Raw genomic sequence first — 56,832 nt, 5'->3', positions numbered from 1 at the left:
AACGAAGTATGCATTTATGATTGCAATAGCAATAAAACCAAAACTCCAAAACCAAGTCAAGCGAACCCAAATAGCCCTTGGAAGTTCAAGCTCCTTTCCCATCATTCTCTCTAGTAACGTTTTACTACCGACAAAGTTACTACCAATTAAAGCGAGAGCAAATATTACGTATAGAACACTAACCTTCCACATTACAAATGCTGGATCCCTCAAGGCAATACTGATACCTCCAAAGACTATTAATAAAATAAAAGTAAGAACTTGCGAAGTTACAAACTTTCCTGTGGACAATCTTGCATACATCAACTGCACAAAGGTAGCTGCAATCATTGCATAAATAGCTGAATATAGGCCAAAGTATTTATAAATAACAAAGAACAGAATAATAGGTCCAAAATCAAATAGGAATTTCATTATTCTTGCTCCGAATGCTCTTTCGAGCAAAAAGTTTTACCATTTTTAATAACTACGTCTGACTCAGGAATATGGGTATCACAAACAGAACATAAAACTATTTTTTCGCCTGACTTGGTATTCATAGTTTGACTAGTCCCTGGATTTAAAATTTTTTTAAAAAGCGCAAAACCTACCCACCCAAGAAGCATTACTAATACTAATTTAATCAAAGGAATCACCTCGAAATTTTGAACTCATTAAAAGATAAATTTTACATAAATAATTTATCTTTCTGCATCAAAGCTTTAATTACATCATTAATAATTTTTATTTATTATTATTTACTAAATGAGCTACTATATTATTAAAAAGAAGTTTAAGTAATAAATTTATTAATTTTATGCAAAGAGAGAGTTATGAGAGCCCTACTGGTTCACAAATTAATTTGTACAGCCTATTACCAGCAAATGATATAAGGGGTGTAGTTCATGTTACTCATGGCATGGCAGAACACTCTTTACGTTATTCTCGATTTGCATTGGAATTAAATGCCGCTGGATTTGCTTTTTTCACACATGATATGAGAGGGCATGGAAAAACAGTCGCAAGTGATGCACCTCAGGGTGTATTTGCTAAATCTGATGGCTTTAATATGGTTCTAAAAGACCAAAATGAGATTATAAATCTTATTAAAGATAGACTTCCAAATAAACCAATAATTTGCTTTGGACACTCTTTAGGCTCAATCATTAATTTAAACTATGCGTTAAAGTATCCAAATCAGTTGAATGCATTAGCATGCTGGAATAGTGGAATTGAAACTGGACCTCTACCTAAACTATCAAGATTAATATTAGCTATAGAAGGTTTTCTTCGAAATCAAAACCTTCCAAGTCTTATAGCCTGGAAACTCTCTTTTGAAGCTTGGAATCTTAAGTTTAAGCCAAATCGTACTAAATATGACTGGCTATCTCAGGATGAAAAAGAGGTTGATTTGTACGTTGATGATCCCCTTTGTGGCTTTGAAGTATCAATATCAATGTGGCGAGATGTCTTAGATGGTGTTTTTTATGCAGGAAATAAAAATAACTTAAAAAAATTACCAAAGAATCTTCCAGTTCATATTATAGGTGGGTCTGATGATCCATGCACTATAAATGGAAGTGACATGGAAAAACTAGCATTAAAACTTAAAAATAATGGACTCTCAGATGTGACTTGCAAAATTTTAGAAAGAACACGTCATGAAAGTCTAAATGAAATTAACCGTGATAAAACTACAGAACAATTTATTAAATGGCTTAAAGATAGATTTTAATAATTCTTAAGTTTTTAATAATAAGGAATTTATAAAAAAATTATAATCCATAGTATATAATTTCCCGTTCTTAATTCCTCTTCGCCCGGATGGTGAAATTGGTAGACACACAGGACTTAAAATCCTGCGGCTTTAACGGCCGTGCCGGTTCGATTCCGGCTCCGGGCACCATAAAAAATATTTAAATAACTTTTCCTGGGTTCATAATATTATTCGGGTCAAGTGATTTTTTGATAACTCTCATCAATCCTATTTCAGTATTAGAACTATAATCTCTAAGCTCTTGTTTCTTTGCTAAGCCAATTCCATGCTCAGCACTAAAGCTACCATCCAATTTTTCTAAAATATCGTATACAGATTTTTTAATTTTAGACTTCATATCTAAAAAATTAGCTTCAGACATATCTTCAGGCTTAATTAAATAGTAATGAATATTTCCATCACCAATATGCCCAAATATAATCGAACTTGAGTTCTTACATATTTCGTTGCAAACTTTCTTTGATTCACTTATTAGTTTTGGCAATAAGGAAATTGGAACTGATATATCAAAAACAATGTATTTACCAATATTTTTTAAAACTACAGGTAATGTTTCTCTTAAGCTCCAAAATTGTGCTGATTGAGTTTCATTAGAAGCTACTATTGCGTCATTTACATTTTTATCCTCTATTGCTAAAGCAATTGAATTTTCCAATAATAGATTGAGGTCAGAATTTTTTTGACTTGATGAAAGCTCAACTAATACATAGTGTTCATATTTTTTATCAAAAATATCTTTTATGCCTTCTTTATTAATTAGCGCATCAATACATGCTCTATCAAAATATTCAAAGGCGTTTATAGTATCCCCAGTTTGCTCTCTTAGTTTAGCCAAAAGCTTAATTGATGATTCTAAATTAGTAGTTGCTACAATTGACGTCACCTTATTTATAGGAACTGGAAAAAGCTTAATAACTGCTTTAGTTATGATACCAAGGGTTCCCTCACTACCAAGAAAAAGTTGTTTTAGGTCATAACCTGCATTGTCTTTTCTTAGACGTCTTAAACTCGACATAATAGAGCCATCAGCTAATACTACCTCCAAACCTAGAACAAGCTCTTTCGCATTTCCATAATTTAAGACAGCAGTTCCACCAGCATTAGTAGATAAATTTCCACCAATTTGACAAGACCCTTCAGCAGCTAGACTAAGTGGGAATAATCGCTCTTGTTTTAAAGCAGCATCTTGAACTTCAGATAAAATACATCCAGCTTCAAGTGTCATTGTGAAATTAATTGTATCAATATCTAAAATTTTGTTCATTTTCTCAAGACTCAGAACGACTTCTAGTCCTGATTCACTAGGAATACTGCCACCAACTAAACCAGTATTTCCACCTTGGGGAACAACACCTATATTGTATTCATTACATAGCGTCAATATTTCTGAAATAATTTGGGTATTAAGTGGCTTTAAAATCAAAGGTGATAGTCCTTTATACTGCTTACGCCAATCAATCAAATAAGATTCCATTTTTAAAACATCATCTATATAGTTATTTTCTCCAACAATACTTTTTAATTGAGAAATAATATTATCAAGGTCTTTAGATTCATTCATATAATTAATAGTTTTTTTATAAAAACATTATTTTCAATTTTATACAAGAGAGGCTTCAACTGCTTTTTTAATAAGAAATTTAACTAAGTCATAATATGATATTTTATATTTCGCAATATGAACATTAGAAACACCAAAACAAGACTATATGGTATATTTCAATTTGAATTAAACGTACTATAGTAATTTTAAGTCCAATTTAAACTCTTTAATTTTTATATTAATGTTATTTAAATTCTAAGATTTTTTTCTATAGAAACAAATAAAAGAGTGGTTTTAAGCCATTTTTTGAAATTTATTTTTTAAAAAAGTTAATTTATGAGTGAATCGGAACCACTAGTAAAATTTGAAAAAGTACAAAAAAGTTATGATGGTGAAATTCTTGTTGTAAAAGATTTCAACTTAGATGTTGCTCCTGGTGAGTTTGTTACGATGCTAGGTCCTTCAGGCTCAGGTAAAACGACATGTTTAATGATGCTTGCTGGTTTTGAACCGACAACAAATGGTACAATCTATCTCAAAGGTAGTCCAATAAATAATGTTCCACCACATAAGCGTGGTATTGGTATGGTGTTTCAGAACTATGCATTATTCCCACATATGACAGTTGCAGAGAATCTAGCATTCCCTCTGGAAGTTCGTAAATTTGGTAAAACTGAAAGAGAGGCAAAAGTTAAGCGCGCTCTTGATATGGTTCAACTTGGAGATTTTGGAAATAGAAGGCCTATGCAATTATCTGGTGGTCAACAACAAAGAGTTGCTGTAGCCAGATCTCTTGTCTTTGATCCTGACTTAGTTTTAATGGATGAGCCCCTTGGTGCTCTTGATAAAAATCTACGAGAGCAAATGCAATATGAAATTAAACATCTACACGAGAGTCTTGGATTAACTGTTGTCTATGTAACCCATGACCAAACAGAAGCACTAACAATGTCTAATCGAATTGCAGTATTTGATGATGGTGTAGTTCTTCAATGCTCCTCTCCAGAAGATCTTTATGAGAAACCTGAAAATGCATTCGTTGCAAACTTTATTGGAGAAAACAACCGCCTAATGGGGACTGTTGAAGCAATCAAAGCTGGAAAAGCTACTGTAAAAACTGATTCAGGTGATATTGTTATTGCAACTCAGGTGAATGTTAATAAGGTTGGTGATCGTGCCACACTTTCATTACGACCAGAACGCATAATAGTTAAACCTTCAAAAGGTAAAACACCAAACACATATTCTGCTAAGGTAGAGGAGTTGATCTACCATGGCGACCATATTCGCACCCGCTTTAGTGTGTGTGGACACGACGATTTTATCGTCAAAATTCCAAACTCAATCGATAATGTTGACCTTAAACAAGGCAAGCAAGTAGATATTGGTTGGATGTCGGAAGACTGTCTAGCTCTTGATGGATAGAGTATAGATTTAACTTTAGGAGAAATATATGAAAAATGTAATAACAAAAACTCTGGTAGCTAGTGCTATTTCAACAGCAATGTTGGCTGGTGCTGTGCAAGCAGATGTAACTTTAGTTTCTTGGGGTGGTGGCTATTCAGCTTCACAACAAAAAGCTTATGTTGATACTTACTCAAGTGGTAATGTAAATATGATCAGTTACAATGGTGGCTTGGGTGAGGTTCGTGCACAAGTTGAATCAGGTAACGTTCAATGGGATATTGTTGACGTACTAGCATCTGATGCTCGTATTGGTTGTGATGAAGGTCTTTTTGAAGAGCTAGATCGTAGCATGTTCCTACCTTCGCCTACTGGAGTATCGATGGATGATGATACAATGGTCCCTGTTCCAAATGATTGCGTAGTTCCGCAAATTTGGTGGTCATACGTACCTTTCCATAAGGCTGATGCATTCTCAGGTGATCAACCAGCAACTATGGCAGACTTCTTTGACGTAGAAAAGTTCCCAGGCAAGCGTGGTATCCACACTTGGGCTAGTGCAATAACAGAGATGGCATTGTATGCTGACGGTGTTGCTATTGAGGATATCTATGATGTACTAGGTACTCAAGCAGGACAAGATCGTGCTTTTGCTAAACTTGATACAATCAAAGATCATGTAGTATTTTGGTCTGCAGGTTCAAAGCCACTTGATTTAGTTAATTCTGGTGAAGTTTCAATGTCACTAGCTTATAACGGTCGTATCGGTGGTGCTGTACTAAATGATGGTGCAGATTACGTTACTGTATGGGATGGACAAGTGCTTGAAGAGGAATGGTTAGTTCTTCTTAAAGGTGCTCCAAACCGAGCTGCAGCTATGCACTTTTTAGTACATGCTTCTAGTTCACAGGCACAAGCAGATCAAGCTAAATGGATTAACTATGGTCCTATGCGTACATCTGGTCTTGATATTATGGAAGCAGGTGAGCCATGGTTCAATACTGGTGTAAGCATTATGGAACACATGCCTAATACTCCTGAGCATATGGCTGGTGGTATTCTTGCAAATCCTGATTTCTGGGCAGATAGTGGTCAAGCAATAAATGATCGTTATGCAGCTTGGATGGCTCAATAAGTAGCTAACCTAAAACGAGCTTATTTATTTAATCTCGTTTAAAAAAACAGGTCGGTATTACTACTGACCTGTTTTTTATTTTTTTTACCTTAGACTAAAATTTTATAAATATAGGTTTTTTTATGAGTGATACTTCCACAATAAATTCTCAGGGACAATTACTGACGAATGATGGGGTACCTCTTAAAGATAGCCTTAGAAAATCCTTACGTCGAACGAAAATTCGTTCTTTTCTATTAATTCTAGCACCACTATCATTCTTATTATTTATGTTCGTAGCCCCTATAGGTTCGCTACTATCTAGGAGTATTGATGACATCAAAATTAATGAAGCATTCCCACAGACATTTGCTCAGTATGAAGAATGGGAAGATAAATCCCAACTCCCTAGTGAAGAAATGTTTGCTGCAGTTATTAACGATATTAGAACAACAATAAAAATCCAAGATAGTGAAGGTAATGTCATTGGTAAAAATTTACTTGGAAGATCAGGAACTCGAATGACTTATGAGTATTCTGGATGGAAAAGTTTAATAAATAAAACAGTTAAAGAAGCTCTAAAGGTTGATAAAAAATCAAAGGAGGAAGTTAAACCTTTTAAGTGGGAAGCACCCTTCAAAGAAAAGATGATAAAAAGAGATAAGCGCTGGGCTAAAGTTGAATTCTGGCAGTCACTAGGCCCCATGAAAGATCCTTACACAATGGGCTATTATCTCAATGCTGTTGACCTAAGGTATGACGCTAATAAAAATATCGTTCAAAAGGCCGAGTATTTAAAAATTTATAATACGATTTGGCTCAGAACCCTCAAAGTAAGCTTGATGGTAACGCTTTTTTGTTTACTGCTCGCCTACCCAGTTGCGTATTTACTTGCGACACTGCCAATGAGAACCTCAAACCTACTAATGATATGTGTGTTGATGCCTTTTTGGACATCACTTTTAGTAAGAATTGTTGCTTGGATGATTATGCTTCAGCAAAATGGTGTTGTGAATGACACCCTTATCAATATTCTGCCTTGCTTTGAGGGGATGGTAAACCTACCATTTTTTGGTGCTACCAATATTGATCTTTGTTTTAGTGATGAAGATCGTATACCCATGATGTATAACTTTACTGGAACTATTATTGTAATGACACAAGTACTTCTGCCATTTATGATTTTGCCAATCTATAGCGTCATGAAGGGAATTCCTCCAAGCTATATGAAGGCAGCGCAAAATCTTGGGGCTACACCAACATGGGCCTTTATACGTGTTTATATGCCACAATCTGTTCCAGGTATTGGCGCAGGCTGCATATTAGTATTTATTGTGGCAATTGGTTACTATATAACACCAGAACTAGTAGGTGGAAAAGACGGAATAATGATTGGTAACTTTGTTGCGCGTGAGATGCAAAGGACATTGAATTGGGGTCTTGCTGCTGCAATGGGAGCTATCCTCCTAACTGCAGTACTGATTCTGTATTGGGCCTATGACAGACTTATTGGCCTTGATAATTTAAAAATGGGTTGACGATGAAATTTCCTACTTATACAACACCTCGAGAAAAACTTTGGTTCTATACCTATAGGGTTTTTTGTGGTCTTGTCTTATTTTTCTTAGTTGCACCACTCATTGTTGTTATTCCACTATCCTTTAATAATTCAGTTTTCCTTCAATTCACTTCTGAAATGAAATTCTTTAGCTTTGAGACTTGGTCCTTTAACTTTGATGGTTATGGAACTCGCTGGTATAAAGAGCTATTTGGAATTTGTTCTGCTAATTCAGGAACAACCGTCTGTACAGATAGATGGATGATTGGCTTTAAAAATAGTGCTATCATTGCAATTTTTGCAACCTTCTTCGCTAGTGTTTTAGGGACCTTAGCGGCCCTTGGTTTATCCAATAGACACATGCCTTTTAATCGAGTAATAATGGCGCTCATGATTTCTCCAATGATCGTCCCACTTATTATTACTGCTGCTGGAATGTTTTTCTTTTTTGCTAAGGTAAACCTTGTGGCAACATTAACAGGCCTGATTATTGCTCATACTATTTTAGGAATACCATTTGTTGTAATAACAGTTACAGCTTCACTATCTGGATTTGATAACAACCTACTTCGCGCTGCATCAAGCTTAGGGGGTTCACCGTTAAGAAATTTTTTCAAAATTCAGGCCCCACTTATTGCTCCTGGAGTAATTGCAGGTGGGCTATTTGCATTTATTACGTCTTTTGATGAGGTGGTTATTGTGCTCTTTGTAGGTGGACCTGATCAGTACACTCTTCCAAGACAGATGTGGTCTGGAATTCGCAATGAGATAAGCCCAACCATTCTTGCTGCAGCTACTATTCTTGTAATTTTCTCTATTGTCTTACTTTCCACTCTTGAAATTCTACGCCGTCGATCAGAAAAAATTCGCGGCATTACCCCTCATTAAGTGTATCTTTAATTTAGTTAGATAATTCACATTTAATGTATATTTTCATAAATGAATGCTCAAGACATCATTAATAAAAAGGGAAGAATACTTGCTTTAATCGCCTGCCTTTTAATTACCTTTGTTATGGGAAGTATCCATGCATTTAGTACTCTAATTGAAGGGATTGAACTGCAAACGAATGTAGGCCGAATGTCCTCAAGCCTAATTTATTCAACTGCACTAGTAAATGGCACACTAGCAGTTTATGTTGGTCATATTCTCTATCGTAAATTTTCAACAGTTAAGTTAATTTCATTAATGGCTATTTTACCCATGGTTGGCCTATTTTTTTCAAATTCAGGGACCTGGATTGGGTGGCTAATTGGATATGGTATTTTTTTTGGATTTTCGAGTGGTGTAGGTTATGGACTCTCACTGCATATTGCATCTTCAGTAACTGATAAAAATAAGCTGGGATTCACACTCGGTCTAGTGACCGCTTCTTATGCATTTGGTGCTGTTATTTTTTCAGTTTTTTTTCCAATTTTCTTTAAATATTTTGGATTTGAAAATGGATACATGATTGGCATAGGATCAATTTCTATTGTTGTAATTATTGCCTTATTCTTATTCATGTCTTCCAGAGTGAAACTAAAAAAAGGTGAAGTTATTTCAAATAAAAAAAATTCTACAAGTCCAAAAATTCTAAAACTTTGGTTTGGTTATTTTTTAGGAGTTTTTGCTGGTCTAATGACAATTGCACATGCTGTTCCATTGATTATCTCTTTTGGAGGATCAGTTGGACTTTCAATTACTACTATATCAATAATGTCACTTGGAAGTGGAATCGCAGGATTATGTGCTGGTTGGCTTGTAGATCAATTTGGATGTAAGCGTCCACTTTTAGTGATTCTCATTATTAATTCTATTGCTATCTTTAGTCTAGCAATGATGACAAGTGTAAGTTTACTATTTATCTTGTTAGTTCTCATTGCATCACTGTATGGAGCAATTATTGCAATATACCCAACACTAGTTAACCATCTTGTTGGAAATGATTTATCAGCTAAGGTTTATGGAAGGGTCTTTACTGCTTGGGGTGCTGCAGGACTAATAGCGCCCTCTCTAGCTGGATGGCTATTTGATCAATATAATAATTACAATGCCTCCTTACTTTTTTCATTAATTTTATCTATTATTGCTGGATTAGTGATTTGGAATATTAAATACGATGTTATTAGATCTAAGCAATAACAATTAAAGAGTTCTCCAAAGAAACAACGATCCAGAATATAATAAAACGTATTTATTACTTCAAACTATCATCATGAAAAAGAACATTATTTCAACTGAAAAAGCTCCAGCAGCTATTGGTATATATTCTCAAGCTGTAGCTGTTACTGGAGGTGCAACAATCTATCTATCAGGTCAAATCCCGCTCGTTCCTGAAACTATGGAGGTTATTGAAGGTGGTATTGAAGAGCAGATTCATCAGGTTTTTAAGAACTTAACTGCTATGTGTGAGGCATCTAAAGGTACCGTTAGTGATATTGTTAAACTTAACATCTTTTTGACTGACCTAAGTAATTTTGCTGTCTTAAATGAAATCATGGCAACTTACTTTACCGAGCCCTACCCTGCAAGAGCAGCAATTGGTGTAAGTGCTCTCCCAAAAGGTGTTGGTGTTGAAATGGATGGTGTTATGGTAATCAATTCAGATTCATACAGTTTCTAATTGATGGCATCTCTCTCTGATCCAATCATTTCGATTAGTGGGTTAGGACAGAAAACTTCTGATAGATTAAATCAGCTTGGAATTCATACCCTTGAGCATTTAATTTTTCATCTTCCAAGTCGTTATCAGGATAAAACTACTATCACTCAGCTTTCGGATGCTAAGATTAGTGATGAGTCTCTAATTGAGGCATCAATAGATAGAATTGAAGTTATACCTTCAAGACATAGACAGTTACTCTGTTATCTATCTGACAATCAAAACCACAGAATTCTTTTGAGATTTTTTCACTTCAACCAATACCAAAAACAAGCTTTTGTTCGTGGTGAAACTATTCAATGCTTTGGTGAAATAAAGGTTGGTAGAGAAGGCTTAGAGATGCACCATCCAGAATATCGACTTATAACACAAGAGCAAAAGCCACTTCTGGAATCAACCTTATCACCCATATATCCTCTTTGCTCTGGAGTAACGCAAGCCAAAATGAAGAAATGGGTTAATGAAGCCTTAGAGGCTCTTAATTCCTCAATAATAGATGATTATTTTGAAAAAATAATAAACAATACAATGCCGAGTTTAAAGGATTCTTTATTCTTGCTCCATCACCCCAAACAAGGGGAAGATTTATCAAAAATAGAGTCTTTTACTCATATCTCGCAACAAAGATTAATTATTGAAGAGCTTGCAACGCATCAATTAAGTCTTCTAAAAATTAAGAGTGCCAGAAAATCTAAAAAAACCACTGAATTCACAATAAATCATTCTTTAAGTGATAAGCTTTTAAAGTCATTAGATTTTCAATTGACTAAGGCTCAAAATCGATCAATTGAAGAAATAAATAAAGACATTGCATCTTCAAACCCAATGCTTAGATTACTTCAAGGTGATGTTGGCTCTGGCAAAACAATAGTTGCAGTATTTGCCCTCCTTCAAGCAGTTGAAAATAATTTTCAAACAGCTGTAATGGCTCCTACAGAGATATTAGCTCGTCAACATCTCCAAAGCTTCTCTATTTATCTTAATCCATTAGGTATAAAGGTTGCCTTTCTCTCTGGATCTCAAAATGCTCAAGAAAGAATAGAGCAATTAAGTCTTATAGAAAATGGTGAAGCTCAAGTTATCATTGGGACTCATGCACTCTTCCAGGAAAAAGTTTCATTTAATAATTTAGCTCTAGTAATAATTGATGAACAACATAAGTTTGGGGTCCATCAACGCTTGTCTCTTTCTCAGAAAGCAAAAATTACTCCACATCAGTTAGTTATGACTGCCACTCCAATTCCTCGCTCTTTAACTATGAGTGCATATGCAGATCTAGATACTTCAATTATTGATGAACTCCCTCCTGGTCGCCAAGCTATTGAAACTGTTGCATTAAGTAATACTCGAAGAGATGAATTAATAAAAAAAATCAAAATAATATCTAATGAAGGTCGTCAAATCTATTGGGTTTGCACTTTAATAGAGGAATCAGAAGCTCTAAGAGCAGAATCAGCTGAAAAAACTTTTACTTATCTTTCATCAAACCTAGAGGATTTAAATGTTGTTATGATTCATGGAAGATTAAATAAGTCTGAAAAGGAAGTTATTATGAAAGACTTTTCAGAAAAGCGTATTGATTTATTAGTTGCAACGACTGTCATTGAAGTAGGTGTTAATGTTCCTAATGCTAGTCTTATGATTGTGGAAAATGCAGAGAGATTAGGATTAGCCCAACTCCATCAGTTAAGGGGTCGGGTTGGCAGAGGTGCAGAAAAAAGTGCTTGTATATTAATGTATCAATCACCTCTTAGTCAAACTGCCAAACAAAGGTTGGATATACTTCGACAAAGTAATGATGGCTTTCTAATTGCTCAAAAAGATTTAGAATTAAGGGGACCTGGTGAGATTTTAGGAACTCAGCAAACTGGAATTGCTTCCATGAAGATTGCGAACATTGTTAGAGATTCTTATTTGCTAAAGCAGGCTGGATATTACTCATCAAAAATGCTTACTGCCAGTTTAGATAATCAAAATGCACTGATTGACCGCTGGATAGATGAAGAAAAAACCCACTATTTCAATGCGTAATAATCTCTAAATTTCAATAGTCATAAAGACTCTTGTAAAATGGACCTCTATGTTTGACCCTAACAAATTTAATTGGCGAATTTTTAACCCTGATGAAGGTGTTCCAGAGCATGTCTGTCAATGGTTGTTAGATAGTCAATCACTTACTGCAAAATTAAGAGATAAATATATTGACTTTAAGGTTAATGTTCTCTCTCAACAAAAAGACAAACCTTTTGATTGTGAGTTAAAGTCACTTGGCTCAGTAAGTCACAAAACAATCTTTGTTAGAGAGGTTGAGTTAATAGGCTCAAATGCTCCTGTAGTATTTGCCCGCTCAGTAATTCCTCATACGGATGATACTAATATAATTTTAAAAATTGGCTCTAGGCCACTGGGTGAAATCCTATTTAATGATCCAAATATAAAACGAGGACAGCTAGAAGTTGGTGAGTTTAATAATATATGGGCGCGACGCTCCACTTTTTCAATTGGTATAACAAATTTATTAGTAACTGAGATTTTTTTGGAGACACTTTATGCGTGATAAATTATTTAACGATGATATTGATATTGCTGACTTTCGTTTTGATGATAGTGTTGTAAAAGTTTTTGATGATATGGTTAAACGCTCTGTTCCTGGTTACGAGTCAATGATACAAATGGTAGGTCTGGTTGCTCGGATGCATGGAAAAGATAATACTAACTATTATGATTTAGGATCCTCAACTGGAGCAATAACTCTGGCAATCGCACTTAACAGTAATCATAAAAATAATCAATTTATTGCCATTGATAATTCACCAGAAATGGTTAATGAGTGTCAAAAGAATTTATCTAGCAAAATAAAAAATCTAAAAGTTATCTGTAGTGATGTTAATGATATTGAAATAGAAAATGCATCGATTGTTGTTCTCAACCTAACTCTTCAATTTATTGATATTAATGCAAGAGCTAAACTTATAGAAAGAATATACAACGGATTAAATCCTGGAGGTGTTCTAATAATTAGTGAAAAAATCCATTTTGATGATAAACAAAGTCAAGATCAAATTACTAAACTTCACCTAGATTTTAAAAGAGCAAACGGCTATAGCGAATTAGAAATCGCCAATAAAAGACAAGCAATTGAAAATGTCCTTGTTACTGAGACTAAAAAAGACCACATAGATCGTCTAAAAAAGTGTGGATTTATTGAGACCAATTGCTACTTTCAGTGCCTTAACTTTGTTTCATTTTTATCTGTAAAATAAATATAGTTATCAGCTTTAAATAGGGTTTTTATGCTACTAATGATCGATAATTATGATTCATTTACTTACAACTTGGTTCAATATTTTGGTGAACTTGGTCAGGAAGTTAACATCTATCGTAATGATGAAATCTCAGTTAGTGAAATTGAGACTTTAAAACCTCAATACATTGTTATTTCTCCGGGTCCATGCACTCCAAATGAGGCTGGTATATCTCTAGAGTTAATTGAAAAATTAGCTGGAAGCATTCCAATATTAGGCGTATGTCTGGGCTTTCAAGCAATTGTTCAATCTTTTGGTGGAGATATAATTGGTGCTCAAAAAATAATGCATGGTAAAGTTTCTCCAGTTCATCACACTGCACAAGGTGTTTTTAAAGGTTTAAAAAATCCTCTTAATGCAACTCGCTATCATTCTCTAGTGGCAGACAAACTATCATTGCCAGATTGTTTTGAGATAACCGCTTGGACCAATACTGAATCGGGGGATACAGAAGAAATAATGGGTGTTAGACATAATTCGTATGCTGTTGAAGGTGTGCAATTTCATCCAGAATCAATACTTACAGAACATGGACATCAAATGCTAAATACTTTTTTACAGGACAATAAATAATGATGGAATTAATTGAATTTTTACAGGGTGAACTCCTTCTTACTGGAACACTTTTTGCCCTTATTGCTTTACTTATAGTTAACATCTATGGTGAGAAATTTAAAAAATATGTGGTTGTTGATACTAATAGTGCTGTCTCTCTAATGGATGATGATGAATTAATAGTTTTAGATGTTCGCAATGAAAAAGAGCGATCTTCAGGATTTATCAATGATGATATTAATATTCCAATGGGAGAAGTTAAAAGCAAACTAGACACTCTAGATAAAGAAAAAAATATCCTTGTCTATTGTAAAAATGGTACTCGATCTGATCATATTGCCAGCTTACTTTGTAAAAATGAATTCAAAAATGTCCACCATCTTAAAGGTGGCTTTAACGCCTGGCTTAAAGCTGAACTTCCAATAAAAAAATAAATAATATGAAAAATTCCCTAACTATTATTGGAGCTGGCGCATGGGGAAGCGCACTAGCAATTGCTCTAAGTAATAAATTTGATCAAATATTTCTCATTACCAAAAATACAACTGCAATAGATAGCCTTGCTAACCAGCATTGGGCTTTAAGTATTCCTTTTGGTAAAAATATTTCATTAACTGATAACTTTAATGTTATTGATAAATCAAGTGCTGTTTTAATAGCAACTCCAAGCTCTTCATTTAATAGTGTCCTAGACAGTATTTTGCCTTACCTTAATATGAAGCCGATTGCATGGGCAACTAAAGGGCTTGATCCACATACAGGAGGACTGCTGCATGAAACGTTTTCTCAAAAATTACCCAATTACCATCCCTGCATAATTTCAGGACCAACTTTTGCAGCTGAAATTGCAGAGAGGAAACCAGCAGCAATAGTGGTTGCCTCTATGGATGAGGGTACCAGAGAGTTATGGGCAAATATTATTCAAACCAAAACATTACGCGCCTACACAAATCCTGATATCGTTGGAGTTCAAGTTGGTGGCTCAGTAAAAAATATTCTCGCTATTGCAGCAGGCATTGCCAATGGACTTGGTTTTGGAGCAAATACTCAAGCTGCTCTTATTACTAGGGGCTTGGCAGAAATGACTAGGCTTGGAGTTGCCCTGGGTGCAGAAAAGATTACTTTCCAAGGACTCTCTGGAATGGGTGATTTAATTCTGACTTGTTCAGATGATTTATCAAGGAATCGACGCTTTGGTAAAGAACTTGCGAATAATGTAAATGCTGAAGAAGCATTGAAAAATATAAATGCTACCGTTGAGGGCTTTAGTGCCCTAAAGTTAGTCATTGATATTGCTAATCAATTAAAAATTGAGATGCCGATATGTGAACAAGTGATGCTAGTGACACAAGGAATAAAGACCCCTATAGATGCTGTTAATGAACTCTTACTTAGAAAAACAAATCAAGAATAACACCTTTCAAATAATTTATTTTAAACAAATCCTCAAAAAATGAGTTTAGCCAATAGAGTAATTACTGATAGTAAAAAAAATGTTCAGAAACAAGATCTACGCCTCTTACTTCGTTTAGCACCATTTATTAAGCCCTACAAGAAAGTTGCCTTAATTGCAGGTATAGCCCTTATTTTGAGCTCTATAGCATTTCTTTTACTTGGACAGGGAATAAAATTATTTATTGATGAAGGTCTCTACACCTTAAATAGTAGAGCAATGCTTACTATATTTTTTGTTTTACTTATTATGGTCGTTAGCACTTTTGTGCGTTTCTATTTTGTGTCATGGATTGGTGAAAGAGTTAGCAACGATGTTCGACTTGCTGTCTTTAAACATTTACTAACATTACATCCTCATTATTTTGAATTAAATAGAAGTGGTGAAATTAATGCACGTTTGACTACGGATACAACATTACTTCAATCAATTTTTGGCTTTTCAATTTCAATGGCTCTAAGTAGTGCCCTGTTATTTTTAGGTGGGCTAACAATGATGCTTATTACCAACTTAAAATTAGCGCTTATAGTTTTAATTAGTGTTCCTATAATTCTTCTTCCAATGATAATTTATGGACGACGTTTACGCTCTCTTTCAAGGCAAAGCCAAGATAGAGTTGCCGATATTGGTACGTATGCTGGTGAAATAGTTCAAAACATTAAAGTAGTTCAAAGTTTTACTCGCGAGCCAGAAGAATCAAAAGCATTTAGTATCGAAGTAGAAAAAGCCTTTAGTGCAGCAAAACAACGCATCATGCAAAGCTCACTTTTAATTGCAGCAGCAATGATTCTTGTTTTTACTGGTCTTGGTGCAATGATATGGACTGGTGGTAGGGATGTAACATCTGGAATCATAACAGCAGGTGAGTTAGCTGCTTTTGTTTTTTATGCAATCATGGTTGCTAGATCAGTCGCTGTCATCTCAGAGATATATGGACAACTTCAAAGAGCTGCTGGAGCAACAGAACGACTATTAGAGTTACTTACAGAAGAATCTCAAATCATTGCTCCAGCTAATCCAAAAAAATTAAGTAAAGGGCCTTTATCTTTAAGTTTTCAGAACGTTAGTTTTAGTTATCCCTCAAGGGTTGAACAATATGCCATAGAAGATATCAGTTTTGATATTAATGCTGGTGAAACAGTTGCTATTGTTGGTCTTTCAGGAGCAGGAAAGACGACTATATTTGAATTGTTTCAAAGGTTTTATGACCCTACCAATGGCAGCATTAAGATAGATGATATTAACATAGTTGATCTTGATCCAAATGAACTTCGATCCAGTATTGGACATGTTCCACAACAACCAACATTATTTTCTGCTGACGTCACTCACAATATTGGATATGGCAAGCCTTTGGCAACAGAAAATGAAATTAATAACGCTGCAACTAAGGCATATGCAATAGAATTTATAGACCAACTTCCTGATGGTTTTAAAAGTTATTTAGGGGAGCAAGGTGTTCGCTTATCTGGAGGCCAGCGTCAACGTATTGCCATTGCAAGAGCAATGCTCAAAGATCCGTCTATACTATTATTAGATGAGGCCACTAGCGCTCTTGATGCAAGTAGTGAACAAAAAGTTCAGGCTGCTTTAAAGGACTTAATGCAGGGTAGAACTACATTGATTATAGCTCATAGATTAGCTACTATTATGCATGCAGACCGCATCTTGCTTATCGATCAAGGAAAATTAATTGCACAGGGAGATCACAAAGGCTTATTAGATAGCTCTGAACTATATAAACAACTTTGTGAACTCCAATTTAATCACTAAAGGGCTAATCAAGATGGTAATTTTTTTATTTAAAAAAAATAGATAAAAACATTTTTTTTACTGGATAATGATATCTAATTTCAATAGATAAATTGATTATTTGATGGTCAATAAATATAGAAATATCAAAAAAGCCCTAAAAAGCCTTTGCATTTTAGTCACTTTATTTTCTGTAAGTACTCTTGTCTCTTCTGCTTCATTATCTTCTTTCAAACCTAGCTTTAAGTCAATAGAAAATACAGTTGTCAGAAAAGAAGTTTTCTTCAATTACCTACTTCCAAAAATTCTTCAAAAAAATGCTGAAATTATTGAGTTAAGAGAATCAATATTAAATAATAAACTTAGCACAATTGAGCTCAACAAATTAGCATTAAGATATCGTGTTGATAGTCCAGCCTCAAAAGAGGACTTACTGATGGTTATTGATATCCTACCTCCCTCCCTAATTCTTGCTCAAGCAGCAAATGAATCAAATTGGGGTAGATCAAGATTTGCTGAAAATTTTAATAATTACTTTGGTATTTGGTGCTTCTCAGAGGGTTGTGGAGTTATTCCTAAAAATAGAGATGAAAATGCTAATCATGAAGTAGCTAGCTTTATATCTCTGGAAGATTGCATTGATTATTACGTTCTTAATATTAATAGAAGCTATGCTTATGAAGAACTTCGCTTAATAAGAAAGAATCAGAGGGATGATTTGAAACCTCTTTCAGGAATTTTATTGGCAGAAGGATTAGGTAATTACGCAAACCCTGGTAATGAATATATTGATTCAATTAAATCACTTATTCAATTTAACCAACTTGAAAGATTCGATATTCTTAACTAAAAATAATACTATATAAATAAAAAAACCCGCAAAATGCAGGTTTTTTTGGAAAAAAATTGCGTACGTTCTTAACGCTTTGAATATTGCTCGCTCTTTCTTGCCTTTTTTCTTCCAACTTTTTTACGTTCTACAACTCGAGCATCACGAGTTACAAGGCCTGCACTGCGCAGATCAGAGCGAGTTGACTCATCGTAAGCCATTAAAGCACGGGTAACACCTAATCTTATTGCACCAGCTTGTCCAGTATCACCACCGCCTTTAACCATAATATTAAAATCAAACTTACTATGCATATCAATAACATCTAGAGGTTGGTTAATAATCATAGAAGATGTTTCTCTTCCAAAATACTCAGCCATTGGCTTTTTATTAACTGTAAATACTCCCTTACCCTTCGTCATATAAACTCGAGCTACAGATGTCTTTCTTCTTCCTGTTGCGTAATAAACTTCTTTATCTGCCATAAAATATGCCTTAAATATCTAATACTTGTGGTTGTTGCGCTGCATGAGAATGCTCACTGCCTGCAAAAACTTTCATTTTTCTTGCCATTTCTCGACCTAGAGGGCCCTTTGGCAACATTCCTTTAACTGCTTTTTGAATAACCTCTTCAGGCTTCTTAGAAATTAAATCTTTAAAAGGTACTGATTTTAAATTTCCTACATAGCCAGTATGATGGTGGTACATTTTGTCATTGTATTTATTACCTGTTACAGCAACTTTTGCTGCATTTACAATAACAATATAGTCACCAGTATCAACATGTGGAGTGAATTCTGGCTTATGCTTTCCACGAAGTCGAGATGCAACTTCAGTTGCAAGACGACCAAGAGTCTTACCGTCCGCATCGACTATAAACCAATCTCTTTTAACTTCGTGAGCTTTCGCACTAAATGTTTTCATAACTCTTTTCTCTATGTCACTTCAGAATAATCGGACTATTATAATCACTTTTGATTGATGGTGTAAGTTTTCAATAGGCAAATGCTCAATCTATTGAATAGTAAATAATGGATAAATTCATTAATATTTTAAAGTTAAGTCCATGTCTTTTTGATAAAGCTCAGTTTCAACATCCATTAAACCTAATAAAGTATGGAACAAGTTATCATGAGAGTGAGGAAGAGCTGCATTTTTCCTAATAAATTCAATATCTAAAAGACTGGAAAATGAATCATCAAACCACATAAAAGCAGGAACCTCAATCTGCTCATCAGGAGCCATAAAGTATGGCATACCATGCAAGTAAAGACCGCCTTCACCCAATGACTCTCCGTGGTCACTGACGTAATACATTGCAGTATCTGATTCTTTTGAATTTCTTTTAAGAAGTTCAATAACTTTTGAGAGAAAATAATCTGTATAAAGAATAGTATTGTCATAAGCATTATTAATTTCCTTATTAGTACATTCATTTAGTTGATTGGTTTTACAAACGGGCTTAAAAACTTCAAATTCTTCTGGGTATCTCTTGTAATATGCTGGGCCATGACTACCCATTGCATGCAACACTATTAAGGTATCTTTTTTATTTTGTTCATCAATATAATCTTGCAAATTTATCAACATACCTTCGTCTCTGCATTCAGGATTACATTTAGGATTTAACTTTGATGTCCGGTAATCTTTGAAGATTATTCGATCTGCAACACTTTTTGAACTCGAGTTATTTTCTAGCCAAATAACATTTGCTCCTGCATGGGAAATTAAATCGAGCACATTACTCATGTTTTTTCCTTTTTTGTGTGAATAGTTGCTTCTATCAAGTAAGGAAAACATGCAAGGTACAGACCATGCTGTATCTGTTCCACATGAAGTCATATTAGTAAATGAAATAATTTTTTCTTTTTCTAAGTAAGGGTTTGTTTTCAGTTCATAGCCATTGATAGACATATGATCACGCCTTGCAGTTTCACCAATTACAAAAATTACTAAGCGTCTTTTGTCAGATTTCTTATTAATTTTTGCATCAAGGCCAATTTCCTGAAAAGGTTCTGTGGAAGTCTCAATTTTAGAATTAATAAATTTTATTGAAGAGTAAAGTGAATAGGTTGGCGTAATATAGAGCCTTAAATCGCGATTCTCTCTTGCAAAAGATGAGTAATGTTTTGAAAACGTTAAAACAACAATTATAAAAACAATAGTTAAAATTAATAATGCCCTCACTCTATTCCAGAGTTGCGATTTAAAAGAAATCTTTTTAAGTTTAACTTTCCATACAAAAATTGACGGTAAAAAACCAAATATAAAAAGGTAGATGATTAGTTTAGTACTTACTAAATCTTGGAGCTCATTTAAATCTGACTCAAAAGTATTTGTAATCATATTCTGATCAAAAACAATTCCATAATTATTGATGCTGAAACTAACACTTGCTGAAACTAACAATAGAAAAATTAAAATTGGCTTTATAGTCCATCTAAAGCTAATAAGTAATAGCAATACTGCTAAAAAATTAAATAAAAAGAAAAATAAAGAAAATAAAAAAAATAAATTTTCAGATATTGGATAAACCAGAATTGTTTTTTCAAAAAATGTAAAATTGCCTGTTATTGTTAAAAAACCTGTAACAAACAATATTAGATTAACTTGCGATATTTCCTTAGAAAGCAATTGCATTTACTCTTAGTAAAAATTAATATTATATTATCCATTAGATAACAAAGGAAGTAATGCTTAACTCTCAAATTCATTTAGATTTTGACAATGTCAATTCACTCTCAAGCTCAACAACTGGGGTAATTATTCCCTCAACTGGAAAAGATAACTGGGATGCAGTTATAACTTCATGTCAAAATGGCAAAAATAATCATTTTGCACTTGGGATACATCCTTGGTTTGTAGAAAATCATCAGATGATAGATTTATATGATCTTGAGGTTAAAATTGAGGAAGAAAAGCCAATTGCAGTTGGTGAATGTGGTCTTGATTACACTAAAGTTAAAGATCAAAATACCCAACGATTTTTTTTTGATGAACAAGTTGCCTTAGCAACTCGTTTTGATCTTCCATTAATCATTCACTCTGTTAATGCTACTGATGATGTTACTGATTTACTTAAATCCTATTCAAAATCTCGTGGAGTCATTCATGCATTCTCTGGAAGCCTCCAGCAAGCTGAGAATTTACTTAAAATAAACTTTTCTTTTGGTTTTGGATCTACATTGACCAATCCTCATGCCTACAAGCTTCATGATATTGTTAAATTTTTACCAATAGAATCTATAGTTATTGAGACTGATGATCGAAAAAATACTGATGAATTAATTCAAGTAGCAGAGAGAATTGCAAGAATAAAAAAACTTTCCGTGGATCAAGTAATTGACCAATGTGATCAGAATACTTTCAATATTTTTAATATAAGCTAATGAAGTTCTATATGTTTGGAGATGAAAATGGTCAAAACTGAAAGCCCTGTGTGTGATTTTAATTTGCCTGCAATTGCATTCAATTTAAAAGGAGTAGATGGTAATTATTACGATCTTGAAAATTTAAAAGGCTCAAATGGTTTGCTCATAATGTTTATTTGTAATCATTGTCCATATGTTAATTCCATTATTCATAGAATAATCCGTGACACCAAAAACCTTATTCCAATAGGCGTCAATAGTGTTGCAATTATGTCTAATGATGCTGATACATATAAAGAAGATTCATTTGAAAATATGAAAAAAATATCTTCTAAACTTAATTTTCCATTCCCATATCTTATAGATCAGACTCAGGATATTGCAAAAGCCTATGGGGCAGTATGTACTCCTGATTTTTTTGGCTACAATAAAGATCTTAAACTTCAATACCGAGGTCGATTAGATGAATCCAGAATTGAGCCTGTATCAGATGCAAGGCGAGATCTTTTTGAGGCAATGCTGAATGTTGCAGATACTGGAAAAGGGCCCAAAGAGCAGATACCTTCAATGGGCTGCTCAATAAAGTGGCGAGGTTAATTTATAGGCATGGATTTGATTAGGACTTATGCGGTCATCTGTCTGTTGAAAGTCAAATGAAGGTATAATAGCCACCTTTTTTACTCCTCCCATCAAAATGTCCGAAAAGGAATTAAGCGCAAATTTTAATAGTTTTGGCCTTTCTAAAGAATTGCTAAAGGTACTCGATGAGGTTGGCTATGAATCCCCTTCTGCAATTCAAGAACAGTGCATTCCTCACTTACTGAATGGCCATGATGTAATTGGTCAAGCGCAAACAGGAACTGGTAAAACTGCAGCTTTTGCTCTTCCATTGATTGACAGAATTGATATAAGTAATAATCAAGTCCAACTTTTAGTTTTAGCACCAACTAGGGAACTTGCGATTCAAGTTTCTGAGGCCATTCAAACCTATGCCAGACATCTCAAAGGCTTTCATGTTTTGCCTATATATGGTGGACAATCTTATGATATTCAATTAAGACCCCTTAAAAGGGGCGTTCATGCAGTTGTAGGTACACCTGGTCGAGTGATGGATCATTTAAAAAGAGGCACACTTAAGCTTAACTCACTAAAAGCACTCGTACTTGATGAGGCTGATGAAATGTTGAGGATGGGATTTATTGATGATGTCAAATGGGTAATGGAAAAACTGCCAAACGAGCGTCAAATTGCTCTTTTTTCTGCAACAATGCCAGATGTAATTAGAAGGGTTGCAGAAAAATTTTTAAATACTCCTAAGATAGTTAAAGTTAAGACAAAAACTGCAACAGCGCAAACTATTAGCCAAAGATACTGGCTTGTAAGTGGTGTAAATAAATTAGACGCCCTTACTCGAATTTTGGAGGTTGAAGAATTTGATGCCTTACTTATATTTGTCAGAACTAAAACTGCCACTGCAGATCTTGCAGAAAAATTATCAGCGCGAGGCTTCACTGCTGAAGCCATTAATGGTGATATTGCTCAAAGGCAAAGAGAACGAATTATTCAGCAACTTAAAAATGGAAAAATTGATATCCTTATTGCAACAGATGTTGCAGCAAGAGGACTAGATGTTGAACGAATATCACATGTTGTAAATTATGACATACCACAAGATCCTGAATCTTATGTTCATCGCATTGGAAGAACTGGAAGAGCTGGCAGAGAAGGTAAAGCTATACTCTTTGTTGCGCCTCGTGAAAGAAGAATGCTTAAGACAATTGAAAGAATTACTCGTCAACCAATTGATCCTATGCAACTTCCTTCAGCGAAAATTATTAATGAGCAAAGGGTTGTTAACTTTAAAAACAGAATAACAGACACTCTAAATAACCAAGAACTTGCTATCTTTGAAGAATTAATTCTTACTTACCAAAAAGAGCATGAGATAGATGCTTTTAAAATAGCATCAGCATTAGCTCTGATGGCTCAAGGAACTGAACCATTGTTGCTAAACGAAAAAGAAATAAATCAAGCTTCACTTGATAAAGGTAATAAAAGTAAATTATCAGTTTCCATAAACGCAGACCCCTTAAAAGATAACCCATCAATTCAAATGCGTCGTTATAGGATTGCTGTTGGTCATAAAGATAATATCAAACCAGGAAATGTATTAGGTGCAATAGCTAATGAAGCTGAAATAAGTAGTGCTTTTATAGGTGCAATACAAATTTATGAAGACTTTACAACTGTAGATTTACCTGATGAAATGCCAAAAGAAACTCTTCAAATACTAAAAAATACTAGAGTCTTTGATAAAAAACTCAACATTGAAGAGTTGACTGAAAAAAATAACTCAACCTCACATAGAGAGAGAACAAGTCATTTTAAAAGGGAACCATCCAAAAGAAAAAGGACTGGTAAGCCTCGCAGAAATAAAGATAGGAAGTTTTCAAAAAGCAGGCCTAAAAGATAAGTTTACTCAATAAGAGTAATCCTTAAATAAACCTACTTTCTTATATATTTAGGTTAAAATTGGCTTGCTGGTTAAAATTCAGCTGATTTGTTGTTGTGTTGTTGCTTCATAGTAGGACGGTTTCACAGTAATTTAGGTTAGTTGCATCTTTTCCATGTTTTATTTTTTTTTAGGAGACTGCATGTCGACAACAACAGGACGCGTCAAATGGTTTGACGCAAAAAAAGGTTTTGGTTTTATTGAACAAGAAAGTGGAGATGATGTTTTTGTTCACTTCAGAGCTATTCAAGGTGATGGTTACAAATCATTAGAAGAAGGTCAAGAAGTAGAATTCGAACTTGAAGATGGTGCTAAAGGCCCGCAAGCGGCTAACGTAGTTCCAAAATAGTTTTAGAATTATTTTATTAAGACCCAGCCTCAGCGCTGGGTTTTTAAATTAAAGCAACTTATTAAACTGTTTTTTAGGTTTCTAAAATCTAGAAAAAATCAGTTTTTTATATTTTAAATTTCTTATTTTTGGTAAGTCATAAGTATCTCTGTACGTCTAATTTTTAACAGTCAGAAGTTAGAATTAGATTCAAATTTATATAAAAGTTTTTAACCATATATAATGTTTAAAAATATGAGAGTTTATGAAAACATTCTACTGGTATGACTATGAAACTTTTGGACTTTCTCCAAAAGTTCAAAGAATTGCTCAATTTGCAGGCATTAGAACTGATGAGAATCTTAATATTCTCGAAGAGCATATGTTTTATTGCAAACCAACACATGACTCATTACCAGCTCCTGAGGCTTGCGCGGTAACTGGTATAACTCCTCAATTATGTGAAAAAAAAGGCTTCATAGAGCATGAGTTTATTAAAAAAATAAATAAAGAGTTTACAACGCCTGATACCTGCATTGTTGGTTACAATTCTATTGCTTTCGATGATGAATACACTCGTCACACCCTATTTAGAAATTTTCTAGATCCATATGCGTGGCACTGGCAAAATGGAAATACCAGATGGGATATCCTCAATGTAGCTAGATTTTGCTATGCTCACAAGGAAGAGAATAGCCTAAATTGGTTTATAAATGAAAAAAATAGGCCTATTTTTAGGCTTGATCACCTTGCTCCTGCTAATAATATAGAGCATGCGAATGCACATGATGCAATGGCTGATGTAAGGGCAACTATAGGTATAGCTAAGATTATTAAAACAACACAGCCAAAGTTTTATAATTATGCACTAAGTCTAAATGAAAAAAAAGAAGTTAGTAAGCAGGCTCGTCTTCTTCATCCTATGCTTTTAACTTCATCATCTTTTGGCTATAAATGTGCATTCACAAAAATGGTTACAGCAATCAGCTATCATCCTGACTATGCAGATCGTGCAATCGTTTTTAATCTTAATCAAGATCCTGAACTATTATTAGAATTGGAAGTTGATGAATTAAAAACACTTGTTTTTTCTAAAAAAATTGACCTACCAAAGGGAGTTGATAAATTAGAGCTTAGTGAATTAGTTTTTAATAAAAGCCCAATGTTCGTATGCAGTCCAAACCATGATAGTTTCAAGCTTTCGCCTGCATTAATTGAAAAATTAAAACTAAATATTGATAAGTGCATGAGTAATTTGAGATTTATTCAAAATAATCAAAAGCAAATTGAAGAAAAAGTTCAATTAATATACAAAAAAAATACAGATCGAAAGCCAAGTCAAGATATTGATCAATCTCTTTATGATGGATTCATAAGTAACAAAGATAGGGCAGTATGCACTGAAATTCAAAACCTTTCAATTGAGGAAATTAGAGATTTCAATCCAACTTTTGAAGATAGGAAGCTATTAAAATTATATTTAAATTTTAAGGCAAGGAATTATCCAGAGTTACTTACTGAATCAGAGCAAGAAGAATGGTTTGAAATAGTCCAATCACGAGTGCAAAGTGGTGCAAATGGATTTCTTTCATTAGAAAGCTTTGAAAAAAGTTTATCTAACTTAAAATTAAAATCTCCTGAGAAAAGTAATCTTTGGAATGAACTTGAGGCATATGCCCATACTTTTCTCTAAGAGTTAAAAGCCTTAGTATTGATAAATAATCATAATTAAAGTATAATATTTGGCCATAGTTTGATCAAATAAGGTTTAAATGAACGCCGAAACTCGAAGTGAAATGTTTGGAAGATTGCTTAAGCAAATACCAAACCCAACTACTGAACTTAACTATTCAACTTCTTTTGAGTTGTTAGTTGCTGTAACGCTATCAGCACAGGCTACAGATAAAAGTGTAAATCAAGTAACTAGTATCCTTTTTCCTCTTGCAAATACTCCTGAATCTATCTATGAGTTAGGAGAAGATAAACTTCGTAATACTATTAAATCTATTGGATTATTTAATTCAAAGGCAAAGCATATTATTCAAACATGCCGTATATTAATTGATAAATATAGCTCAAAAGTTCCTGAAACAAGAAAAGAATTAGAAGCACTTCCAGGCGTTGGGCGTAAAACAGCTAATGTAGTTCTAAATACGGCTTTTGGTCAACCAACTATTGCAGTAGATACTCATATCTATAGAGTAGCTAATAGAACTGCTATTGCTTCTGGAAAAACAGTACTTGAAGTTGAAAAGAAATTAATTAAGTTTATACCAGATGAATTTAAAGTCCCTGCTCATCATCTCATGATTCTGCATGGAAGGTATGTTTGTAAAGCTAGGTCACCCCATTGTCCAGACTGCAGACTTCTTGATCTCTGTGAATACGAAGAAAAGAATATATAATTAAATGAATATTAGCGGTGTATTCTCAAGATAGAAAGAAACAAAGAGAATTTTTAGCAAGCGCCTGGCAAAAGCATCTTAATAAAGAACATCTAGAGCCATTAGAAACTCAATTAGCCTTAATAATTGAATCTCATCCAGAATATCACAAGATTATTAAAAATATCTCTTCAGATTACTTTCCAGAACAGGGAGAAATAAATCCTTTTCTTCATATTAATCTTCATCTTGCCTTGAAAGATCAATTGTCAATCAATCAGCCACAAGAAATTAGTTCAATATATGAAAAGTTACTCAAAAAATATAATGACCCGCATGAAGTTGAGCACCTAATGATGGAGTGCATTGCTGAGATGATTTTCGCCTCTCAAAGAAATAATACTGAACTTGACCATGAGAAATATATACTCAGTTTAAATAACCTATTACATTGAATATTTGAGTTTTAGTTCCAGGTGGTAAAGTTTCTGAGTAATTGTAAGCCATCACTTTGTGATTTTTCTGGATGAAACTGAACTGCAAATAGCTTATCAAATGCAATCGCAGACGTAAAAGTTTGGTCATACTCACTAGTTCCCACAACACAATTTGAATCTTCTTCATCTACGTAATAGCTATGAACACTATAGAATCGGCTATTATTCTCAATTTTGTGCCAAAGTGGGTGATTTAATACTTGATTAACTCTATTCCATCCCATATGTGGTATTTTAAGATCACTATTTTGAAATTTAAGTACCTTTCCTGGAACTATTGATAGCCCATTTGTGCCATTGTTTTCTTCACTATAATCAAACAGTAGCTGTAATCCTAAACATATTCCTAAGAATGGTTTTGAATTTGCTGAAAACTTAATTTCTTCAATTAATGTATTTGATTGAAGGGCACTCATACAAGCTCCCATAGCACCCTGACCAGGAAACACGACACGATCTGAATCTCTTATTATTTGCGGATTATTTGTAAGAATGCAATGCTGATTAGGAGCTACATACTCTAAGGCTTTCTGAACTGATCGGACATTTCCCATCCCATAATCAACAATTGCAATTGTTTGCATGTTGTCTACCCTTCCCTCTCTAGAGTGAACCCTTAGTTGAAGGAATTACATTAACTTGCCTTTCATCTGGAGTAACAGCCATTCTTAGTGCTCTACCAAAAGCCTTAAATACTGTTTCTGCTTGGTGATGAGAATTAACACCTTTCATATTATCAATATGCAGGGTCACTAGCGCATGATTTACAAAACCCTGAAAAAATTCTCTAATAAGATCCACATCAAATGTTCCAACACGGTCTCTTGTAAACTTTACCCCTAAGTCAAGTCCAGGTCGCCCTGATAAATCCACAACTACTCTTGATAAAGCCTCATCCAAAGGGACATATGCATGCCCATATCTTGTTAAGCCTTTTTTATCACCAACAGCTTCAAAAAATGCTTGTCCGATTGTAATACCTATATCTTCAACAGTATGGTGATCATCGATTTCTGTATCACCATCACACTTAATAGAAAGGTCCATTAATCCATGACGAGCAATTTGGTCTAGCATATGATCTAAAAAGGGGACCCCTGTCTGAATATCAGCTTTACCGGTCCCATATAACTCTAGGCTGACTGAAATATCAGTTTCATTTGTTTTGCGCTGTTTATTTATCATAAGTTGATTTTATCTTAAGCAATATAGTCTCTGATGAGAATTTCAGCTATTTGAATGGTATTAAGAGCAGCTCCTTTTCGAATATTATCAGACACTACCCATAAATTTAATCCTTTATCGTGACTAATATCTTCTCTTATTCGACTGACATATGTAGCATCATTGTTAGTGGCCTCTGAAAAAGGGGTTGCATAACCTCCATCACTTCTTTCATCCATAACTATAACACCTTCAGCTTTTTCAAGAAGATGACGAGCATCATTTGCAGAAATTTTCTCCTTAGTTTCTATATGAACAGCCTCTGAGTGGCCATATACAACAGGAATCCTAACAGCTGTAGGATTAACCAAGAGATTCTCATCCTCAAATATCTTCTGGGTCTCCCAAACCATTTTCATTTCCTCTCTTGTATATCCATTCTCTTGGAATGAATCAATATGTGGTATGGCATTAAAAGCAATCTGTTTTGTATAAACCTCTACCTCAACATCCTTACCATTTAATAAGTTAGCAGTTTGATTAGTAAGTTCCGTAATAGCTTCTTTACCACTTCCAGAAACAGCTTGGTAGGTTGCAACATTAATTCTTGAAATTCCTACTGCATCATAAATAGGCTTAAGAGCAACTAACATTTGAATAGTTGAACAATTTGGATTTGCAATTATATTCCTATTAGTATAGTTAGCTATAGCATGTGAATTTACCTCGGGAACAACCAAAGGGATGTCTTCATCTCTCCTGAAGTGAGATGTATTATCAATCACAATACAACCATGTTCAGCAGCAATAGGGGCATATTTTTTTGATATATCACCACCTGCAGAAAATAATCCAATATGGACCTTGGAAAAATCAAAAGTATCTAGCTCTTCAACTGTCCAAGACTTTCCTAAACAAGAAACCTTCGAACCTGCTGAACGTTTAGAAGCTAAAGGGTATAAATTATCTATAGGAAAATTCCTTTGATCCAATATAGAAATCAAAGTTTCACCAACAGCTCCTGTAGCACCAATAATGGCAACGTTATATTTTTTACTCATAATTCAGAATTACTAAAAAAGTGTAAATTATACGAAGGTCTAGAGACAATATTCATAAATATACTCAATTGCCTCAAATATTAATTTTAAACAAATTATGGAAGTCGCCATGATTCTTCATCAGTATTAAATGATGTAGTATAAAGTTCAAACCAAGATTGACGATCCATATTTACCTTTATAGCATCAGATATCATAGCTATTCTATTCAAATTATTTGTACCTACGATTGGCAGAATTTTAGCAGGATGAGACAATATCCAGGCAACTGCGACTGCCGCTCTATCAACATTTTGGCTATGCGCTATTTTGTCTAAAGCCCTTCCAAGTGGACCTTGATGCTTAATTATAGATCCTCCACCTAATGGTGACCAAGCCATTATTGAAGTATTTTGTTCTTGATGAAAAGCTAAATCACCATTAGTAAATGCGCCAGTTGCTGCTAGAGACATTTCAATTTGATTAGTGACTAATTTACTCTTCATGTTTGACTGCAATAAAGAAAAATCCCATGGTTTAAAATTTGAAACACCAACTTGTTTTACTTTTCCTAATGAAACAAGTTCATCAAGAGCTCTTCCAGTTTCAAAATGATCCATATAAGGATCTTGTCGATGAATTAAAAGTAAGTCTAAATAGTCCGTACCCATATTACTTAATGAAGCATCAACTGAACTAAAAATATGCTCTTTAGAAGTATCATAATAACTTACTCTCGCATTTGAATACCTATTAGAGGGGTTAACTATCCCACATTTAGAGATTATTTCAATTTTATGTCTTAATGATGGAGTAGATTTCAAAACCTCTCCAAATAATGACTCAGCTGAATATAGACCATATACTGCAGCTTGATCAAAGGTTGTAATTCCCTGATCTAGGCAGAGATTAACTTTCTTACTGACATGTTTCTTAGAAATATCTTGATCATTAACTAAGCGCCACATTCCATAAATGATTCTACTTAAATGAATTGTATTTGATAATTTTATGCGCTCCATATTACTACCAAATAATTAAAAAATTAGACAGAATTATCTACCTCAATATACTTATGTTGCAATTTAAATTTGGAACAAAGATGACTGCACAAGGCTTGAATTCCATACCTCTCTGTTGCATGGTGTCCTGCTGCAATATAATTAATATTGCTTTCTTTTGCAGCTGCTGGTGTCTTTTCAGAAACCTCACCACTTAAATACAAATCAACATTTAGTTTAATAGCGTCATCAATGAAGCCTTGGGCACCTCCTGTACACCATGCAATTTTACTAATCTCTTGATTTTTAGCTCCATATATTTGTGGAGCCCTATTCAACTTATCTTCAATGAGTTTTAAAAAATCGCTTATATTAGTTTTTAATTCACCTTGCCACAACAAACTATCATCAACTGGTGTCATATTTTTAATACCTAAACGTCTTCCAAGTTCAATATTATTTCCAACCTCAGGATGATCATCTAAGGGTAAGTGAAACCCAAAAAGACTAATATTATGATTGAGAAGTAAAGCAACTTTGTTACGCTTTGCTCCAGTTATTGTTTTCGATTCATTATCCCAAAAGATTCCATGATGAACAAAAATAGCATCTGCTTTTTCCTCGATTGCTTGCTCAATAAGTTCTAAATTTGCACTTACGCCACTTACAATTTTATTAACTTTAGAAGATCCTTCAACTTGTAAACCATTTGGACAATAATCCTTAAATTTGTTAACATTGAGGTAGTTATCACAATAATTTTTTAGTTCTTCAAGATTTGCCATAGTAATCCTTAATACAATTAAGAAAAGTATTATTTTCCTGTAATTTACTAATAGTTATTCTAAGAAAGTTTTTAAGTTTTGATCCATCTTTAAAGGATTTAACTAGAATTCCATGAGATTTTAAAAATTCATTTAAAGAATTTATATTGTCAGCTTTTACTAAAATGAAGTTAGCCTGAGATGGAAAGACAGTAAGTTGTGAAATTAGTGAAAGTTCTTTAAAAACTCGCCCTCTCTCATCAATAATTGTTTTAGCATTATTATGAATATTCTTCTTTTCTTTAAGCAAAAAATTTGCACTAGCTTGAGTCAGAATATTTATATTGTATGGTAACCGTAATTTATTTAATTGCTCTATGGTGCCCTGACTTCCAACTAATATCCCCAGTCTAAGACCTGCAAATCCTATTTTTGAAATAGTGCGGAGTACTATTAGATTTGGAAAATTAGAAATCTCATCTATAAAGCTTTTTTCAGAATAGGCGTAATAAGCTTCATCTAAGACAACTAAAGCATCAGTGGACTTAATAATTTCTTTAATGACTTCATTGTCAAATGAATTTCCAGTTGGATTATTAGGATAAGCAATAAAAATCAACTTTGGCTTTTTACTTGTAATGGACTTAACTGTTATATCTAAATCAATTTCAAAATTTTCATTAAGACTTATTCCTTCATAGTTAAGATGAGTAAACTTCGAAATCATTTCATACATCACAAAACTTGGCTCAAAGCTCATTATTAGATCGCCGCTATTACATGCCATAGCTAGAAGTTGAATTAGTTCATCAGACCCATTACCGAGCAAAACTCCTAAGTCATTTGGAATATCCATTAGACTTCTAATAGTGGTATTTAGTTCTTCAGCATTGGCATCAGGATAACGATTCACTTGGGCTCTTTTCAGACAGTCTAAAAAATCTGGTTGGAGATTCTCAGGAATTCCAAATGGGCTTTCCATTGCATCCAACTTGAGCATATTTTTTGAAGAAGGCACATTGTAAGCTTTGATATCTCTAATATCAGTTCTTAGCCATTGCTCAATAAACGTCATAATTGTTTTGGATAGGTTCGGTTTGGATGATATTGCATTTTACCAAGCTTTTTTGCATTTAATAGAGTTTGATATGTGTAATCAAGCCCTCTTCTAGATGCTTCCTCAACTTCTACACCACTTGCCATTAAAGCGCTTATTGCACTAGATAAGGTGCAACCCGAACCATGGTACTTCCCAGGAAGTTTTTTGTATGAGAATTTTCTGATAAGGTCAGAATAATGATATAAACGATGTTCAATTTCAATTTCAGAGCTATCAGAAGTAGTTATGAGAGTCCAGGGGCAATTTAAACTTTTTACAGCTAATTTTTCATCTAGACCAGGTGCAAGAAGCTTTAACTCCTCTAAGTTTGGAGTTATTAAAGTACAAAGAGGTATCAGTGCTTTTTTCATCATGTCAATCATATCATTAGAACTTAGCTCATTATTTGAAGAGGACATGATAATAGGATCAAGAATAATGACAAAATCTTTCCTAGTACTAAGTAACCTTGATATTGTTTCAATTTGAGATAAAGATCCTAAAAGACCAATTTTTACTGTTTTAAAGTAAATATCATCATCGATTAATCGAAATTGATCATTTAAAAAAAGATTATTTGTTGGCTCAAGAGATAAAACTTTTTGAGTATTTTGAGCAGTTAGTGTTGTAATTATAGGAAGTGATGTAACACCAAACTGATTAATTGTTTCAATATCAGCAGCAATTCCTGCTGCACCACTTGGATCTAATCCTGAAAATAGTAAAACAGTATCGGCTGAGAGCCTTTCCACTATTATTGAGATTCTTTTTGAATTAGATAATCCAATACTTCAAAGATCTTTTCTTCACTGCCAGCTGAAGTAGCATTGACTATATATTTTCCATTCACTATGAAAGCTGGAACTCCAGTAATACGATATTTATAAGTATTAGCTTTTGCTTTATTAACAGCAACTTTAACTGCAAAAGATTCATAGACCTTATTTGCCCTTCCCTCATCAATGCCATTTAAAGTAAGCCAAGTAACAAAATCTTGTTGGGTTTTGAAATTTAGTTTTTGAACATGGATTGCATCAAATAGAGGACCATGTAGACGATTAACCTCACCTAACTCCTCAAGAACATAATAAAAACTTGCGCCATACTCCCATCCTGGAAAGACAGCGGGTTGAAGTACTAACTGCGCAGAAGGATCCATCGTTTGCAACCAATTATCTAGAAGAGGATGAACAGAAAAACAATGTGGACAGAAATACCAAAAGAGCTCCCTGACTTCGACCTTCGCTCCAGTTGAAGTTTCCACAGGCTTATCTATAACAGTATAATTTTTACCAGCAACAAATTCAGCTTGGGTAGTGTTAGTAAAAAATACAAAAGCTGAGAGAATAATTAGAGACGATAGCGCGGTTATTTTTTTCATGTTAGAAGTCATTTAATCAAAAAGTTTGTTGATATTATACTGATTTAAGTCAAAATCCTTAGTTGATTGGAATTCTGACCAAAGCTTAGAATATGAAACACCTAATTGAGGATGACTATCCTGAGGATTTAATTCTGCAAGAGGAGCCATCACAAAAGCGTACTTTAATATATCTTTTCGAGGGACATTTAATATCTCATCAATTACATCATTATATAAAACAAGATCGAGATCAATAATTCTTGAAGAAAATTTTGGCATAGATCGATCTCTTCCTAGAGTGTTTTCTATTTTTCGCAAAATTTCTACTACATTATTAATATTATGGTCTGACTCAACATTAACACCTAAATTATAAAAGTTACTTCCTGCAAAACCCTCTGATGGACTTTCATATAAAGAGGATAAAGTAATATTTGAAAAATTTGAGTTAAGACTATCAATAGCTAGACGAATATTTTTACGTCTATCTTGATTTGAACCAATATTAAGATGAAGCAAATTCATTATTGATTAGTTCTTTCAATAATAACACCCACCCCTGTTGCACCTGTAATTGCTTCACCTTTATTAAGCTTTAGTTTCACCCAACTAATATCAAATTCATTAAGAATAATTTGACAAATTTCTTCTGCTAAAGTCTCAACAAGTTCAAATTTAGACTCTCTTACAAAACTTGCAACACGCTTACAAACATCTTTGTAGTTAAGTGCCTGATCGATATGATCAGTTTTAGCAGCTGCAGCAATGTCAGATGACATCTCAATATCTAAAATAATATCTTGGCGTATCTTTCTCTCCCAATCATAGATTCCAATAACAGTATCTATCTTGAGGCCCTCAACAAAAACAATATCCATAATTAATTTATTTAAAAAAAAGTATTATGATACCTTTGAGAATTGTTCGAACACTACAAAAAATTGTTTTCATTGATATAATTTGTTTATTAGTCATAAAACAATATGGCAAATTAAATAAGGAGTAGTTTTTGTTTTATTTTTTAATAGCAAGTTATTTAGTTGGCTCAATTTCAAGTGCCATTATTATTTGTAAAATTTTTAGTCTCCCAGACCCAAGAACAGAAGGCTCTAAAAACCCAGGTGCAACAAATGTACTTCGAATTGGTGGTAGAAAATTAGCTGCCTTTGTTCTTTTATTCGATGGCTTAAAAGGAGCTATGCCAGTAGTAATAGGGCATTATTTAGAGTTTTCTCTAATTGAACTGACTGTCATTCTTCTTTGTTCTTTTCTAGGTCATGTATTTCCAATTTATTATAATTTTAAGGGGGGTAAGGGAGTTGCAACCTATCTTGGAGGATTAATTGGTTTGAATTTTTTTGTAGGGTTGACTTTTTCAATTATTTGGCTCATCGTAGCAAAGGTTATAAAAGTTTCATCTATTGCAGCCCTAACTGCAACACTACTATCGCCAATTTATTTTTATTTTATTATAACTAGTCATAATCTTCAGGCAACGCTAATCATTTTTCTAATTAATCTATTTATATATTTCACACATCGAGCAAACATAAAAAGAATAATGAATGGTGAAGAAGAGGTTATTAAGTTTTAAAATTTTATAATATAATTTTATTTATGAGAAATATTTTCCTTACAACACTGTTACTAATTTCTTTTTCAATATCGGCTGATGAAATTAATAAAATGGCTATTATAGATGGTGATAGGACAAGAGAAACTGGAAATTACTCAACAGAAACGTGTCAAAAAATTTATGATTCTATTGGAACTTTTATTTATCTTGCAGACGAACAATGGAAAAAAGAAAATGAAGAAAAAGCAATGTTTTATTCAACAGCATCTGCGAATTACTCCACTGTTTTTCAAACTGTTTGCTTAAAACCTCAAAATTCATTAGATGGAGATCTACTTGATATGTATTACAAGATGCCAACTTTTCTTCTGGATGATTAAACCTATTAAACTAAAAACTTAATTAACTGTTTCACCATCAAAGTTATATGGTGAATCATTCTTAGGATATTCAGCAACACCCTCTTTTACTTTAACCCCATCTTCATAAAAAGTATACTTACCAAAAGGCCTTCCCTCTTTCATCATCATTTCTGATTCAAGATGCCCTTTTTCATTCCAAACTGAACACTTGCCATGAAGTAAATCATTTTTGTATGAGTCAACTTGAATCACCTGGCCAAATTCAGTCCAGGCTGTTAATTCTCCCTCGAGTTTATCATCAACATAAAAACATTCTGATGCTTTCTGGCCTAAAGGGTACCAATAAGTCTCTTTACCGTTCTTCTTGCCATCTTTATATGTAACGATATGCTTCATATCATTAAATAATCTCGCTTCATGCTCTCCGTCTTTCATTTAATGAGACTTAAAGGAAAGCATCATTACGATGACAAATAGTTGTGTCAAATATATTAATATATTTCTTCATAATATCTACCACCAACCCAATACTCTGCCATTACCCGCAATAATAAGTAAGCATGTTACTACATGTAATAAGATCCAGAATGTTCTGAAAACTAAAGCTTTTTTTACATCTGTCTGGGCTATAGGAAGGAACTCTGGCTTGTCCTCATCATTAAGACCAATTGGCATCCCTACCGTTCTTGCCCATACTTTTAGAAATCTTCTTTGGCCACTCATAATTATTTTGTCATTAAAAATCTCGTAAATTATAAGTTAATTAGAAAGTTTTAAAAGTCGAAATTTAGTTTGATGTATCAAGGTGATTTATTTTTAACTATAATTGACTTTGTTTAATAATATCAAAAAAATTAGAGAAATGAAATGATATTCGATACATCTGCAGTTATTACTTCCAAGACCATAGACTTTTTAAGAGAAGAGCTTAAGACAGTTCAGTCACAACTTAATTATTGGAAGGATAAATTAGATAGCAGAGCCTTTGGTGAAATTAAAGATGATAATCTTTCTTATCAAAACTGGATAGAAATATACGTCAATAAAGGCTGGGTTGAAAAGGAAGCTTACAGATGTGTAATTAATAAAGATGATTGGGCATCTTATGATCTTGATCAGGCTTACTTAGCAATTTGGAAGCAATGGAATGACTACCATCAACTATGGACCCATAGAATAGGAAAGTTAGAAAGAGAAAGATTTGCTCTGACTAGATTACAAAAACCTAAATTAAAACTTGAGGAAGCACTCTTTGTTATTCTTGGATTAAGCCCCTCTTGTATTGGAAATGAAGGATTCGAAGACTTTAAACTTGATGAAAGGCTATTTGAAATTGATGATATTTATTATCAAGATTGCAAAGGCTTAGAGTTAGTTATCAATTCAGGCTTATATAACCCAAAGAATAATCATGGGCATATGGAATGGAGTCTTACTCAGACTTCGGAATTTAAATTACTACAAGAGAACTACCTTCTAACCTGTCCAAGTGGCTTTTACATCTCAAGAAAACTGCGTGATTGGGCTTATAAAAATGGCTACTTAATAAAACTTGAAATTAATGATCGAGATTTAAATGATAGCCCCTATGGAGAAGAATTTGCCCTTAGACTTCATAGTGAATTAGTAAGAGTAGGATATATTCGCGGGAGTTTTGAATCATTATGGGAGCTACTCGATGAATATTCATACTTCTCGCTGCATTATCTTGCACTAGAACTCGAAAAAAGAAAACTTGTTAATGTTAAAAAACCATTTGCTAGCATTCAAAAGTACATTAACTATAAAGGCATAGGCAAACTCAAAGAAACCTATAACAAATTTGCTAGAGATAAGTATTACGAAATAGACGATGCAAAACCTTATAAAGATGAAAATGTTTTGATTAGTCAGGCTATTTCAATTCTTGAAAAAGAGAGTTTATAGTTGAGTTAGAAGTCCTTATCTCATAATGTAACAAAAAGTGCACTACCCAATTGCAATAATTGAAATAAATTTCGTTGTAAACTGGCGTTCCTTTTAATAATAAACAGGAATGTCATGAAAAAATTACTATCTTTTACATTTATAATTTTAATGTTACCTTCTATGGCTTTTGCCGGAGCATGTCCAATGCTTACATCACAAGTTGAAGATAAAATTGCAACGTTAGATCAGACAAAACATGCAACATTAATTAGTATTGCTTTGATGCTTCACGAACAAGGTATGGCAGCGCATAGTTCGGGCGATCATGGTATGTCTGAAGAGCTACTTAATGGTGCTCTAAGATTGCTAGATGTATAAATTATAAATTCTCTTTAAATGTGCCTTAATCAATAAGGCACATTACTCAAAGTTTTTATGAAAAAACTTATTTCAACATTATTTATTTCCAGCTTGCTAAGTACCTCTCATGCCAGCTATCTTGATGATTGGTCTAATAATGATCTTTGTGGGTGGATGCAATCAACTTCAATTCCTAAATATATTCTGAATGAGGTAGATAAAAGAAAGATCTTGTGTTCAGGTGGCATAGAAGTTTCAGTTCTTCCCCCTTCAAAATCTAATGTTAGTAAACATGGAACTACTTTTGCTTCACCTGATCCATCATTAGTTATTAAAGTAAATTCAGAAATAAAGGTAGAATATTCTTACTAGAATTTCAACCTTGTTAATTATGATATCTGTTTAAAAACTCATTCATGAGTTGCTTTTTGTAGATCATTTAGGTTATATCCAAGAGCGCCTACCATGGTTACTAAATTTAAATAATCTTGTTCAGAAATCCTTGGAGTTCGTGCCATAACCCATACAAAATCTCGACTATTTCGCCCAATTATAGTTTGTTGGTAATCGTCATCTAAATATACAATTCTGTAATCCGCCTTTATTGGCCAGACAAACTGCATATCCCAAATCGCATTAGTGCGCTTATCTTTAATAAATCCACGAGGACGGTATATCTTAGTTGGACCGTTCAAACTACCTTTATTAAAAGTGAAGGTCGTTGCAATAGTTCCATCACTACTCAGCTGATAAGTTTCAATGGGATTAAATGCATCCCTTTCAAGAAACGTCGGAATAGTTGCAATTACATACCAATCGCCCATGAACCGATCAAGATCGACATAGTCAACTACTGGCATGGATTTTGGCTTGTTGTCGTTTAAAATTAGGTTACTAGCACACCCAATTAAACCGAGTGAAATAAATACAGCTAGGAGAAGTTTTTTCATAATATTATTTTATATTAATTTGGACTAGAGTCCAATTTCGATTATTGCTTGCAAAAAAAATTTTATCTTTCATAAGATTTAAATGTACTTTTAATATTGTCAATGAATTTTTTCAAAATTAAGAATAGTTTTTTCATAAGTATAATTGGCCTTAATCAGGATTTTAATGCCTCTCCATCTGGGTGAGCATCTAATATTGAAACTGTTAACCAGGAAAGAAGAAACCCTATAAAAGCAAACAATACAAAGCCTAAAGAGACAACTATTAGGGCGATACCTGTTTTTCTATATGTCGTTCGCTTTATTAAGAATAACCCACAGAAAGGGACTAATAGAAGCCCTATAATTAGAGGGGTAGGAATTAGAAAGTCTATCATTTTAGTTTATTTAAATAAGAGCATTTTTCAGCGACTAATTGTTGGTTTTCAATTCCTGCTGTACATTTAATGTATTTAAAATTATAAAAGAATAAAGCTCCTTCGACTAAACCCCAGGCTAAGATTAATAGGCCAATAATTTTAAGTGGTTTTTTCATATTAATTTATTCGCATACCATTGAGCAAAATTTGCAACATTTGCTTCCATTAATGTAGAGAATTGCCCCTGAATAGAAGGCGATTTATTAAGGCCCTTTTGCTGATTTTCTAGTGCAGCAATATCTTCATCTAGGGCATCATCAAGTCGCTGATAATAGACTAGAGATTTTTCTTTAAAATTAGGGAGTTCTGTTGTTGTTTTTGGAAAACAAATACTTTGTCTAACCATGCATCTTCCTGAAGAAATTGGGGTTGCTTCGTAAACCCAAATTGCTTCTTGACTTGCTGCAAAAGTCATATTTGGAAAAACCCAAGTATAGCGAGCACCAAGATTCCAAGGTGAGTCTAAATTTTCCATTTTTGGCAATGCATTAGATTGATGTGATTCTAGTAATGCTCCTGTACCAGTGGTTAAACCAAACTGACTAGCATAATCCCCTGTTGTTTTATCCGCTTCTTCCGGAATGTTGTAAAGGTTATCAATACTGGTTGGATGAACATTGTTCAAATGATAGTATTCATTAAAAACATCTAAAAAAGCTTTCCAATTACACTGCACCTCAAAGACTGCGCGCCTGGTAGTAATTAATTCATCTAAAGACCAAGGCTGATGTAATTCAGAGAAATCACCAAGTTGAGTATCTAAATCTGTTGGCTGATCTCCCAGAAAAGCAAAAAGGAAACCCTGAACATCTTTCAATTCATATTCAATTAGGGAATGATCCAGAAAGTCAAAATTAGGATTTTCTGACATTGTTTTAGCATTTATTAAATTGCCATCAAGTGAGTATGTCCAGCCGTGAAAAGGACAACTGATAGCTTGACACTGACCAGTACTCTCCAAAAGTTTTGCGCCCCTATGGCGACAAGTGTTAGCAAATAATCTCAATACTTTATCTTGGTCACGCATTAAAACTAAGGCTTTACCACAAAGCTCAAAGGCTTCATATTCACCATGATTTTCCAATCTATCAGCCCTTCCTAAGCCAAGCCACTGGTTAGAAAAAATATGCTTTTGCTCTTGAATCAAAATTGATTCTCTCCAATAGCATTCAAAAGGCAGGCTTCGTCTTTGAAGAGGAGGTAACTGACATAGCTTTAGATGCTCTTCAAATTTTTGCTCTATTTCACTCATTTCCATCACCAACATTATTTATGATTATTTCGCCATCATAAACTTCATACTCAAGTTTATTTGGGTTGCAACATATCTCGCAGTCATAAATCTCAATATCATTTCCAATAAACGATGAACCTATTTCTAATGAAACTTCAAATTGTTCAAAGCAAAAGAAGCAGGTGATCTCTTTATTTGTCATTTTTTATATTTACTCATCTACTGCATATTTTATAAGGAGCTCCATTGGAATTATTTCCAATGCTCTTATATGCGTACTTTGTAAATTTAGTCTAGGTGCCATACCCCTCTTCTCTGCTTCTAACCAACGTCCAGTACATACACACCAATTATCACCTGGCTCTAGTCCTTCAAATCCATAAGCAGGCATAGGAGTAGATAAATCATTTCCTTGTGATTTTGTGTAGTCTAAAAATTCCTGTGAAGTTTCAATACAGACTGTATGAGAACCAAAGTCATCTTTACAGGTATTACACACACCATCACGATAGAATCCAGTTACTGGGTCCATACCACAAACTTCTAATTTTTCACCAAATACGTTAAATGACTCGTCCATTATTAAATATAGTAATTCACTATTCCATATGTATATAACCCAGTAAAGATTATATTAATCCATTTTAATTGTTTCTCAGTATGGAGCCAAGCACAATAAACCCAGATTAAGCAAAAAGGAAGCCCAATAAACATTGTATAAGGATACAAGTCATTAATAATAGCAATTGTACTTAGGATTCCCAGGAATAGAGCAAACCACTTTAACTGTTGTTCGTATTTAGCAAATCTCATCTATAACTATGACATGAAAAAGAGTGATTTTATCACTAATTCATTTTTTCTAGAGAATAGACTTAATCTACACAATTAAACTTTTCATATAATCTTCAGTTGTTCCATCAAAAGTTGATACGATGAATGCATTCACAATTTCCTCCTAATTTTTATACTTTAATATGATTAAATATCAACTTGAACTAAAGTCCAAATTCCTTTGATATGCTTGGGAGAGTTAATTTAAACTATTGTTTAAGTGTTTTAAGCGTTGAGTTTTATGGAAAATTATGATTATGTAATAGTTGGCGCCGGCTCAGCTGGATGTGTACTTGCAAATAAACTTGGCGAAGGTAAGAAACATAAGATCTTAGTTTTAGAGGCGGGTCCAATGGATTACAATTTGATGATCCATATACCTGCTGGTGTTTATAAAGCTTACCGAAACCCAAAGATTAACTGGAATTATTCAACCGAGAATGAACCAGAGCTTTTTGATAGAAATGTTCCAATGCCTCGAGGTAAAGTTGTTGGAGGCTCTTCGTCTATTAACTCAATGGTTTATATGAGAGGCCATCCATTAGATTATGATCGCTGGCAAACTGAATGTGGATTAAAGGAATGGTCTTATGATCAATGCTTACCTTATTTTAAAGAAGGTGAGAATTCAGATCGTGGTGAAGATCAGTGGCGAGGCGGTAGTGGCAATCTTGGCGTCACAAAAGGTTCATTTGATAATCCTTTGTTTGATGCACTTGAAGAAGCGGGACGCCAATCTGGACAGGGTTATTCTGAAGATCTTAATGGTTTTAATCCTGAAGGTATAGCAAGGCTAGATGCAACACGAAAACATGGGCGTCGATGCAGCGCTGCTGGAGCATATCTAAGGCCAGCCCTTGCCCGAGGAAATATAACGCTCCTCACAAAAGCACAGGTCATGAAAATAAATATTACTGGTAATTCAGTAAATGGAGTTTCCTTTAAGCATAAGGGTAAGCTTCATTCAGTAAAAGCTAATAAAGAAGTAATACTATCGGGTGGGGCAATAAACTCGCCACATTTACTGATGCTTTCTGGTGTCGGCCCATCAAAGCACCTGCAAAAGCATGGCATAGAAATTCATGCCGATCTTCCTGGAGTTGGTCAAAACCTTCAAGACCATTCGTGCGTCATATTACAATACGCGTGCAAAAAAAGTTTTCCAATACATAAAGTTAATCAACCTCATCGAAAATTAGCAACCGGTATAAGGTGGGTCTTTACTAGAAAGGGAATCGCAACTTCAAATATTTGGGAAGCGGGTGGACTGATAAAAAGCAGTCCAAATATAGCATACCCTGACATTCAGTATCACTTTGGTCCAGTAGGACTTGAATATAATGACGACAAAATATCCTTACTACAAGCTTTTTCAATTCATGTAGATCATCTGCGACCTCGCAGTAGGGGGCAAGTAACTCTAAAATCTGCAAATCCACTTGAAAAACCATTAATGGCATTTAATTACTTCCAAGACTCAGAAGATTTAGCTGATATGGTGAATGGATTTAAAAAAGCGCGTGAACTCATTTCACAGCCTGCATTTGATGAATTTAGGGGGGTCGAGTTAATACCAGGTCCTCAAGTACAATCTGAGGCTGACATTGAGCAGTTTATAAGAGATGCCGCGGAGACAGACTATCACCCCAGCTGTACTTGTGCTATGGGGGGTGGTGAAATGGCAGTTGTTGATGACCAAATGAAGGTACATGGAATCAAAAATCTTCGCGTTGTCGATGCCTCTGTTATGCCGCAAATAATTTCAGGAAATTTAAATGCTCCAACTCAAATGATAGCTGCTCGTGCAGCAGATATGATTTTAGGAAAGGAACAATTAAGTCCTATAAAGGCAACTTTTGCGTTTGATGTTTGAGAAGTTAAACAAAAGATTCTCTAATAGTAAAACTCTATTATTGAGACGGAAACATCAGATTTGAAATCACGGCCATAAGCTGCAATAGCAAAGCTTCTTATATTTTTAGCATCTAACTTTGAAGTATTGTAACGCTTACGTTCGAATGTATTAAAAGGCAAGTCAATCATTTTCCACTCAGAGTCAGCTTGGAAGGTTGCATAATAAAAGTCTCCATAATAAGCCATATCATTAGTTATTATATGGATATCATAAGTTTCACCATTGCCTCTTACGTTAAGACGAACACCCTGAAGATTTTTGCCATTTTTTTCAGAATTTACAAATGAAATTCCTGTGCGTAACTGAATAACACCACCATAATTCCTTGTACTTACATTACCTGTAAGTCTTGCATAATACATTTCTCCATCTTGCTCAAGAGTAACTTCACCATCAGAAACACCTCCCATCACTTGATCACTAATGTATTGCCAGTACTTTCCACTATTAGCATTAAATGGAAATGAAAGGTCTTCAACAGCAATCGCTTTTGAGTTAATAGTAATCATAACTATTAAGGATAAAAAATAACTTATTTTTGAAATTTTTAACGAATTTTTAAACATATAAACTTTATTAAACCAGAAGTTAAAGGGGGATATCTATTTTGAGTATATAGATAAGTCGAAGTTCTGATTGTCAAAATACTTAATCCTATTTGGAATGGTTTTTAGAATTGTTGACTTAAGTTTGGGAGAGATTCTATCACTTCTATGATTAACCGCTATGTAAGTTAGAAAACTTTCAGCAATATCCTCTCTCATTGGATTTTCTTCTGCATAACCAGAAATAAAATGATTATCTTTGCGTTGTGCTTCTTGCCAAGCATAATTTTTAGCATGATATGAATCAAGAGAGGTATGCGAGGCTTCATGAATGAGAGTTTCTTCTAAAATACCATTTTCTTCATATTCTTTTGTTTGCCCTGTATGGATTAATATGTTGTTATTACCTCCTCCAAAAGGGTTTACTCCTTTGTGAATCCATGAAGTTTGTATATCTTTTCTAAGAACTGCTGGAAGTTGTCCAATTAAGAAGGCATACTTTTTAGCCTCAACCTCTGCCATTGACTTATCTTTAAATTCTGGATTTACTTGCATCTCAATAATACTTCCATCTTCAAATTTAGCTTCAAATAAAAAAGCCTGCAAGTTAACCCAAGAACTTCTCCTGTCATACATTTGTCTTGGACTTTGTCCTTTGTATGAGATATTTTTAAAAGTAGAGGGGTCTTCAGCAGTAACAATATTAGGATCAATAAATATTGTTCCCCAAAATGGAGGTTCTTTACAAAAACTCTGAGTTGAGATAAAAGATAATGCTATAAGTAGGAGTAGTTTCTTCATACTAGGATTTTATCTCAACTTGAACTAAAGTCTAAACTTCGTTTGATATTTGAGAGGTTAAACAAAGGATTCTATTACACACTTATTATACACTTTTGAAGAAACCCTATTGGAGTAGTATCTGTAGGGGTACTATTTTACTCTGTCTTTATACTGACACCTTTTTTTAATAGATTATTAGCCAATAAAGCTAAGATCACAATCATTACTATAGGTATCAAAAAAGCCTTCCAAAGTTCAACAGAACCAATACCTAAAAAACCTAATCTAAATGAGTCCATCAAGTAATAAATTGGATTGAAAGAAGATATACCTCTCCAAAAACTAGGCAATATATCAATACTATAAAACATCCCACCTAGATAAGTTAGAGGAAGTAATACAAAATTAGGAACAATTGAAATATCATCAAACGTTTTTGCAAAAACAGCATTAATGAATCCTGCTAATGAAAACATTATTGATGTAACAAGGAATGTAGCTGCAATTACAAAAAAATTAAATAATTGTAATTCTACAAAAAAAGAAATAGTCAAAGTAACAGCTATTCCAACACAAAAACCTCGCGCAACACCACCACTAACAAATCCCATTAGTATTACCCAATTAGGGGTTGTTGAAACTAATAACTCTTCAAAACTATTGTTATACTTGGTCATAAAGAATGATGAAACTGTATTGGCATAAGATTGCATAATTACAGTCATAAGAATTATTCCAGGAACTATGAAGTCAAGATATTCTACACCCTGCATTTGACCAATCCTACCACCCATTAAACCTCCAAATATTAGTAAATAAAGTGAAGTAGTAATGACTGGAGGAACTATTGTTTGAACCCAAATTCTAGCAAACCTTAGTATCTCTTTTGTAACAATTGTTTTATAAGCGATCCACATGATAATCTCTAGCTAGTAAGTGAAATAAATAATGCTTCTAAGCGGTTTTGTGAGCTGCGCAAGTGAGCAACATTAATGTTTTGCAAAGATAAACTAGAAATTACATCTGATATTGTGGTTGATTCTCCCTGAGAAACTTGTAATGTATTTTCATCTATTATTTCACAATCACAATTCTCTATAAAAATTTTAGTTGGAAGAACTTCTTCAGTATCAATAATTAAAACTTGACGTTTTGCCCTTAGTAGAAGCTTCTTCATATTAGACTGCTCAACTAGAACTCCATCATTCAAAATCGCTATATTACGGCATAAAGCCTCAGCTTCCTCTAAATAGTGAGTTGTTAATATAATAGTCATTCCTTCATTATTAAGCTGCGTTAAATAACGCCACATTGATTGACGAATTTCAACATCAACACCAGCAGTAGGTTCGTCTAAAATCAAAATTCTAGGCTTATGTATCAGCGCTCGAGCAAGCATAAGACGTCTTTTCATTCCGCCAGATAGTGATTGAGCTACATCGAAGCACCTATCCCATAATTCCATTTTTTTTAATAAAATCTCAGCTTGAATTTTTGCTTCAGATCTAGGAATACCAAAATAACCCGCTTGGTTCATTAAAATTTCAATAATTGGCTCGTGAGGATTAAAGTTAAATTCTTGAGGCATTAAGCCTATCATCTTTTTAACTTCATTTGCATTAGCTTTTTGTTCTAATCCATTAATTTTAACCTCACCAGAAGAAGCTTTTAATAGTCCAGCTATAATTCCTATTGCTGTAGTCTTCCCTGCACCATTTGATCCCAAAAGAGCAAAAAAATCTCCCTCCTCTACGCTCATACTTACCCCTTTAAGAGCTTCAAGTTTATTTGAATAAGTCTTAGCTAAATTTTTTGTAGAAAGAGCTAATGGCATATTTTTTTTAATAATGAGTTTAGAAAATAAGAGATATTATATAAATAATTTCAAGTTTTACTTTACAAAATAATTTTAACATTTATCGCCTTTATCAAGCGATTTTTGGGATAATTACGTTCTTCAAGTATTATGCTTAATTAATAATCTATATGCCTACTAAAAAAAATGTTGAGTTACCAGATATAGGTGATTTTGACTCTGTTGATATTATCGAGGTACTGGTAAAGGTTGGAGATAATATTAATGAAAATGATAGCATCATTACACTTGAAACTGATAAAGCTACAATGGAAATTCCAGCACCTTTTTCAGGAAGGGTAGTTAGTATTGCTGTTAAAGTTGATGATAAGATTGCCCAGGGTGAACTTATTCTTACTTTAGAAAGTGAATCAGAAGACAATGATGAAGCAAAAAAAGAGGCTACAAGCAAAATAGTAGAAGAGGATAAAGTCCATACAGAAGCCCTTGAAGATATTCCCTCTACTGATGTAAAAATTGATAAAGAAATCCCAGAAAGTAATGAACCTAAAGAAGAGTTTTCTTTAAATACAGATTCTAAATCACATGCATCTCCATCTATAAGAAAATTAGCTAGAGAGCTTGGTGTAAGTCTTTTAAAAGTTAATGGTACTGGTCAAAAAGGCAGGATTCTTGAAGAAGATTTAAAGTCTTATGTTAAAGATATTGTTACTAATGGAAGTAGTGATGAAACTGAAATATTACCACTATCAAGAATCAAAAAGAAATCAGGAAAACACCTGATTAAATCATGGAACTCTATACCTCATGTGACTCAATTTGATGAAGTTAATGTTGAACAAATGGAACGTTTTCGTAAGCATCAAAAAGAAAGGGGTATCAAATTAAGTCCATTAGTTTTCATTATGAAAGCTATAACTCAAGTTTTAAAGCGTCATCCGAATTTTAATGCCTCACTTGATGAAAATAACGAAAATTTAATTTTAAAAAAATTCTTTAGTATAGGTATCGCAGTAGATACTCCAAATGGCCTAGTTGTTCCAGTTATTCGAGATGTTGGTAAAAAATCCTTAATAGAGCTTTCTGATGAACTCTCTATAATTTCCTCAAAAGCTAGGGAAGGTAATTTAGAAGCTAATGAGATGAAGGGTGCAGGCTTTACAATTTCAAGTTTAGGGGGAATAGGTGGAACCCAATTTACACCTATAATTAATTCGCCTGAAGTAGCAATCTTAGGAGTATCCAGAACTCAAATGAAGCCAGTTTGGAATGGTGAGTCTTTTATACCTACTCCAACTCTGCCCTTAGCACTTTCATATGATCATAGAGTTATTGATGGAGCAGAAGGAGCAAGATTTATGGCTGAGCTAAATCATGTATTAAAAAATATTATGGAGATGTTGTTATGATTAAAACTCAGCTACTAGTAATTGGTTCAGGTCCTGGTGGTTATACAGCTGCGTTTCGTGCTGCAGATCTTGGTAAAGAAGTTACCTTAGTTGAGACTCATGATTCGCTGGGTGGGGTTTGTTTAAATGTAGGTTGTATTCCTTCAAAATCACTCCTTCATACTGCTGAGGTAATTAACGAAGCCAAACATGCAGGTGAACTTGGTATAAATTTTTCAAGCCCAAAAATTGACATTCTTGCTGTAAGAAAAAATAAAGAAGGCATAGTTAATAAACTTACTGGTGGAATTCAAGCTCTTGCTAAGGCAAGAAAAGTTCAAGTAATTAAGGGTTATGCAAAATTCCTTTCGAAGAATCAAGCTGCTCTTGAAGGTAGTGATGAAGTAATTGAATTTGAAAACTGTATTATTGCTGCTGGCTCTAAAGTAACAAAACTCCCAATGTTCCCATTTGATGATAGTCGAGTAATGGACTCTACTGATGCCCTTTTATTGGATGAAATTCCCAAAAGATTGCTAGTTGTTGGTGGTGGTATTATTGGCCTTGAAATGGCAACTATTTATGATGCGCTTGGAAGTGAAATAACGATGGTTGAACTTGGGGCACAAATTATTCCTCAAGCGGATAAAGATATTGTTATGCCTCTATTTAAAAAAGTAAAGAAACAATATGCGAACATATTCCTGAATACTAAAGTTACAAAAATGTCTGCATTAAAAAAAGGAATTAAAGTAGATTTTGAAGGTAAAGACTCGCCCTCAACTGATACCTTTGACAAAGTTTTAGTTGCTGTCGGTCGTTCACCAAATGGCCATGATATTGATGCAGATAAAGCAGGTGTTGAAGTAAATAAAAGTGGATTTATTTCAACAAATACTCAAATGCAAACTAATGTTGATAATATATTTGCAATTGGGGATATTGTCGGTCAACCAATGCTTGCACATAAGGCAACTCATGAAGGTAAAGTAGCTGCAGAGGTAATCAGTGGTGAAAAATCTGGATTTGATGCTCTCACAATTCCATCAGTTGCATATACTGATCCTGAAGTCGCATGGACTGGAAAAACTGAAAAGGAATTAATAGAAAGTGGTATTAAATTTACAAAAGGAGTTTTTCCTTGGGCGGCATCTGGAAGAAGCTTAAGTATTGGTCGAAGTGAGGGTGTTTCAAAAGGATTATTTGATACAGATTCGGGTAAGATTCTTGGAATGGGTATTTGTGGTAAGAATGCTGGTGACCTAATATCCGAAGCAAGCTTAGCCATTGAAATGGGCTGCGATATGAGTGATATTGCCTTAACAATTCATGCTCACCCCACCCTATCAGAAACAACGGCATTTGCAGCTGAAATGGCAGAAGGAACTATTACTGATTTAATGCCACCAAGAAAAAAGAAATAGGAAATTATGGATATTAAGCAGGCAAGAAAAAATGTAATTGAACAGCAAATAAGGCCTTGGGGTGGTCTTAATATTCGTGCAAATCAAGCGCTCATTGATATCCCTCGCGAAAACTTTGTTCCTGAAGAATATCAAAACTTGGTTTTTGCTGACATGGAAATACCACTTACTAATTCTGAAAAAATGCTTTCACCAAAAATTGAGGGAAGAATTTTAGACTCACTTGATCTAAAAGGACATGAAGATGTTTTAGAGATTGGGACTGGAAGTGGTTACTTTACAGCTGTTCTTGCATCACTTGCTAAGTCAGTTAAAAGTATTGAAATTCATAAAGAGCTAATTGATGCAGCAAAAGAAAAAATTGATGTGCTCAATATAAGTAATGTTGAACTTGTTAATGAGGATGCACTTAACTTAAACCTTGGTAACGAGAAGTTTGATACTATAGTAGTTGGCTGTTCTCTTCCTGTTATAAGTGAGGACTTAAAAAGAGCTCTAAAGATAAGTGGGAAATTATTTATTGTAGTTGGCTCAAAAAATCAAATGCACGCTACCCTTGTTGAGAGGATAGATGGAGATAAATGGAAATCTAAATCTCTTTTTGAGACTTATATTGATTTAATGAATGGCTCAGAGCCTCTTCCAGAATTTACTTTTTAAGTTGCCATAATAAATATGTTTTCTCAACTTATAAACCTATTAATTAAGAGACCAATATGGTCTTTGTCTTTTTTAATATTAGTTATAGGTTCATCACTACTCCAGATACAGAACTTTTCTCTTGATGCTTCATCTGAGTCCTTGTCATTGGATGGAGATAATAATCTGGAACTCTATTTAGATACACAGAAAACATTTGGCTCTGATGAATCACTCTTAATTAGCTATACTTCTGAGAATAGCTTAATTGAGCCAGAGCAACTCATTAACTTGAGATCTTTTAGAGATAAGCTGCTTGAAATTAATGGAGTAGACTCTGTAATTTCTTTACTTGATGTATCTTTATTTCAATCACCACCTCTTTCTCTAATTGAGTTGGCAAGTGATGTATACACAATAGATAATGGTAAGGCTGATTTAGATTATATTGAGAATGAGTTTAAAACTAGTCCTTTATACGCAAGCAACTTAATTAGTAAGGATCTAAAAACAACTGCTTTATTGATTCCACTGAGTGCTAATGACCCAACGGTAATAATTGATGATGAAATATTAAAAAAAATGATTTTTGATATTCGCTCGACAATGGATGAATATCGTAATGATGCTACGCTTTTCTTAGGTGGAATTCCCATGATAAGAAATGATGCTATTTCATATATTAAAAGTGATTTAGTAATATTTAGTCTTGCTGTTGTTTTAGCAATGTCAATGATACTTACATTAATTTTCCGAAAAATTCGTTGGGTTTTATTACCAATTATGATTAGTGTTACTGGGGCTTTATTCATGACTGGATTAATTAGCGCTATTGGTTGGAAGGTTACAGTTATTTCTGCTAACTTTTTTTCACTGCTTCTTGTAATGACTCTTTCAGTCACAATTCATTTAGTAGTTCGCTTTAGAGAATTATCTAAAAATAATCCAGATAAAAAAACCAATGACCTTACTAGGGAAACCCTAGAACAAATGATTAAACCATGCACCTTTACAACAATAACTACAATTGCTGCTTTTATTTCACTAACTTTTAGCAATGTTCAGCCAGTAATTGACTTTGGTTTAATGATGAGTATCGGTATATCAATTGCTCTTATTTTATCTTTTATGCTTTTTGCAGTTATGATGGCAATATTACCCAAACCAAAAATTATAAATCATAATGATCACATCTTAGGTGTTCAAAATCTTGCATTTATAACTGATAAATTTGGAAAAAGCATACTAATCTCTCTAGTAATAATTATCTGCATTTCTGTTTTTGGAATCAGTAAACTTTCCGTTGAGAATAGCTTTATAAATTATTTTAAAAAATCTACAGAAATTCATCAAGGACTCAAGCTAATTGATGAAGAGCTAGGTGGAACTGTCCCCCTAGATATTGTTTTTGATAATGTTGCTAACGCATACTGGGCAGATGAGGGCTTAAGGGAAGAGTTTCATGAAGTTCATAAATATTTGAATAGCCTCGATAGCTTAGGAAAAGTTTTATCAATTGATACATTTATGCAGGTTCTCAAAACTTCTAATGAAGGTAAAGCACCAAATGGCTTTTTACTTGTCTTAGGTAAAAATAATATGCCAGAATTTGCAAAATCTCAAGTTCTTGTTCCACACATATCCGATGAAACTGACCAAATACGTTTTGTTGCGCGCGTCAAAGAAACAACCGATGGATTAGATAGAAATAAATTAATTAATACCATCAATAAAAAGTTAGTTGAAGAATTCAACTTTAGTCCAGAGAGTTTTCGCTTTACAGGATCATTTTCCCTATATAACAACCTTCTTCAGAGTCTATTCAATTCCCAAATTAAAACAATTGCTAGTGTCTTTGTTATTATTTTCATCATGTTTATGTTAATTTTTAAATCGGCTTCAATAGCTCTTATAGCCGTTTTATCAAATACTATTCCATCACTTATAATTTTGGGAATTATGGGCTTATTCAAAATACCTCTTGATATTATGACAATTACTATTGCAGCAATTGCAATTGGAATTGGAATTGATAATGCTATTCACTACATTAATCGATTTCAAGACGAATTAACTAAGGATGATGACTATCTTATGTCAATGTATCGAGCTCATGCCTCCATTGGCCTTGCAATTTTTTATACAGCAATAACAGTTGCTATAGGATTTTTAGTTTTAATACTATCAAGCTTTATACCAAGTATCTATTTTGGAATCTTTATGACTGTTGCTATGCTTAGTGCAGTATTAGTGAACTTAACATTACTCCCTAAATTATTAATTATTTTCAAGCCAAAGATGAATAATATAAAGCTTATAAAATAAAAAACCCCACCTCGAATAAGAGTGTGGGGTTAGTCTACTATTTAAAGGAGAAATAAGTTAAATATAGTAGGTTTTAACTTGCGTGAAATTATATACAAAAAATAATAGTAATAATCTTTCTTTATGTAACTTTTTGTGACACTTAATTATGATGAATAAATACCAGTTTGATGTTCTTATTATTGGTTCTGGAAGTGCTGGTTTAATGAGTGCAATTCAGCTTTCAGATTCTCTATCAGTTGCAGTGATCTCTAAGGATGAAATATTAGAAGGCTCATCATTCTATGCGCAAGGTGGAATATCTGCAGTATTGGATCCTGAGGATAATTTTAATTCACATATCTCCGATACACTAAATACAGGATTTAATCTAGGTAATAAGGACAGTATAAGGTTTATGGTTGAACAAGCGCCATCAGCAATCATAGAGCTTGAAAAAATAGGTGTAGAGTTTTCTCATAAAGGAAGTAATTATGATCTGACTACTGAGGGTGGTCATAGCTCCAAGAGAGTAGCACATGTTTCAGACAAGACTGGTCAATCAATTCAAATTAATCTTTTTGCTACAGCTAAAAACAAGAAAAATATTACAATTTTTGATCAACATTTAGCTGTTGATCTTCTTATTAGTAATAGCAAATGTAATGGTGCGTATGTTTTTCATAAGAAAACAAAAAAAGTAATTCCATTTATTTCTCATAATACAATCATAGCAACTGGTGGTGCGTCAAAGTCGTATCTTTATACCTCTAATCCAGACACATCAACTGGAGATGGAATTGCAATGGCATATCGGGCTGGCTGTGAAATAACAAATATGGAGTTTACTCAATTTCATCCAACTTGTCTTTTCCACCCTAATGCGAAGTCATTCTTGATATCTGAAACTCTTAGGGGTGAGGGTGCAAAACTTACTCTGCCAAATGGTGAGGAATTTATGCATAACTATGATGAACGACTTGAGCTTGCTCCAAGAGATATTGTTGCTAGAGCAATAGATAATGAAATGAAAATTCATGGATATGATTGTGTCTATCTTGATATTTCATTCAAAGATTCTAAATGGATCTCAGATCGCTTTCCTACAATCACAAATCGCTGTAAAGAATTGGGTATAGATATCTGTAATAAAGCTATTCCAGTTGTTCCAGCTGCTCATTATACGTGTGGGGGAATAAATACAGATATCGATGCTCAATCCAATATCAATAATTTATACGCAGTTGGGGAAGTAGCTCATACTGGGGTTCATGGGGCAAATAGAATGGCAAGTAATTCATTACTTGAGTGTATTGTTTTTGCACAATCGTGTGCGAAACATATTAACGAGAACCTCTTAAATAGGTCCTATCAAAAAGTTGATGATTGGGACTCCTCCAGGGTGGAGCCTTCTAAAGAGAAAGTAGTTATTACTCATTTGTGGCAAGAAATAAGGCGCATTATGTGGAACTTTGTAGGCATAGTTAGAAGTGATAGCCGTCTGAAATCAGCTTATTTTAGAATTGAGCAAATTAACAAAGAAGTGGATGAGTATTACCGTCTTTATACTGTAACAGATGACATGATTGAATTAAGAAACTTAGTCCAAACATCTAAAATTATTGTAGAATCTGCTCTTTCTAGAAAGGAAAGTAGAGGTTTACACTTTAATCAGGATTACCCTGACAAGGACGATAAAATTTATAACACTGTTATTATTAACTCATGATTTTAGATATTTTAAAATACCCTAATAAAAAGTTAAGGACTGTTGCAAAAGAAGTTGAAGCTGTTAATGGGGATATAAAACAGCTAGTAAAAGATATGTTTGAAACGATGTATGCAGCTCCTGGTATTGGTCTTGCTGCAACCCAAGTAAACTTTCATCAACGCATTATTGTTATTGATGTTTCAGATGATTGTGATCAACCTCTGTGTCTAATTAACCCTGAAATTATCGAGAAGAGTGGTGAAATTGAATATGAAGAGGGTTGTCTTTCAGTACCAAATTATTATGAAAATGTTAAAAGAGCTAATGAGATTAAAGTGCGTGCTCTTAATGAAAAAGGAGTTTCGTTTGAGATAGAAGCTAATGAAATGTTAGCAGTTTGTATTCAACATGAGATGGACCATTTAATGGGCATCTTATTTGTTGATCATTTATCCAAACTTAAACAGAAGCGCCTAAAAAAGAAAGCTGAAAAACAATCACAGAAGCTTTAAATCAGATGAATATTGGGTCATACACTCTCCCTTCTAAAGTATTTCTAGCCCCAATGGCTGGAACTAGTGACAAACCTTTTAGAATTATATGTAAAGAGCAAGGTGCTGCCCTTACTACTTCTGAAATGGTGGTCATGAAGAAACATCTTCTTAATACAAATAAATCAAAACATCGTTTAGACTTTTCTTCTGAACAATCACCAATTAGTATTCAAATTGCTGGCTCAGAAGCAGATGAGCTTGCTGAGTCTGCCATACAAGCTCTCGATTTTGGAGCAGATATAATAGATATTAATATGGGATGTCCTGCAAAAAAAGTATGTAATAAAGCTGCTGGCTCTGCATTAATGCAAAATGAAAAACTAGTTGAAGATATTATTAAGGCTGTAGTAAATGCAGTTGATATTCCTGTAACCCTAAAGATGCGAACAGGCTGGAATGAAGAAAATAAAAATGCTCCTACTATCGCAAAAATAGCTGAAGATCATGGAATTAAAATGCTTGCAATTCATGGTAGAACCAGATCACAAAAATATAATGGTGATGCTGAATATGATACTGTAAAAAAAATTGTCGGCCTTGTTTCAATACCCGTAGTTGCCAATGGTGATATAACTTCAGCAGAGAAAGCTAAAGAAGTTTTAGACTTCACTGGTGCAGATGCTGTTATGTTAGGTCGAGCAACCCAAGGAAACCCATGGCTTGTTGGACAAGTTAATGATTATTTGAAAACGGGTCAAATATCAGAAGCACCATCTATAGATAAAAAGATTCCCTTAATATTAAAGCACATTTTACAAATTCATGATTTTTATGGTCATAAAATGGGAACTCAGCTATCCAGAAAGCATATTTTTTGGTATTCTATGCACCTTGACCAAGAAAAAGGCTCAGCCTTCTGGCCAAAAATAAATAGAGTGTCTGATCACTCTGAACAATATTTGAAATTTCATGATTTTTTGTATTCAATATGAAAGAAAGGGGTTTACAGGATTGCATTAATGAAAATCTTGAGAAGTATTTCTCAGATTTAAATGGTGAGTCTTCAAACGGAGTATTTAAGATGGTAAAGCAGCAAGCTGAATCTGCTACTATTAAATTCGTCCTAGATAAAGTCAATCAAAATCATAGTGAAGCCGCAAGGATTCTTGGTATTAATCGGGCAACCTTAAAGAAAAAGGTGGGTCTTTATAACTTATAAGGGTTTATAATAAATAGCTTATAAATCCAATTTCTTCGCCCTTATTGAATGTCTATAAAACGAGCATTAATTAGTGTTTCTGATAAAACTGGAATTACTCAATTTGCTCAAAGCCTTGTATCTCTAAATATTGAACTTCTTTCCACTGGTGGTACTGCAAAACATCTTAAAGAACAGGGTATTCCAGTTATAGAGGTATCTGACTTTACAGGTTTCCCTGAAATAATGGCAGGACGAGTTAAGACTCTTAATCCACTAATACATGGTGGAATCCTGGCTAGAAGGGGGGTTGATGAGGGGGTCATGATCGAGAATGACATCAAACCAATTGACCTTGTTGTAGTTAATTTATACCCATTCCAAGATACCGTTTCTAGACCTGAATGTAACTTTGAAGATGCAATAGAAAATATTGATATTGGAGGCCCTGCGATGCTACGATCAAGTGCTAAAAATCATAATTCAGTAACTGTTATTGTCGATAGCTCAGACTTTCAATTAGTTCTAAATGAATTAAACGCTTCTGGAAACACTTCTTTAAAGACTAGAAAAAAATTAGCTTTAAAAACCTTTGAGCATACTGCCCAGTATGATGGAGCAATTGCCAACTACTTAGGTGAAGAAGAAGATGGTTTTTCTAATACTTTAAATTTTCAGTTTAAAAAATCACAAGCTCTGCGTTATGGGGAAAACCCTCATCAAAGGGCTGCTTTTTATACAGATAGTAATCTTGAAGAAGTATCTATTGCTAACAGTAAACAAATTCAAGGTAAGCCTCTTTCTTATAACAATCTTGCAGATGCTGATGCAGCTTTACAATGCGTATGTGATTTTGATGAACCTAGTTGTGTAATTATTAAGCATGCCAATCCTTGTGGTGTTGCTTCTAGAAAGGATATTCTTAGTGCCTATCAAAGTGCTTATCAGACTGATCCAACATCAGCCTTTGGAGGTATCATCGCGTTCAATCGAGAACTTGATAAAGTGACAGCTGAAGTTATTATTAATCAACAATTTGTAGAAGTGATTATTGCCCCAAAAATTAATATTGCTACTCTCAAAATCTTAGCTAAAAAAGAAAATATTCGAGTTCTTGAGTGTGGCGAATTAGGTAGACCAAAAACTACTTTTGATTTTAAGAAATTATCTGGAGGGCTTCTTGTCCAAGATAATGATATAGAACTAATTAATGTTGATAATTTAAAGTGTGTAACTACAATTAAACCAAGTGACTCAGAGATGAATGATTTGATATTTGCTTGGAAGGTTGCTAAATCAGTTAAATCTAATGCTATTGTCTATGTCAAAAACCAAATGACAATTGGCATTGGTGCAGGTCAGATGTCCCGCATTTATTCTGCTAAGATAGCTGGTATTAAAGCGGCTGATGAAAACCTTGAGGTTGAAGGTTCTGTTATGGCATCTGATGCTTTCTTTCCTTTCCGTGATGGTATTGATGCTGCTGCTAAAGCTGGTATTTCGTCTATTATTCATCCTGGAGGCTCAATGCGTGAC

65 protein-coding genes and 1 tRNA gene (2 of these 66 running past the window's edge) are annotated in these 56,832 nt (G+C 33.9%); 38 read left to right on the top strand and 28 right to left on the bottom strand.

Going from position 1 to position 56,832, the window contains the following annotated elements; genetic code table 11:
- Together CRN91_RS02980 and CRN91_RS02975 are read right to left on the bottom strand one after the other, a co-directional pair.
- A protein-coding gene (locus tag CRN91_RS02980; protein ID WP_114114962.1) for an inner membrane-spanning protein YciB crosses the window boundary here: on the bottom strand, positions 1-414 show its 5' portion. Its footprint begins 240 nt before the window's first position; only the first 414 of its 654 coding nucleotides appear in the window; its start codon is at positions 412-414; the stop codon falls past the left edge of the window.
- Positions 414-626 carry a PP0621 family protein gene (locus tag CRN91_RS02975; protein ID WP_254424964.1) on the bottom strand — a complete coding sequence of 71 codons (213 nt, stop codon included), beginning with the start codon at positions 624-626 and terminating at the stop codon, positions 414-416. Before CRN91_RS02975 ends, CRN91_RS02980 begins: the two co-directional genes overlap by 1 nt.
- Positions 627-796: 170 nt before the next feature.
- Between CRN91_RS02975 and CRN91_RS02970 the strand changes: the two genes are divergently transcribed.
- Positions 797-1,714 (top strand): alpha/beta fold hydrolase, encoded by a 918-nt coding sequence (locus CRN91_RS02970; protein WP_114114960.1) that lies wholly within the window; start codon positions 797-799, stop codon positions 1,712-1,714.
- An 83-nt stretch (positions 1,715-1,797) separates the two neighbouring features.
- Positions 1,798-1,885, top strand: a tRNA-Leu gene (locus CRN91_RS02965).
- Positions 1,886-1,895: 10 nt separating this feature from the next.
- Here CRN91_RS02965 and CRN91_RS02960 read toward each other — a convergent pair.
- Positions 1,896-3,317: an FAD-binding oxidoreductase gene (locus CRN91_RS02960; RefSeq protein ID WP_114114959.1), complete on the bottom strand. Its 1,422-nt coding sequence runs from the start codon at positions 3,315-3,317 to the stop codon at positions 1,896-1,898.
- Positions 3,318-3,635: 318 nt separating this feature from the next.
- Here CRN91_RS02960 and CRN91_RS02955 point away from each other — a divergent pair, with 318 nt between their 5' ends.
- The 14 genes from CRN91_RS02955 to CRN91_RS02890 all read left to right on the top strand — a co-directional run bounded on the left by CRN91_RS02955 (position 3,636) and on the right by CRN91_RS02890 (position 17,934).
- Positions 3,636-4,724, top strand: coding sequence for an ABC transporter ATP-binding protein (locus CRN91_RS02955; protein WP_114114958.1), 1,089 nt, complete (start codon positions 3,636-3,638; stop codon positions 4,722-4,724).
- A 28-nt stretch (positions 4,725-4,752) separates the two neighbouring features.
- Positions 4,753-5,838, top strand: coding sequence for an extracellular solute-binding protein (locus CRN91_RS02950; RefSeq protein WP_114114957.1), 1,086 nt, complete (start codon positions 4,753-4,755; stop codon positions 5,836-5,838).
- A gap of 122 nt (positions 5,839-5,960) precedes the next feature.
- A complete protein-coding gene (locus CRN91_RS02945; RefSeq protein WP_020024753.1) occupies positions 5,961-7,355 on the top strand; it encodes an ABC transporter permease in 1,395 nt (464 codons plus the stop codon).
- A gap of 2 nt (positions 7,356-7,357) precedes the next feature.
- A complete protein-coding gene (locus CRN91_RS02940) occupies positions 7,358-8,263 on the top strand; it encodes an ABC transporter permease (RefSeq protein WP_020028499.1) in 906 nt (301 codons plus the stop codon).
- Between the two features lie 51 nt (positions 8,264-8,314).
- Positions 8,315-9,499 (top strand): MFS transporter, encoded by a 1,185-nt coding sequence (locus CRN91_RS02935; protein ID WP_114114956.1) that lies wholly within the window; start codon positions 8,315-8,317, stop codon positions 9,497-9,499.
- Between the two features lie 73 nt (positions 9,500-9,572).
- Positions 9,573-9,980: a RidA family protein gene (locus tag CRN91_RS02930; protein ID WP_114114955.1), complete on the top strand. Its 408-nt coding sequence runs from the start codon at positions 9,573-9,575 to the stop codon at positions 9,978-9,980.
- A 3-nt stretch (positions 9,981-9,983) separates the two neighbouring features.
- Positions 9,984-12,050 carry an ATP-dependent DNA helicase RecG gene (gene recG / locus CRN91_RS02925; protein ID WP_114116055.1) on the top strand — a complete coding sequence of 689 codons (2,067 nt, stop codon included), beginning with the start codon at positions 9,984-9,986 and terminating at the stop codon, positions 12,048-12,050.
- A gap of 49 nt (positions 12,051-12,099) precedes the next feature.
- Complete coding sequence (locus CRN91_RS02920) at positions 12,100-12,576, top strand: chorismate--pyruvate lyase family protein (protein WP_114114954.1); 477 nt, start codon at positions 12,100-12,102, stop codon at positions 12,574-12,576.
- The gene (cmoA, locus tag CRN91_RS02915) at positions 12,569-13,282 is read left to right on the top strand and encodes a carboxy-S-adenosyl-L-methionine synthase CmoA (RefSeq protein WP_114114953.1); all 714 of its coding nucleotides are present in this window, start codon (positions 12,569-12,571) and stop codon (positions 13,280-13,282) included. Before CRN91_RS02920 ends, cmoA begins: the two co-directional genes overlap by 8 nt.
- A gap of 30 nt (positions 13,283-13,312) precedes the next feature.
- Positions 13,313-13,897, top strand: coding sequence for an aminodeoxychorismate/anthranilate synthase component II (locus CRN91_RS02910; protein WP_114114952.1), 585 nt, complete (start codon positions 13,313-13,315; stop codon positions 13,895-13,897).
- On the top strand, positions 13,897-14,313 hold the full coding sequence (locus tag CRN91_RS02905) for a rhodanese-like domain-containing protein (protein WP_254424963.1): 417 nt from the start codon (positions 13,897-13,899) through the stop codon (positions 14,311-14,313). The genes CRN91_RS02910 and CRN91_RS02905 overlap by 1 nt, the downstream gene beginning before the upstream one ends.
- A gap of 5 nt (positions 14,314-14,318) precedes the next feature.
- The gene (locus tag CRN91_RS02900; protein ID WP_114114951.1) at positions 14,319-15,293 is read left to right on the top strand and encodes an NAD(P)H-dependent glycerol-3-phosphate dehydrogenase; all 975 of its coding nucleotides are present in this window, start codon (positions 14,319-14,321) and stop codon (positions 15,291-15,293) included.
- A 39-nt stretch (positions 15,294-15,332) separates the two neighbouring features.
- Entirely contained in the window at positions 15,333-17,105 is a 1,773-nt protein-coding gene (locus CRN91_RS02895; RefSeq protein ID WP_114114950.1) for an ABC transporter transmembrane domain-containing protein, read from the top strand.
- Positions 17,106-17,208: 103 nt separating this feature from the next.
- Positions 17,209-17,934 (top strand): glucosaminidase domain-containing protein, encoded by a 726-nt coding sequence (locus CRN91_RS02890; RefSeq protein ID WP_114114949.1) that lies wholly within the window; start codon positions 17,209-17,211, stop codon positions 17,932-17,934.
- 68 nt (positions 17,935-18,002) lie between these two features.
- On the opposite strand, the gene rpsI is transcribed toward CRN91_RS02890, so the two are convergent.
- The 3 genes from rpsI to CRN91_RS02875 form a co-directional block, all read right to left on the bottom strand.
- Entirely contained in the window at positions 18,003-18,398 is a 396-nt protein-coding gene (gene rpsI / locus CRN91_RS02885) for a 30S ribosomal protein S9 (RefSeq protein ID WP_114114948.1), read from the bottom strand.
- A 10-nt stretch (positions 18,399-18,408) separates the two neighbouring features.
- Positions 18,409-18,837 (bottom strand): 50S ribosomal protein L13, encoded by a 429-nt coding sequence (rplM, locus tag CRN91_RS02880; protein WP_114114947.1) that lies wholly within the window; start codon positions 18,835-18,837, stop codon positions 18,409-18,411.
- Between the two features lie 120 nt (positions 18,838-18,957).
- Positions 18,958-20,553 carry a phosphoethanolamine transferase gene (locus tag CRN91_RS02875; RefSeq protein WP_114114946.1) on the bottom strand — a complete coding sequence of 532 codons (1,596 nt, stop codon included), beginning with the start codon at positions 20,551-20,553 and terminating at the stop codon, positions 18,958-18,960.
- 53 nt (positions 20,554-20,606) lie between these two features.
- On the opposite strand from CRN91_RS02875, the gene CRN91_RS02870 reads away from it, so the two are divergent.
- The 7 genes from CRN91_RS02870 (at position 20,607) to CRN91_RS02840 (ending at position 26,963) form a co-directional block, all read left to right on the top strand.
- Entirely contained in the window at positions 20,607-21,302 is a 696-nt protein-coding gene (locus CRN91_RS02870) for a TatD family hydrolase (protein ID WP_114114945.1), read from the top strand.
- A gap of 27 nt (positions 21,303-21,329) precedes the next feature.
- Complete coding sequence (locus CRN91_RS02865) at positions 21,330-21,881, top strand: thioredoxin family protein (RefSeq protein ID WP_114114944.1); 552 nt, start codon at positions 21,330-21,332, stop codon at positions 21,879-21,881.
- Between the two features lie 97 nt (positions 21,882-21,978).
- Positions 21,979-23,757, top strand: coding sequence for a DEAD/DEAH box helicase (locus CRN91_RS02860; protein WP_114114943.1), 1,779 nt, complete (start codon positions 21,979-21,981; stop codon positions 23,755-23,757).
- 181 nt (positions 23,758-23,938) lie between these two features.
- The gene (locus CRN91_RS02855; RefSeq protein ID WP_114114942.1) at positions 23,939-24,145 is read left to right on the top strand and encodes a cold-shock protein; all 207 of its coding nucleotides are present in this window, start codon (positions 23,939-23,941) and stop codon (positions 24,143-24,145) included.
- Positions 24,146-24,389: 244 nt separating this feature from the next.
- Positions 24,390-25,817, top strand: a complete 1,428-nt coding sequence (sbcB, locus tag CRN91_RS02850) for an exodeoxyribonuclease I (RefSeq protein WP_114114941.1) — start codon at positions 24,390-24,392, stop codon at positions 25,815-25,817.
- A gap of 79 nt (positions 25,818-25,896) precedes the next feature.
- On the top strand, positions 25,897-26,529 hold the full coding sequence (gene nth, locus CRN91_RS02845) for an endonuclease III (protein WP_114114940.1): 633 nt from the start codon (positions 25,897-25,899) through the stop codon (positions 26,527-26,529).
- A 17-nt stretch (positions 26,530-26,546) separates the two neighbouring features.
- Complete coding sequence (locus CRN91_RS02840) at positions 26,547-26,963, top strand: DUF1841 family protein (RefSeq protein WP_114114939.1); 417 nt, start codon at positions 26,547-26,549, stop codon at positions 26,961-26,963.
- Positions 26,964-26,974: 11 nt separating this feature from the next.
- Here the strand turns inward: CRN91_RS02840 and hisH are convergent, their stop codons facing one another.
- The 10 genes from hisH to folB all read right to left on the bottom strand — a co-directional run bounded on the left by hisH (position 26,975) and on the right by folB (position 34,314).
- The gene (gene hisH, locus CRN91_RS02835; protein ID WP_114114938.1) at positions 26,975-27,589 is read right to left on the bottom strand and encodes an imidazole glycerol phosphate synthase subunit HisH; all 615 of its coding nucleotides are present in this window, start codon (positions 27,587-27,589) and stop codon (positions 26,975-26,977) included.
- A gap of 19 nt (positions 27,590-27,608) precedes the next feature.
- Positions 27,609-28,190, bottom strand: coding sequence for an imidazoleglycerol-phosphate dehydratase HisB (gene hisB, locus CRN91_RS02830; protein ID WP_114114937.1), 582 nt, complete (start codon positions 28,188-28,190; stop codon positions 27,609-27,611).
- A 14-nt stretch (positions 28,191-28,204) separates the two neighbouring features.
- Complete coding sequence (locus CRN91_RS02825) at positions 28,205-29,230, bottom strand: aspartate-semialdehyde dehydrogenase (protein ID WP_114114936.1); 1,026 nt, start codon at positions 29,228-29,230, stop codon at positions 28,205-28,207.
- 95 nt (positions 29,231-29,325) lie between these two features.
- Positions 29,326-30,231 carry an aldo/keto reductase gene (locus CRN91_RS02820; RefSeq protein ID WP_114114935.1) on the bottom strand — a complete coding sequence of 302 codons (906 nt, stop codon included), beginning with the start codon at positions 30,229-30,231 and terminating at the stop codon, positions 29,326-29,328.
- A gap of 23 nt (positions 30,232-30,254) precedes the next feature.
- Positions 30,255-30,995 carry a Nif3-like dinuclear metal center hexameric protein gene (locus CRN91_RS02815; protein WP_114114934.1) on the bottom strand — a complete coding sequence of 247 codons (741 nt, stop codon included), beginning with the start codon at positions 30,993-30,995 and terminating at the stop codon, positions 30,255-30,257.
- Positions 30,982-32,049, bottom strand: a complete 1,068-nt coding sequence (gene hisC, locus CRN91_RS02810) for a histidinol-phosphate transaminase (RefSeq protein WP_114114933.1) — start codon at positions 32,047-32,049, stop codon at positions 30,982-30,984. Before hisC ends, CRN91_RS02815 begins: the two co-directional genes overlap by 14 nt.
- Entirely contained in the window at positions 32,046-32,825 is a 780-nt protein-coding gene (locus CRN91_RS02805) for a bifunctional hydroxymethylpyrimidine kinase/phosphomethylpyrimidine kinase (RefSeq protein WP_114114932.1), read from the bottom strand. Before CRN91_RS02805 ends, hisC begins: the two co-directional genes overlap by 4 nt.
- A 2-nt stretch (positions 32,826-32,827) precedes the next feature.
- Positions 32,828-33,454 (bottom strand): thiol:disulfide interchange protein DsbA/DsbL, encoded by a 627-nt coding sequence (locus CRN91_RS02800; protein ID WP_114114931.1) that lies wholly within the window; start codon positions 33,452-33,454, stop codon positions 32,828-32,830.
- Between the two features lie 12 nt (positions 33,455-33,466).
- Positions 33,467-33,961 carry a 2-amino-4-hydroxy-6-hydroxymethyldihydropteridine diphosphokinase gene (gene folK / locus CRN91_RS02795; protein ID WP_114114930.1) on the bottom strand — a complete coding sequence of 165 codons (495 nt, stop codon included), beginning with the start codon at positions 33,959-33,961 and terminating at the stop codon, positions 33,467-33,469.
- Positions 33,961-34,314 carry a dihydroneopterin aldolase gene (gene folB, locus CRN91_RS02790; RefSeq protein WP_114114929.1) on the bottom strand — a complete coding sequence of 118 codons (354 nt, stop codon included), beginning with the start codon at positions 34,312-34,314 and terminating at the stop codon, positions 33,961-33,963. The genes folK and folB overlap by 1 nt, the downstream gene beginning before the upstream one ends.
- 131 nt (positions 34,315-34,445) lie before the next feature.
- Here folB and plsY point away from each other — a divergent pair, with 131 nt between their 5' ends.
- Both plsY and CRN91_RS02780 read left to right on the top strand, forming a co-directional pair.
- Positions 34,446-35,030, top strand: coding sequence for a glycerol-3-phosphate 1-O-acyltransferase PlsY (plsY, locus tag CRN91_RS02785; RefSeq protein ID WP_114114928.1), 585 nt, complete (start codon positions 34,446-34,448; stop codon positions 35,028-35,030).
- 23 nt (positions 35,031-35,053) lie between these two features.
- Positions 35,054-35,392 (top strand): hypothetical protein, encoded by a 339-nt coding sequence (locus CRN91_RS02780; protein WP_114114927.1) that lies wholly within the window; start codon positions 35,054-35,056, stop codon positions 35,390-35,392.
- Between the two features lie 18 nt (positions 35,393-35,410).
- Here CRN91_RS02780 and CRN91_RS02775 read toward each other — a convergent pair whose 3' ends face one another.
- Positions 35,411-35,809, bottom strand: coding sequence for a toxin-antitoxin system YwqK family antitoxin (locus tag CRN91_RS02775; protein WP_114114926.1), 399 nt, complete (start codon positions 35,807-35,809; stop codon positions 35,411-35,413).
- 78 nt (positions 35,810-35,887) lie between these two features.
- A complete protein-coding gene (locus CRN91_RS02770; RefSeq protein ID WP_114114925.1) occupies positions 35,888-36,097 on the bottom strand; it encodes a hypothetical protein in 210 nt (69 codons plus the stop codon).
- A gap of 144 nt (positions 36,098-36,241) precedes the next feature.
- On the opposite strand from CRN91_RS02770, the gene CRN91_RS02765 reads away from it, so the two are divergent.
- The 3 genes from CRN91_RS02765 to CRN91_RS02755 all read left to right on the top strand — a co-directional run bounded on the left by CRN91_RS02765 (position 36,242) and on the right by CRN91_RS02755 (position 38,014).
- Positions 36,242-37,300, top strand: a complete 1,059-nt coding sequence (locus tag CRN91_RS02765; protein ID WP_114114924.1) for a hypothetical protein — start codon at positions 36,242-36,244, stop codon at positions 37,298-37,300.
- A 114-nt stretch (positions 37,301-37,414) separates the two neighbouring features.
- Entirely contained in the window at positions 37,415-37,660 is a 246-nt protein-coding gene (locus CRN91_RS02760; protein ID WP_114114923.1) for a hypothetical protein, read from the top strand.
- 57 nt (positions 37,661-37,717) lie between these two features.
- The gene (locus CRN91_RS02755) at positions 37,718-38,014 is read left to right on the top strand and encodes a transposase (protein WP_114114922.1); all 297 of its coding nucleotides are present in this window, start codon (positions 37,718-37,720) and stop codon (positions 38,012-38,014) included.
- A 38-nt stretch (positions 38,015-38,052) separates the two neighbouring features.
- Here CRN91_RS02755 and CRN91_RS02750 read toward each other — a convergent pair whose 3' ends face one another.
- The 6 genes from CRN91_RS02750 to CRN91_RS08740 all read right to left on the bottom strand — a co-directional run bounded on the left by CRN91_RS02750 (position 38,053) and on the right by CRN91_RS08740 (position 41,058).
- Entirely contained in the window at positions 38,053-38,592 is a 540-nt protein-coding gene (locus CRN91_RS02750) for a lipocalin family protein (RefSeq protein ID WP_114114921.1), read from the bottom strand.
- Between the two features lie 155 nt (positions 38,593-38,747).
- Positions 38,748-38,969: a hypothetical protein gene (locus CRN91_RS02745; RefSeq protein ID WP_114114920.1), complete on the bottom strand. Its 222-nt coding sequence runs from the start codon at positions 38,967-38,969 to the stop codon at positions 38,748-38,750.
- Positions 38,970-39,123: 154 nt separating this feature from the next.
- Positions 39,124-40,263: an aromatic ring-hydroxylating oxygenase subunit alpha gene (locus CRN91_RS02740; RefSeq protein ID WP_254424962.1), complete on the bottom strand. Its 1,140-nt coding sequence runs from the start codon at positions 40,261-40,263 to the stop codon at positions 39,124-39,126.
- Entirely contained in the window at positions 40,256-40,447 is a 192-nt protein-coding gene (locus CRN91_RS02735; RefSeq protein WP_114114918.1) for a zinc ribbon domain-containing protein, read from the bottom strand. The genes CRN91_RS02740 and CRN91_RS02735 overlap by 8 nt, the downstream gene beginning before the upstream one ends.
- A 9-nt stretch (positions 40,448-40,456) precedes the next feature.
- Complete coding sequence (locus CRN91_RS02730; RefSeq protein ID WP_114114917.1) at positions 40,457-40,825, bottom strand: DUF2237 family protein; 369 nt, start codon at positions 40,823-40,825, stop codon at positions 40,457-40,459.
- Between the two features lie 2 nt (positions 40,826-40,827).
- Positions 40,828-41,058 (bottom strand): hypothetical protein, encoded by a 231-nt coding sequence (locus tag CRN91_RS08740; protein ID WP_020025613.1) that lies wholly within the window; start codon positions 41,056-41,058, stop codon positions 40,828-40,830.
- Between the two features lie 262 nt (positions 41,059-41,320).
- Here CRN91_RS08740 and CRN91_RS02720 point away from each other — a divergent pair, with 262 nt between their 5' ends.
- A complete protein-coding gene (locus tag CRN91_RS02720; RefSeq protein ID WP_114114916.1) occupies positions 41,321-42,952 on the top strand; it encodes a choline dehydrogenase in 1,632 nt (543 codons plus the stop codon).
- A 20-nt stretch (positions 42,953-42,972) separates the two neighbouring features.
- Here the strand turns inward: CRN91_RS02720 and CRN91_RS02715 are convergent, their stop codons facing one another.
- The 4 genes from CRN91_RS02715 to CRN91_RS02700 all read right to left on the bottom strand — a co-directional run bounded on the left by CRN91_RS02715 (position 42,973) and on the right by CRN91_RS02700 (position 46,156).
- Entirely contained in the window at positions 42,973-43,560 is a 588-nt protein-coding gene (locus tag CRN91_RS02715; protein ID WP_114114915.1) for a CIA30 family protein, read from the bottom strand.
- 36 nt (positions 43,561-43,596) lie between these two features.
- Positions 43,597-44,340: a hypothetical protein gene (locus CRN91_RS02710; RefSeq protein ID WP_114114914.1), complete on the bottom strand. Its 744-nt coding sequence runs from the start codon at positions 44,338-44,340 to the stop codon at positions 43,597-43,599.
- A 137-nt stretch (positions 44,341-44,477) separates the two neighbouring features.
- Complete coding sequence (locus tag CRN91_RS02705; RefSeq protein WP_114114913.1) at positions 44,478-45,239, bottom strand: ABC transporter permease; 762 nt, start codon at positions 45,237-45,239, stop codon at positions 44,478-44,480.
- A gap of 8 nt (positions 45,240-45,247) precedes the next feature.
- Positions 45,248-46,156 carry an ABC transporter ATP-binding protein gene (locus tag CRN91_RS02700; RefSeq protein WP_114114912.1) on the bottom strand — a complete coding sequence of 303 codons (909 nt, stop codon included), beginning with the start codon at positions 46,154-46,156 and terminating at the stop codon, positions 45,248-45,250.
- Between the two features lie 152 nt (positions 46,157-46,308).
- Between CRN91_RS02700 and CRN91_RS02695 the strand changes: the two genes are divergently transcribed.
- The 9 genes from CRN91_RS02695 to purH all read left to right on the top strand — a co-directional run.
- Positions 46,309-47,547 carry a 2-oxo acid dehydrogenase subunit E2 gene (locus tag CRN91_RS02695; protein WP_114114911.1) on the top strand — a complete coding sequence of 413 codons (1,239 nt, stop codon included), beginning with the start codon at positions 46,309-46,311 and terminating at the stop codon, positions 47,545-47,547.
- A complete protein-coding gene (gene lpdA / locus CRN91_RS02690) occupies positions 47,544-48,950 on the top strand; it encodes a dihydrolipoyl dehydrogenase (RefSeq protein WP_114114910.1) in 1,407 nt (468 codons plus the stop codon). The genes CRN91_RS02695 and lpdA overlap by 4 nt, the downstream gene beginning before the upstream one ends.
- Positions 48,951-48,956: 6 nt before the next feature.
- Positions 48,957-49,610, top strand: coding sequence for a protein-L-isoaspartate O-methyltransferase family protein (locus CRN91_RS02685; protein WP_114114909.1), 654 nt, complete (start codon positions 48,957-48,959; stop codon positions 49,608-49,610).
- A gap of 15 nt (positions 49,611-49,625) precedes the next feature.
- Positions 49,626-51,914 (top strand): efflux RND transporter permease subunit, encoded by a 2,289-nt coding sequence (locus tag CRN91_RS02680; protein ID WP_114114908.1) that lies wholly within the window; start codon positions 49,626-49,628, stop codon positions 51,912-51,914.
- A gap of 148 nt (positions 51,915-52,062) precedes the next feature.
- On the top strand, positions 52,063-53,622 hold the full coding sequence (gene nadB, locus CRN91_RS02675; RefSeq protein WP_114114907.1) for an L-aspartate oxidase: 1,560 nt from the start codon (positions 52,063-52,065) through the stop codon (positions 53,620-53,622).
- Positions 53,619-54,116: a peptide deformylase gene (gene def, locus CRN91_RS02670; protein WP_114114906.1), complete on the top strand. Its 498-nt coding sequence runs from the start codon at positions 53,619-53,621 to the stop codon at positions 54,114-54,116. Before nadB ends, def begins: the two co-directional genes overlap by 4 nt.
- Positions 54,117-54,121: 5 nt before the next feature.
- A complete protein-coding gene (dusB, locus tag CRN91_RS02665; protein WP_114114905.1) occupies positions 54,122-55,090 on the top strand; it encodes a tRNA dihydrouridine synthase DusB in 969 nt (322 codons plus the stop codon).
- Positions 55,087-55,317 (top strand): helix-turn-helix domain-containing protein, encoded by a 231-nt coding sequence (locus CRN91_RS02660; RefSeq protein WP_114114904.1) that lies wholly within the window; start codon positions 55,087-55,089, stop codon positions 55,315-55,317. The genes dusB and CRN91_RS02660 overlap by 4 nt, the downstream gene beginning before the upstream one ends.
- A 48-nt stretch (positions 55,318-55,365) precedes the next feature.
- Positions 55,366-56,832 carry the 5' portion of a bifunctional phosphoribosylaminoimidazolecarboxamide formyltransferase/IMP cyclohydrolase gene (gene purH / locus CRN91_RS02655; RefSeq protein WP_114114903.1) on the top strand. It continues 75 nt past the right edge of the window, so 1,467 of the gene's 1,542 nt are visible here — the first part of the coding sequence; its start codon is at positions 55,366-55,368; the stop codon falls past the right edge of the window.

Source organism: Candidatus Thioglobus sp. NP1 (genome assembly GCF_003326015.1).
Taxonomy (GTDB): Bacteria; Pseudomonadota; Gammaproteobacteria; order PS1; family Pseudothioglobaceae; genus Pseudothioglobus; species Pseudothioglobus singularis_A.
Note: the sequence above shows the minus strand (reverse complement) of the source record. Positions and strands in the feature narration are given on the sequence as shown.

What these genes read in the sequence shown, in the direction of transcription:
- CRN91_RS02900 (WP_114114951.1), top strand. Translation starts at nt 14,319, where the DNA reads ATGAAAAATTCCCTAACTATTATTGGAGCTGGCGCATGGGGAAGCGCA.
- CRN91_RS02825 (WP_114114936.1), bottom strand. Translation starts at nt 29,230, where the DNA reads ATGAGTAAAAAATATAACGTTGCCATTATTGGTGCTACAGGAGCTGTT.
- CRN91_RS02870 (WP_114114945.1), top strand. Translation starts at nt 20,607, where the DNA reads ATGCTTAACTCTCAAATTCATTTAGATTTTGACAATGTCAATTCACTC.
- CRN91_RS02760 (WP_114114923.1), top strand. Translation starts at nt 37,415, where the DNA reads ATGAAAAAATTACTATCTTTTACATTTATAATTTTAATGTTACCTTCT.
- dusB (WP_114114905.1), top strand. Translation starts at nt 54,122, where the DNA reads ATGAATATTGGGTCATACACTCTCCCTTCTAAAGTATTTCTAGCCCCA.
- CRN91_RS02720 (WP_114114916.1), top strand. Translation starts at nt 41,321, where the DNA reads ATGGAAAATTATGATTATGTAATAGTTGGCGCCGGCTCAGCTGGATGT.
- nadB (WP_114114907.1), top strand. Translation starts at nt 52,063, where the DNA reads ATGATGAATAAATACCAGTTTGATGTTCTTATTATTGGTTCTGGAAGT.
- CRN91_RS02710 (WP_114114914.1), bottom strand. Translation starts at nt 44,340, where the DNA reads ATGAAGAAACTACTCCTACTTATAGCATTATCTTTTATCTCAACTCAG.
- CRN91_RS02800 (WP_114114931.1), bottom strand. Translation starts at nt 33,454, where the DNA reads ATGAAAAAAATAACCGCGCTATCGTCTCTAATTATTCTCTCAGCTTTT.
- lpdA (WP_114114910.1), top strand. Translation starts at nt 47,544, where the DNA reads ATGATTAAAACTCAGCTACTAGTAATTGGTTCAGGTCCTGGTGGTTAT.
- hisH (WP_114114938.1), bottom strand. Translation starts at nt 27,589, where the DNA reads ATGCAAACAATTGCAATTGTTGATTATGGGATGGGAAATGTCCGATCA.
- folK (WP_114114930.1), bottom strand. Translation starts at nt 33,961, where the DNA reads ATGAATTTGCTTCATCTTAATATTGGTTCAAATCAAGATAGACGTAAA.
- CRN91_RS02865 (WP_114114944.1), top strand. Translation starts at nt 21,330, where the DNA reads ATGGTCAAAACTGAAAGCCCTGTGTGTGATTTTAATTTGCCTGCAATT.
- CRN91_RS02775 (WP_114114926.1), bottom strand. Translation starts at nt 35,809, where the DNA reads ATGAAAGACGGAGAGCATGAAGCGAGATTATTTAATGATATGAAGCAT.
- CRN91_RS02890 (WP_114114949.1), top strand. Translation starts at nt 17,209, where the DNA reads ATGGTCAATAAATATAGAAATATCAAAAAAGCCCTAAAAAGCCTTTGC.
- CRN91_RS02960 (WP_114114959.1), bottom strand. Translation starts at nt 3,317, where the DNA reads ATGAATGAATCTAAAGACCTTGATAATATTATTTCTCAATTAAAAAGT.
- CRN91_RS02920 (WP_114114954.1), top strand. Translation starts at nt 12,100, where the DNA reads ATGTTTGACCCTAACAAATTTAATTGGCGAATTTTTAACCCTGATGAA.
- hisB (WP_114114937.1), bottom strand. Translation starts at nt 28,190, where the DNA reads ATGATAAATAAACAGCGCAAAACAAATGAAACTGATATTTCAGTCAGC.
- rplM (WP_114114947.1), bottom strand. Translation starts at nt 18,837, where the DNA reads ATGAAAACATTTAGTGCGAAAGCTCACGAAGTTAAAAGAGATTGGTTT.
- folB (WP_114114929.1), bottom strand. Translation starts at nt 34,314, where the DNA reads ATGGATATTGTTTTTGTTGAGGGCCTCAAGATAGATACTGTTATTGGA.
- CRN91_RS02895 (WP_114114950.1), top strand. Translation starts at nt 15,333, where the DNA reads ATGAGTTTAGCCAATAGAGTAATTACTGATAGTAAAAAAAATGTTCAG.
- CRN91_RS02970 (WP_114114960.1), top strand. Translation starts at nt 797, where the DNA reads ATGCAAAGAGAGAGTTATGAGAGCCCTACTGGTTCACAAATTAATTTG.
- CRN91_RS02700 (WP_114114912.1), bottom strand. Translation starts at nt 46,156, where the DNA reads ATGCCATTAGCTCTTTCTACAAAAAATTTAGCTAAGACTTATTCAAAT.
- CRN91_RS02750 (WP_114114921.1), bottom strand. Translation starts at nt 38,592, where the DNA reads ATGAAAAAACTTCTCCTAGCTGTATTTATTTCACTCGGTTTAATTGGG.
- CRN91_RS02910 (WP_114114952.1), top strand. Translation starts at nt 13,313, where the DNA reads ATGCTACTAATGATCGATAATTATGATTCATTTACTTACAACTTGGTT.
- CRN91_RS02950 (WP_114114957.1), top strand. Translation starts at nt 4,753, where the DNA reads ATGAAAAATGTAATAACAAAAACTCTGGTAGCTAGTGCTATTTCAACA.
- recG (WP_114116055.1), top strand. Translation starts at nt 9,984, where the DNA reads ATGGCATCTCTCTCTGATCCAATCATTTCGATTAGTGGGTTAGGACAG.
- CRN91_RS08740 (WP_020025613.1), bottom strand. Translation starts at nt 41,058, where the DNA reads ATGAGATTTGCTAAATACGAACAACAGTTAAAGTGGTTTGCTCTATTC.
- CRN91_RS02875 (WP_114114946.1), bottom strand. Translation starts at nt 20,553, where the DNA reads ATGCAATTGCTTTCTAAGGAAATATCGCAAGTTAATCTAATATTGTTT.
- CRN91_RS02705 (WP_114114913.1), bottom strand. Translation starts at nt 45,239, where the DNA reads ATGTGGATCGCTTATAAAACAATTGTTACAAAAGAGATACTAAGGTTT.
- CRN91_RS02680 (WP_114114908.1), top strand. Translation starts at nt 49,626, where the DNA reads ATGTTTTCTCAACTTATAAACCTATTAATTAAGAGACCAATATGGTCT.
- CRN91_RS02730 (WP_114114917.1), bottom strand. Translation starts at nt 40,825, where the DNA reads ATGGACGAGTCATTTAACGTATTTGGTGAAAAATTAGAAGTTTGTGGT.
- CRN91_RS02940 (WP_020028499.1), top strand. Translation starts at nt 7,358, where the DNA reads ATGAAATTTCCTACTTATACAACACCTCGAGAAAAACTTTGGTTCTAT.
- CRN91_RS02740 (WP_254424962.1), bottom strand. Translation starts at nt 40,263, where the DNA reads ATGAGTGAAATAGAGCAAAAATTTGAAGAGCATCTAAAGCTATGTCAG.
- rpsI (WP_114114948.1), bottom strand. Translation starts at nt 18,398, where the DNA reads ATGGCAGATAAAGAAGTTTATTACGCAACAGGAAGAAGAAAGACATCT.
- CRN91_RS02860 (WP_114114943.1), top strand. Translation starts at nt 21,979, where the DNA reads ATGTCCGAAAAGGAATTAAGCGCAAATTTTAATAGTTTTGGCCTTTCT.
- CRN91_RS02765 (WP_114114924.1), top strand. Translation starts at nt 36,242, where the DNA reads ATGATATTCGATACATCTGCAGTTATTACTTCCAAGACCATAGACTTT.
- CRN91_RS02820 (WP_114114935.1), bottom strand. Translation starts at nt 30,231, where the DNA reads ATGGAGCGCATAAAATTATCAAATACAATTCATTTAAGTAGAATCATT.
- CRN91_RS02945 (WP_020024753.1), top strand. Translation starts at nt 5,961, where the DNA reads ATGAGTGATACTTCCACAATAAATTCTCAGGGACAATTACTGACGAAT.
- CRN91_RS02715 (WP_114114915.1), bottom strand. Translation starts at nt 43,560, where the DNA reads ATGTTTAAAAATTCGTTAAAAATTTCAAAAATAAGTTATTTTTTATCC.
- CRN91_RS02685 (WP_114114909.1), top strand. Translation starts at nt 48,957, where the DNA reads ATGGATATTAAGCAGGCAAGAAAAAATGTAATTGAACAGCAAATAAGG.
- hisC (WP_114114933.1), bottom strand. Translation starts at nt 32,049, where the DNA reads ATGACGTTTATTGAGCAATGGCTAAGAACTGATATTAGAGATATCAAA.
- CRN91_RS02930 (WP_114114955.1), top strand. Translation starts at nt 9,573, where the DNA reads ATGAAAAAGAACATTATTTCAACTGAAAAAGCTCCAGCAGCTATTGGT.
- CRN91_RS02935 (WP_114114956.1), top strand. Translation starts at nt 8,315, where the DNA reads ATGAATGCTCAAGACATCATTAATAAAAAGGGAAGAATACTTGCTTTA.
- sbcB (WP_114114941.1), top strand. Translation starts at nt 24,390, where the DNA reads ATGAAAACATTCTACTGGTATGACTATGAAACTTTTGGACTTTCTCCA.
- nth (WP_114114940.1), top strand. Translation starts at nt 25,897, where the DNA reads ATGAACGCCGAAACTCGAAGTGAAATGTTTGGAAGATTGCTTAAGCAA.
- CRN91_RS02735 (WP_114114918.1), bottom strand. Translation starts at nt 40,447, where the DNA reads ATGACAAATAAAGAGATCACCTGCTTCTTTTGCTTTGAACAATTTGAA.
- CRN91_RS02695 (WP_114114911.1), top strand. Translation starts at nt 46,309, where the DNA reads ATGCCTACTAAAAAAAATGTTGAGTTACCAGATATAGGTGATTTTGAC.
- CRN91_RS02660 (WP_114114904.1), top strand. Translation starts at nt 55,087, where the DNA reads ATGAAAGAAAGGGGTTTACAGGATTGCATTAATGAAAATCTTGAGAAG.
- CRN91_RS02770 (WP_114114925.1), bottom strand. Translation starts at nt 36,097, where the DNA reads ATGAGTGGCCAAAGAAGATTTCTAAAAGTATGGGCAAGAACGGTAGGG.
- CRN91_RS02815 (WP_114114934.1), bottom strand. Translation starts at nt 30,995, where the DNA reads ATGGCAAATCTTGAAGAACTAAAAAATTATTGTGATAACTACCTCAAT.
- cmoA (WP_114114953.1), top strand. Translation starts at nt 12,569, where the DNA reads ATGCGTGATAAATTATTTAACGATGATATTGATATTGCTGACTTTCGT.
- CRN91_RS02905 (WP_254424963.1), top strand. Translation starts at nt 13,897, where the DNA reads ATGATGGAATTAATTGAATTTTTACAGGGTGAACTCCTTCTTACTGGA.
- CRN91_RS02745 (WP_114114920.1), bottom strand. Translation starts at nt 38,969, where the DNA reads ATGATAGACTTTCTAATTCCTACCCCTCTAATTATAGGGCTTCTATTA.
- CRN91_RS02755 (WP_114114922.1), top strand. Translation starts at nt 37,718, where the DNA reads ATGAAAAAACTTATTTCAACATTATTTATTTCCAGCTTGCTAAGTACC.
- def (WP_114114906.1), top strand. Translation starts at nt 53,619, where the DNA reads ATGATTTTAGATATTTTAAAATACCCTAATAAAAAGTTAAGGACTGTT.
- CRN91_RS02955 (WP_114114958.1), top strand. Translation starts at nt 3,636, where the DNA reads ATGAGTGAATCGGAACCACTAGTAAAATTTGAAAAAGTACAAAAAAGT.
- CRN91_RS02780 (WP_114114927.1), top strand. Translation starts at nt 35,054, where the DNA reads ATGAGAAATATTTTCCTTACAACACTGTTACTAATTTCTTTTTCAATA.
- CRN91_RS02855 (WP_114114942.1), top strand. Translation starts at nt 23,939, where the DNA reads ATGTCGACAACAACAGGACGCGTCAAATGGTTTGACGCAAAAAAAGGT.